Origin of the sequence: Candidatus Aquiluna sp. IMCC13023 (assembly GCF_000257665.1) — a bacterium.
Taxonomy (GTDB): Bacteria; Actinomycetota; Actinomycetes; order Actinomycetales; family Microbacteriaceae; genus Aquiluna.
Map to the genome: position 1 here is coordinate 510,971 of NZ_AJKR01000002.1, position 50,903 is coordinate 561,873.

The following is a 50,903-nucleotide window of genomic DNA, read 5'->3' on the forward strand; positions in this document are numbered from 1 at the left end:
TTCAGGACTTCGCAGACAAGATTGGCACTAACTCCGCTCAGTTGATCACCATTTTGTTCCACTTGGGACAGATGGCGACTGCGACAGCGTCCCTGGACGAAGACACCTTCCAGATTCTTGGTGAAGAGCTTGGCTACAAGGTCGAGGTTGTTTCGCCTGAAGATGAAGAGCGAGAGCTATTCGAGGGCTTCGGTCTGGATATTTCGACTGGCATCGAAGAAGAAGAAGATGAAGCGCTTTCCCCAAGACCTCCAGTCGTGACAGTCATGGGACACGTTGACCACGGAAAAACCAGGCTGCTTGACTCTATTCGTAATGCGAATGTTGTCGACGGTGAGGCTGGTGGAATTACCCAGCACATAGGTGCCTACCAGGTTCACACAACTCACGAAGGTAAAGATCGAGCGATCACGTTTATTGATACGCCGGGTCACGAGGCTTTCACTGCCATGCGAGTCAGAGGTACCGAAGTCACAGACATTGCCATTTTGGTTATTGCTGCGGACGACGGCGTCATGCCTCAGACCATCGAGGCTTTGAACCATGCCCAAGCTGCAAGAGTTCCAATTGTGGTTGCCGTCAACAAGGTTGATAAAGAGGGTGCAAACCCTGCGAAGATTCGCCAGCAGCTAACCGAATTCGGCCTAGTTGCCGAGGAATTCGGAGGAGACGTTATGTTCGTAGACGTTTCTGCGCTGAAGGGTGACGGTATCGACAGGCTTCTTGACGCAGTGCTTTTGACTGCAGATGCAGCTCTAGATCTTCGAGCCAACCCCGACAGGGCAGCTCGTGGAGTTGCCATTGAGGCAAACCTAGACAAGGGCCGCGGTTCCGTTGCGACGGTTTTGATTCAGTCAGGAACCCTAGAGATTGGTAACGCAATTGTTGCCGGTGCAGCCTACGGCCGAGTCCGAGCGATGTTTGATGAGAACGGAGATCCGGTTAAGTTTGCGACTCCATCAAGACCGGTTCAGGTTCTCGGTCTTCAGTCAGTCCCGCGCGCCGGAGATACTTTCGTGGTTGCCGAGGACGAGCGCCAGGCAAGGCAGATCGCAGAAAAGCGTGAAGCTGCCGACAGAAACGCCATGCTGGCAAGGACCAGAAAGAAGCTTTCACTAGAAGACTTCACTCAGGCTCTCGAGGATGGCAAGGTCGAATCATTGAACTTGATCATCAAGGGTGACGTTTCAGGTGCCGTTGAGGCTCTGGAGGACAGCTTGCTCAAGATTGACGTTGGCGACTCAGTGCAGCTGCGAATCATCCACCGCGGTGTTGGAGCAATCACTGAATCTGACGTAAACCTAGCAACTGTCGACTCGGCGGTAATTATCGGATTCAACGTTCGCCCAGATAACAAGGCGAGGGAACGAGCAGACCGTGAAGGTGTCGACATTCGTCATTACACCGTCATCTACAACGTCCTTGAGGACATTGAGAACTCGCTCAAGGGAATGCTCAAGCCTGAATACGAGGAGGCTCAGCTGGGAACAGCCGAAGTTCGAGAAGTATTCAAGTCCTCCAAGTTCGGCCTCATCGCTGGTTCATATGTTCGAAGCGGCCTAATGCGTCGAAACGCTATGGCAAGAGTCTTGAGAAACGGCGAAGTAATCGGCGAGAACCTCAAGGTCGAGTCACTGAAGCGATTCAAGGACGATGCCACTGAGGTAAAGACTGATTTCGAGTGTGGAATCGGACTGGGTAGCTTTAACGATGTGCAGATCGATGACGTCATCGAAACTTACGAGATGGTTGAGAAGCCGAGGGGCTAATGGCAGATCACGCTAGAGCACTGCGTCTTGCAGAGCGGATTAAAGTATTGGCGGCCTCTGCGCTAGCGAAGGTTGTCAAGGACCCTGATTTGGGTTTCGTTACTTTCACTGACGCTCGAGTTACCCCCGATCTAATGCAGGCCCGACTTTTCTACACTGTTTTTGGTTCCGATGCCGACAAGGCTTCCACGGTAGCTATTCTGCAGAAAAACACCGGTCGACTCAGGGGAGAGATCGGGAAACAGCTGGGCATAAGAATGACCCCAACCCTGGAACTTGTTCTCGACGATGTCCCAGAAAATGCTGGTGACTTGAACGAACTTTTGGCTGAGGCCAAAAGACGAGACGGGGAACTAGGGAAACTTGCCAAGGGTGCCAAGCACGCGGGCGATGCCGACCCTTACATCCAAAAGCCGCAGGAAGACTAATGCAGCATGGCCTAGTTCTGATTGACAAGCCCCAGGACTGGACTTCTTTTGACGTTGTCGCAAAAATGCGGGGCATTCTCGGCACCAAAAAAGTCGGGCATGGCGGAACCTTGGACCCCTTAGCCACCGGTCTCCTGGTGCTTGGAGCAAACCAAGGCACCAAATTACTCCAGTTTCTGCTTGGTCAAGACAAGGCCTATACCGCTACCGTGCGGCTGGGGCAATCAACCCTCAGCGATGATTCTCAGTCGGAAGCCCTTGAGACTAAAGATGCTTCAGGCGTCACTGCCGACCAAATCGATAAGGTCATTTCGTCTTTGACCGGACCGCTTGATCAAATACCGTCGAGTGTTAGCGCCAAAAAGATTGATGGCGTGAGGGCTTACGACTTGGTCCGACAGGGTAAAGAGGTTGACCTAAAGCCCAAGTCAATAGCTATTCGTGAATTTACTCGCACCAGCCAGCCAAGACACCATGATGGTTTGGTTGATTTTGACATCAGCGTTAAGTGCAGTTCCGGGACCTACATCCGTGCACTAGCAAGGGACATGGGCCAAGCACTCGAAGTCGGCGGTCACTTGATTGAGCTTCGTCGAACTGAAGTAGCCTCCTTTTTGATTGGTGATGCGACGGCAATCACCGAGGAGCCTCGTTGGGTCAGCTTGGCTGATGCTGCATCGAAGTTGTTCCCGAGCTTCGAGATTTCCGGCGACCAGGAACGCGACCTTAGACACGGCAAGAAAATCGAATTGGAATCAGCTGAGCCTGAAATCGCACTTATTCGCGAGCAGCAACTGATTGCTCTTGCCACAAAAACCGGTTCTCAATACAAGTCGATAGCAGTGTTCCAGGAGGAGCAGTGATAGACGCCTTTTTCTTGATTCTGGCCTGGTATTCAGTCGCTGCCGGGTTGATTCTGATTTTTTTGGGGCTAATCGGCAAAGCACCGAGTGGATTTTCCCTTGGGCTAGCGATCGGAGTTGAGGCGGGTCTTCTAGTCCAGTTGATTCTCTCGATTGTTTTGGTTTCTCTTGGTCAGTTCGCCGTAATCGACACTTGGGAGTTTTTTGGTTACCTAATAGTCGCCCTGATGGTCCCGATTGCCGGAGCGGTTTGGGCTTTGGTTGAAAGAAATCGCTGGTCAACCGTGGTCTTGGGCGCAGCAGTTCTTACGATCGCCGTGATGTTGGTCAGAATGCAGCAAATCTGGACCGGGGTCAACCCTTTCTCAATCTAAGATTGGTCTTGGAGAATTAATGACAAAATCAATGGGTGTTGGCAGGGTTTTAGTCGCCGTCTATGGAGTCTTTGCACTTTCAGCGTCGGCCAGAGCCGGTTATCAGCTAATTCGAGAATTTGATCAGGCTCCGGTTGCTTATTTATTATCAGCTGTTGCCGCAGTGGTTTACATAGTCGCGACCTTTTCACTCGCTCAGCCTGCAAAGTATCGCGCGCTGGCGTTGTTGGCAGTTCGGTTTGAACTGGCAGGGGTAATAATCGTTGGCTTGCTCTCGATTTTGTTGCCAGAACTGTTCGGTCATCCATCGGTTTGGTCGGGCTTTGGCGTCGGTTATGGTTTTATCCCACTCGTGTTGCCAGTGCTGGGCCTGATTTGGCTGAGGAGGCAAAATGCTGAAGCTAAGTAACTCCAGCTTGCCGGATGAATTCGCCGACACAGCAGTTGCAATAGGTAAATTCGACGGCATTCATTTGGGGCATCAGCAGTTGTTCCGTGAACTCGTGAATTTTTCTGAAGAGGCCGGTCTGGCAGCAGCGGTTCTAACTTTCGATCGCCACCCCGATGCTTTCTTGAAGCCGGGAACCGAGCCGGCGGCAATTATTGGACCAATTCAAAAATCGAGAATTTTAGAGTTGCTTGGGGCCGACGCCCTCATAACTTTGCGTTTTGACCAGCAGCTGGCAAACCTGTCCCCAGAGCAGTTTGTGGTGAGTCACTTGATGCCGATCAGGGCCAAGCTGGTTCTGGTTGGGCAAGGGTTTCGTTTTGGACACAAGGGATCCGGAAGCATTATTGAGCTTCGGCAACTTGGTGAGCGCTTTGGCTTTGAGGCTAAAGAGGTTCCCACGGTGGTCTTTGGCGACCTTCCGGTTTCTAGCACCGAGATAAGAAAAGCGATTGCTTCTGGAAATATCAAGGCTGCAAACGCCATGCTTGGACGAAATCATCAAACCGAGGGCATGGTTGAACATGGCCGTAAGATCGGCCGAAAAATAGGCTTTCCAACCGCAAACCTTGCTCGAGACAGCGAGGGGCTGTTGCCGATTGACGGTGTTTACGCCGGCTGGCTATACGCGGATGGTGTTCGCTATCCGGCGGCTCATTCGGTGGGGACTAACGACTCCATAGAGGCCGTTCCAAGGCTTCTGGAATCCCACGTTATCGGCCGTGATGATCTTGACCTTTATGACAAGATCGTGACTTGTGAGTATGTCGAGCAAGTCAGACCCTGGGCCAAATATGAGTCCATGGAAAAACTAATCGAGCAGATCGGCTCCGACGTTGAAGCCTGCAGGCGAGTGCTAGGGGAGTAGGGTCTAGCTATGAGTTTTGTAGGAGCGATTTCAAGCGGGTTCAAGAACTACGTGAATTTCAAGGGCAAGGCCAGCCGGGCTCAGTACTGGTATTGGGTGCTATTCACTCTGCTGCTGGCGCTAGTGCTTGGGACAATTGAAGGCGTGATTTGGCCAACGGCTGCGACCACAGGCGACCCGGTGACCGATATACAATCGCTGAGCACTGACTTCACTCCGCTTACTACTATTTCTTCGCTCGTTCTTTTTTTGCCGAACCTCTCGATTCTGGCAAGACGTCTCCATGATGCCGGCTTCAGCGCAAAGTGGCTGTTCCTAATCATTGTTCCGGCGGCTTACTCCATTTTTGCGACCATCGGTGCAATCGTTTTGATTAATGATTACCCTTCTGGGCAAGAGTTCTCTCCTGAGCTCTTGATATCATTGGTATTCCTGATTGTTCCGATCCTCGCGCTGGCTGCCATTGTCTTCATTATTTTCTTGGTTTTGGTTCTAAAGACCTCAAAGAGTTTTTATGACGGGAACAAATATGTTGAACCAGAGCCGCTTGATTCACTCGATGAGGGCACTACCGCCTAGCCAAAAACAGTTTTTATGCCTAGACTTCTGAGGTTGCCGTGTAACGGCCGCGGATTAAGAGAGCGACAGACAACCTGTTTGACGCGCCGCGCAGCGGATCGGAAGGATCAGCAATGGCTCTAGACCCACAGGTAAAGACTCAAATCATCGAAGAGTATGCAACTAAGCCAGGCGATACCGGTTCGCCTGAAGTTCAGGTTGCAGTTATGACCTCTCGAATCATTGGCCTTACCGAGCACCTAAAAGACCACAAGCATGACCACCACTCACGTCGTGGTTTGCTGCTAATCGTTGGACAGCGCCGCCGCCTTCTTGGTTACTTGCAGCGCGTTGACATTAACCGTTATCGCAAGCTAATCGAGAGACTAGGACTTCGTCGCTAGTTCCGTAAAATTTGAGATTTGACTAACCCCGGCCGAAATGCCGGGGTTTTTCATTACTAGGCTTTTTACTCTTTGGTTGTTAGGCTTGTAACAACGAGGATTAGAAGGCGGGTCTTCGGTGGAAGTTTCTGGGTTCAGACCCAGAGTTTTTTACTGACGATCAGCACTTCATCGGGCAAGGTCCGACCTCTAGCGCGCACGAAACTTCACTGAAAGTGGATCGGGCTTTGCGCTGCGCAGATAAATAAGGAGGGGCCATGGAAGGCCCAGAGATTAAATTCGCAGAAGCCGTTATTGATAACGGAAAGTACGGAAAGCGCGTTGTGCGCTTTGAAACCGGACGCCTAGCCCAGCAAGCAGCTGGTGCAGCAGTTGTCTACATTGATGACGAGACCATGTTGTTCTCGGCCACCACAGCCTCAAAGGCACCGAAGGATCACTTCGATTTCTTCCCACTCACAATTGATGTTGAAGAGCGCATGTATGCCGCGGGTAAAATTCCGGGCTCATTCTTCCGTCGTGAGGGTCGCCCATCCACCGCCGCAATCTTGGCATGTCGTTTGATCGATAGGCCGCTTAGGCCTTCGTTTGTTGACGGCTTGCGCAACGAAATTCAGGTTGTTGTAACTGTTATGTCGATTGAGCCGGATGAGCTTTACGACGTAGTTGCTATCAACGCAGCGTCAATGTCCACTCAGCTAGCTGGCTTGCCATTCTCTGGCCCAGTAGCCGGTGTTCGCGTGGCACTGATCGATGGCCAGTGGGTTGCTTTCCCTAAGCATTCACAGCTTGCAAACGCCGTGTTCAACATGGTTGTTGCCGGTCGAGTTATAGACGGCGACGATGTTGCAATCATGATGGTGGAAGCAGAAGCTACTGAAAACAGCTGGGACCTAATTGCCGGTGGTGCTGTAGCGCCGAGCGAAGAAATCGTGTCTCAGGGACTTGAGGCTGCAAAGCCATTTATCAAGGAACTAGTTAGAGCACAGAACGATGTTGCCAAGCAGGCTGCAAAGCCAACAGCTGACTACCCAGTGTTCTTGCCATATACCGACGAGGTACTAGCAGCTGTTGAAAAAGCTGCCGGAGCCGAGGTCGCCAAGGTTTACCAGATTGCCGATAAGCAAGAGCGTCAGGATGCTGACGATGCACTTAAGGCGAGCGTCAAGGAAGCACTAGCTGCGAAGCTAAGTGAAGAAGACATGGCTCAGTTCTCAGCCGCATACAAGGCAGTTGCCAAGAAGGCAATGCGCACTAGGGTTCTAAAAGAGGGAATCCGAATTGACGGTCGTGGACTAAGTGACATCCGTCTAATCGACTCCGAAGTTGGAGTGATACCAAGGACCCATGGTTCAGCAATATTCCAGCGCGGAGAGACCCAAATCTTGGGTGTCACAACGCTGAACATGCTGAAAATGGAACAGCAGCTTGATGCACTGACTCCAGAGAAGTCGAAGCGTTACATGCACCACTACAACTTCCCACCGTATTCAACTGGTGAGACCGGTCGCGTTGGTACCCCTAAGCGACGCGAAATTGGTCACGGTGCCCTGGCAGAGCGGGCTCTAATGCCAGTTCTACCAGCACGTGATGAGTTCCCGTATGCAATTCGTCAGGTTTCAGAAGCTCTTAGCTCGAACGGATCAACCTCAATGGGTTCCGTTTGTGCATCGACCCTTGCACTTCTAAACGCCGGTGTGCCATTGCGCGCTCCAGTTGCTGGAATCGCGATGGGTTTGATCACGGACACCGTTGACGGCAAGACCCAGTACGCGGCACTAACTGACATCCTCGGCGCTGAAGACGCATTGGGCGACATGGACTTCAAGGTCGCCGGTACTCGCAACTTCATCACCGCGATTCAGTTGGACACAAAGCTGGATGGAATTCCATCCGCAGAGCTAGCTAAGGCGCTTACGCAGGCCAAGGAAGCTCGCTTGTTCATCTTGGATGTCATGGCGGAAGCTATCGACGAGCCAGATGAGCTGTCCAAGTACTCACCTCGCGTTATCGCAGTCAAGATTCCAATTGACAAGATCGGTGAAGTTATCGGGCCAAAGGGCAAGATGATTAACCAGATTCAAGAAGACACTGGCGCTGACATCTCAATTGAAGACGACGGAACCGTTTACATCGGTGCAGTTGACGGACCAAGCGCTGATGCGGCCAAGGCTGCCATCAACGCGATTGCTAACCCTCACGTGCCAGAAATTGGCGAGCGTTTCCTAGGAACCGTCGTGAAGCTAGCAACATTCGGTGCATTTGTATCGCTGATGCCAGGCAGGGACGGGCTATTACACGTCTCCGAGCTCAAGAAGCTTTCGGCTGGCAAGCGCGTTGAAAATGTCGAGGACGTCCTGACCGTCGGTCAAAAAGTCTTGGTTGAAATCACCAAGGTTGATGACCGAGGCAAGTTGTCACTCGCACCTGTTGTTGAGGATGACGCAGCGAGCGAAGAGTAATAATTGAGGCTAGGTCTTTTAGACTCAAGCGATTTCACCGCTGAGGCATCACGGATTTGTAGGACCGTGCTGCCCAGCGGTGTTCGCATTTTAAGTGAGGAAATTCCAGGGGCACCGTCTGTCGCGATAGCGGCTTCAGTGGCTGTGGGCTCGAGAGATGAGCTACCCGGAACATTTGGCTCCACGCATTTTCTTGAGCACTTGCTGTTCAAGGGAACTGACCGAAGAAATGCTAAAGATGTATCTGTCGCATTCGATTCGGTTGGCGGATCCTCGAACGCTGCAACTGCCAAGGAATACACCAGCTACTACGCACGGGTCATGAACTCGGCTTTGCCGCTGGCGCTAGATGTAATTCTTGACATGTTCACTTCGGCGAAAATTGGTCAGCACGACTTTGATGTTGAGCGGACTGTAATCCTCGAGGAGCTCGCCATGGGTGAGGATGATCCCGAGGACTTGGCTCATGAGGCACTGGCAAGTGCCCTGTTGCCCGATCATGAACTTGGTAGGCCAATTGGTGGCACTAAGGAAACAATCCTTGCTGTGACCCGTGAGCAGGTTATGGAGCATTACCGCCAGCACTATATTCCGCAGAACCTTGTGGTAACAGCTGCCGGAGGAGTCTCACACGAAGCGCTCGTCGAGCTGGTTCAGCAAGAGCTTGCGAAAGTCGGATGGCTAGATGCCGAGGCAAATCCAAATGAGCGCCGTTCTCAAGTGGCTTTTGAGATGCCTAAAACTATTCCATTCACCAACTTGGATCATGATTTTTCGCAGGCGAATCTTCTTCTTGGGTACCAGAGCATCAAGGGCATGGACAAGGACAGGTATGCGCTTGGTTTGATGAGCAGCATCCTGGGTGGCGGAATGTCCTCAAGGCTTTATCAAGAAATCAGAGAAGAACGCGGTTTGGCATATTCGACCTACTCTTACCAGCAGGGCTATGCCGATGCCGGTTACTTTGGGCTCTACGCAGGAACCAGTCCTGAAAACGCCACTTTAGTGACTCAGCTAATGAAATCCGGGCTCGATTCAATCGCAGAGCACGGGGTTTCCCGCGAGGAATTTGATTTGGCTCTCGGTTCGCTTACCGGTGGATTAGCGCTTCGCTACGAAAGCTCGCTGGCAAGAATGAACCGGCTGTTGTCTGCCGAAATCGGCAGCGGAGAGTTTTTGTCTACCGAACAAATACTGCAGCGCTTCCAGGAGGTTGACATCTCGGAGATACAGACCGTCGCTGCTCGAATCGCTGCAAATAGTTCCGCTCTAGTTGCGGTTGGGCCTAACTTAGAAGCACTCAAACAATTAGCTGGATAGGTTTTCTAACATGATTCATGTTTCAGTACTCGGAGCCACAGGTCGCATGGGAGCTCTTGCCAAGCAAGTAATCGATGCAGACAGCAATCTGAAGCTGCATTCCGCACTGGATTCCTCGTCACCCAAGGAGCAGATGCTGGGTGCCGACGTTGTGCTTGATTTTACTAACCCGGCAGTCTCTGAATCACTGGTCCTGTTCGCGATTGAGAGCGGTCTAAGAACCGTTGTTGGAACATCTGGCTGGAGTCAGCAGAAGCTGGCAGTTTTAGAAAAAGCTTTGAAAGCAAACCCCAAGTCGGCCGTTGTAGTAGTGCCCAACTTTTCGGTTGGTTCGATGCTTGCTCAGCGCTTCGCTGCGATGTCGGCAAAGTACTTCGACTCGATTGAGATTATGGAGGCCCACCACGAGCAAAAAGTTGATTCTCCTTCCGGCACTGCAATCCGTACCGCCGAGTTGATTGCCGATGCTAGAAAAGACTTGCCACAGCATCTAATTCCCGGGGTTGGGCAGCCTGGCAGGGGAGTAGTTCACGCAGGAGTTGTTATTCACTCCCTGCGTCAGAAGGGCATTTCTGCAAAGCAGGACACTATTTTTGGTGCTGACGGGGAACAGCTAGTTATTTCACACGACGTTTCCTCTCCAAGGGCCTACTCTCTTGGGATCCTTCGATCAATTGAGTTCGCGCAAACCGCAACCGGCTTGACTGTTGGCCTGGAGAACGTCCTGGCAAAATGATCACCAAAATTTGGGTCGGCTTAATGCTGGCCCTGACTCTTTTCTATGTTTTCACCTTGCTCGGTAGGGGTATCATCTTGCTCCAAGAACCCAGCCTCATAGCTGTTGCGATGGGCTTAGCGATTCTTGTGTTGCCGCTAGTAGCGCTCTGGGCGCTATTTGCTGAGCTGCAATTTGGCCTAAAAGCCCAGAGGCTCTCACGGCGGCTAATTTCCCTAGATATCCCGGGGTTGGACCTTGAACTTCGGGCCAGCGGAAGAGCCACCAAAGATTCAGCTAATAAAGAGCTGGAGCGAATTCAAGATGCAGTTACTAAGGACCCGAAAAACTGGAGCCTTTGGTTCCAACTGGGTGAGGCTCATGATGCTGCCGGAGAGCGCAAGAATGCGCGTGCTGCCATCAGGAAAGCAATCCAGCTAGCGAATGATCCCGACTCTGCGGATCAGTAGATAGAGCTGGCACCCTAGGCACAGTCCAAAAAAAGCATTCAGAAAAGCCGCAATAAAAATAAAGGCTGCTGAAACAGTTATTAGCGGCGCGCTAAAGATGCCGCCAATAATTCCAAGAAGCGCAAACGCTAGTCCGACTTGCTGGGCAAATTTCAGTGGCCTTGGGTCCTCTAGTTCTTTGGGGGCAGCCAAGTTGGGCCGGATAAATTTGGCGAACGACCAGCCATATGGGTGGGTACTTGGGGAAACTAGCGACCAGGTGAAAAGCACCCCCAGCGCTACAACTATTCCGTAGGCAAGCGATTGGTTGGAAAGGCTTAGGTAAAAAGCTATTAGGGATAACACCGAGGTGATAGCGGCGCCAAATCTCGGTCCTCGTGGGTCTACGTGATTGTTAGTAGTCATTTCACTCCTAGTTTTTCTATTTCGGTTTCGATGGTCTTTGGTTTTGGTGTCCCGCCAATCCGGAAGCGAATCTCGCCAGCCGGATTCAAGATAAATACTGTTGGAGTCTGACTTATGTTGAAATGTGCAGCCAGGTTTATCCTGTGGGTGATGTCGACCTCAATAAATAAAAGCCCACCCTTTCGGTACTCGAGTTTTGTAAGCGATCTTCTAACCGCTGGGCATTGGCCACAGTATTCTGTGGAAAACAAAACGACCGTAGCTTCTTTACCGAACTCGGATATTTCTTCGCCGTCCTTGAGGATCTTAAGCTTTTGAAGCTTTATGCATTGTGCTCCTGAGACGCTGCGTCCACGACCTCGAAAAAATCGGTAGACAAGTCCAGCAATTGTTGCCAGAACGATTAGGGCGATTGAAAGGGCGATTGTTGAATCCACCTAACAAAGCGTAGGTGACACAAAGACGAAAATACGGAGTGTTGCGCTTTTTTACTTTTGGGCTGGCTTAGGGTTATCAGATGACCGAAATTCAATTCCGCAGCGATGTGACTGTTGAGCTTGTTAGATCAAGCGCTCAAGATGCCGACGTTCTTTTTGCTGCCCGGGTCTCGACTCAAGGGGAGCAGACTCTTGAGAGCGCTATGCAATCTGGCGCCGAGGTTGAAAAGCGCGATAAGGGACTGATCAACTACCTCATGCGAGATAGACACGGCTCTCCTTTTGAGCACAACTCAATGACTTTTTATGTTCAGGCTCCTATTTTCGTTTTCCGCGAGTTCATGAGGCACCGAATCGCCAGCTACAACGAGGAATCTGGTCGCTACCGCGAACTGCAGCCAGTTTTTTACGTTCCAGGTCCCGAGCGCAAACTGGTTCAGGTTGGAAAGCCCGGTGCCTATGATTTTGAGGACGGAACCATTGAGCAGACTGCTCTAGTAGTCCAGGAGACACAGGCAATTACACGCGCTGCCTACGAGTCCTATCAGCGCATGCTGGAGGCCGGAGTTGCTCGCGAGGTTGCGAGAATCGTGTTGCCGGTAAATATTTACTCCAGCATGTATGTGACGATGAACTCTCGCGCTCTAATGAATTTCCTGTCACTTCGCACCAAACGCGAAGGCACGCACTTCCCATCGTTTCCTCAGCGTGAAATAGAGATGTGCGCCGAGAAGATGGAAGATGCCTGGGCAAAGCTAATGCCACTGAGCTACGAGTCGTTCAATGAAAACGGTCGAGTCGCGCCTTAGGCGCCCTGTTCCTCGAACGGTAGGCTATCGGGATGGTTATAAAGGAACGCGACGTTTTCGGGCAAGTGCTGGTGGCACTCGTCACGCCAATGACTCACGATGGTGAAGTCGATTGGGATGCAACCGAAAAACACATGGACTACGTCATTTCAAACGGAGCCGACGGCATTGTCATCACCGGCACCACCGGAGAAACATCGACCCTCACTGATGCGGAGAAGATTCAGCTTGTGAAAGTTGGGAAGTCTGTAGCGGCTGGCCGGGCCAAGATTATCACCGGCGGAGGATCCAACGAGACCGCTCATGCGATTCAGCTTTATAAGGCCAGCGAGAAAGCCGGAGCTGATGGCGTGATGATCGTCACGCCCTATTACAACAAGCCGACTCAGGCTGGAATTCTCACCCACTTCAGGATGATTGCCGATGCAACTGATCTTCCGGTGATTCTCTATGACATTCCTGGTCGCACAGGGGTTGCAATTGGCTATGACACTTTTCATCGAGCAGCCAAGCACCCAAATATTGTTGCGGTCAAGGATGCCAAGGGCGACCTTGCACAGGTTTCAAGGCTGATGCTGGAAACAGGTTTGATGTATTTCTCAGGGGATGACTCATACGCGCTGCCTCATCTTTCAGTGGGTGCCACCGGCCTGATCGGAGTCACTGCAAACATTGCTCCGCATGCTTACCGGGAAATGATCGATGCCACCAATGCAAATGATTTCCACGCTGCCCTCAATGTGCATAACGCCCTTGAGCCGCTGCAGCGTGCAGTTATGAACCACGTTCCAGGTACAGTGGCCGCAAAGTACGTACTGCACGGCTTAGGGCTTATTGGTTCACCAAGAGTCAGATTGCCACTGGTGGGACCAGAGGACAGCGAGGCTGCTGCAATTGAATCCGGCATTGACCAGGTTGAAAGCGTACCTGGCTTGAGTTTTGACAACTTCCGTCCTGATAGAAATGCCGCCGCTGGCGGTGCGCTGCCCAAGGTAGCTGGGACAACCAGATAGTGGAGCTGCAGTCTCCACCGGCACTCAAGCCGGGCACTCTGAGAATCATCCCACTTGGTGGTTTAGGAGAGATCGGTCGAAACATGACCGTTTTCGAGCTCGATAAGCAAATCATGATCGTCGATTGCGGTGTGTTGTTTCCCGAGGAGACGCAGCCTGGAGTGGATGTAATCCTCCCTGACTTTAGTTACCTGGAAGACAAACTGGATCGCATCGTCGGGATGGTTCTTACGCACGGGCACGAAGACCACATAGGTGGAGTGCCGTATCTTCTCCGTCATAAAAAAGACATACCGATCTTGGGTTCCACTTTGACCCTGGCATTCCTTGAGGCGAAACTCAAAGAGCACCGTATTGCGCCGTTGACTCATACCGTTGCCGCCGGGCAAATAGAGCGCATGGGGCCTTTTGAACTTGAGTTTGTTGCAGTAAACCATTCAATCCCAGACTCCTTGGCCGTCATAATCCGGAGCGTCGCTGGCACAGTTCTTGCGACCGGAGATTTCAAGATGGATCAGCTGCCCTTGGATGGCAGGCTCACTGACCTTCGGGCGTTCGCGAAGATTGGCGAAGAGGGGCTAGATCTATTCATGGTGGACAGCACCAATGCCGATGTCCCGGGCTTCACGCCCCTTGAGCGCGACATTGGGCCAGTTATCGAGAACGTTATTGCTAAGACTCCGGGAAGAGTCGTGGTTGCCTCATTTAGCTCACACGTCCACAGAGTTCAGCAGGTTATCGATGCGGCGCTCGCAAATAATCGCAAGGTTGTTTTCGTAGGCCGCAGCATGGTAAGAAACATGACCATCGCTGCTGAGCTTGGGTTTTTGAAGGTGCCGGATGGGCAGATAGTAGATATTCGAAAAGCTGGAAACTATCCGGATAACAAGTTGGTCTTCATGTCCACCGGTAGCCAGGGAGAACCGATGGCGGTGCTTTCAAGAATGGCTAGACAGGACCACCAAATTCAAATCGGACCTGGCGATACGGTATTGCTTGCAAGTTCACTGATTCCAGGCAATGAAAACGCTGTCTACCGCGTCATCGACGGGCTCACCAAAATTGGTGCCAACGTTGTTCACAAGGGAAACGCAAAGGTTCATGTTTCTGGCCATGCGGCAGCTGGTGAGCTTCTTTATTGCTACAACATCTTGAAGCCGAAAAACGTGCTGCCGATTCACGGCGAGTTCCGTCATCTGCAAGCAAATGCTGACCTCGCTATTAAAACCGGAGTTCCTGTGGAGCGAACTTTATTGGCTGAAGATGGTGCCGTAATTGACATGGCTGACGGGATCTGCGAAATAGTCGGCCGAGTCGCCTGTGACATGCTTTACGTTGACGGTAAGACCGTTGGCAAGATTACCGAGGACGACCTCAAGGACCGCAGGATATTGGCCGAAGAGGGCTTTATTTCTATCTTTGTAGTTGTTGACAAGGCAAGCGGCCAGATTGTTGAAGGCCCGGAGATTAAGGCTCGGGCCTACGCCGAGGAGGATCACGTCTTTGACGACATCCTCCCGGAGGTTCGGACAGCCTTGATGCGTGCCGCAGCCGACGGCGTTAGAGACACCTATGGTTTTCAGCAGGTAATTCGGAAAACAGTTGGTTCCTGGGTTGCCAGAGCACACCGTCGCAAGCCAATGATTATCCCAATCGTTGTTTATTCTTCGCGCCCCGCCTAAGCCCAAATCACCAAATAGATTGCTAGTTTTTCCTCATGGCAGCAAAGACTCCACCACCCCGCAGACCGACTAGTAGCCGGTCTGCCAAAAAGCCTGCGACCTCAAGGTCGAGGGAGGCTGCCCGCAAACCCTCCGGCCCTTCGAATCAACGCTCAAATCTTGGCGCCACGCTAAGCGCCGGTTATCTTGGTGTCGCTCATTTTTTTGGTGGCATAATTCGGGCCTTCAGTACCGAAAAACTCTCGAACGAAGACCGTAGAGACGGCGCACCATTTTTTCTGCTGTTGCTCAGCATTTCTGGTGCCGCGAACGCCTGGTTCCTAATCGGAGAACCTTGGGCGCTAGCACTGCACAATTTCACTTTCGGGATGCTTTTCGGGTTAGTCGCTTACGCCTTGCCGGTTGTGTTTTTTGGTTACGCGCTTTATTTATTCAGGCACCCCGCCTCGGTCAGGGACAGTTCTAGATTCGCGCTGGGATTCTGGTTGCTTTTATCTGTTATCTCAGGGTTTTTCCACGTCTTTTCCAATATGCCTTCTCCACGGGATGGCGTCGATGCATTGGCAGAGGCAGGGGGTCTCTTTGGTTGGTTGGTTGGAGGCCCGCTTGCTGAGATTTTGAGTATTTACGTAGCTGTGCCCGCACTAGTTTTGTTGTCCGTAATTGCACTGCTAGTGATGACAGGAACCGCTCCCAATAAAATCATTGTCAACTTCAAGAGGCTCTACGGATTTTTGTTTGCTGAAAACAAAAACTCAGTTGAGACCGACGCATTCGATGCCAAGAAGTCAAGCTGGTGGAAGAAAGAGCGTGAGCTAGAGCCCGCTTTTGATTCCCCCCTCGTGTCGGACATCGATGAGTTTGTTGCAGCCGAAATAGATGCTCCGATTGAATCGGTAGATGTCGCGGTCAATGGCGATGACTCGAGTGATGAGCCAGAGTTTTTCTCACAACCAGAAGGGGTGACCGAGCCAATCGACATACCTTCCTCAGAAAGAGCAAAACGGCCCTATGTGCTACCGGCGCTTGGTCTGCTTTCGGCAGGTACACCCCACAAAGCGAAATCCGCGGTGAACGATCAGGTGGTTGCTTCCATCAACGAGGTTTTCAAAGAGTTCGATATTCAAGCCAGGGTGTCCGATTTCCAGCGTGGACCGACTGTGACTAGATACGAAGTTGAACTGGCACCGGGGGTGAAGGTCGAAGCTGTAACAAGGTTGGTCAATAACATCAGCTACGCGGTGGCTTCCAGTGAAGTTCGTATTTTGGCCCCAATTCCAGGTAAGAGCGCTATCGGCATTGAGATTCCTAACACCGATAGGGAGACTGTTTCTCTTGGAGACGTTCTGAGATCTAAGGCTGCAACCGGTGTTCAACACCCCTTGACAATCGGCGTTGGAAAAGATGTCGAGGGCGGTTACCTGGTAGCAAACCTTGCCAAAATGCCTCACTTATTGGTAGCCGGGGCTACTGGAGCAGGTAAGTCAAGCTTTATAAACTCTATGATTTGCTCCGTATTGATGCGGGCTACTCCTGCCGAAGTTCGAATGGTGCTGGTTGACCCTAAGCGAGTTGAGCTCTCGGTTTACCAAGGGGTTCCGCACCTGGTTACTCCAATCATCACAAATCCTAAAAAGGCTTCTGAGGCTTTGCAATGGGTCGTCAGAGAGATGGAGTCGCGTTACGACGATCTGGCGTCTTTTGGTTTCAAGCACATCGATGATTTCAATCGCGCTGTTATCAGCGGAGACGTAAAGGTTCCGGAGGGATCCAAGCGAGACCTGCAACCATATCCTTATCTCTTAGTGGTGGTGGACGAGCTTGCGGATTTGATGATTGTTGCGCCACGGGACGTTGAGGATTCTATTGTTCGGATTACTCAGTTGGCCAGAGCATCAGGCATCCACCTGGTGCTGGCAACCCAGCGACCTTCGGTCGACGTGGTGACCGGTCTAATAAAGGCAAACGTTCCTTCGAGGCTTGCTTTCTCGGTCTCTTCTTTGACTGACTCTCGGGTAATTCTTGATCAGCCGGGAGCTGAGAAGCTGGTGGGGCAAGGTGATGCGCTTTTCGCGCCAATGGGAACGAATAAGGCAGTTCGCGTTCAAGGAGCTTGGGTGTCTGAAGCCGAGCTTCAAAAAGTAGTTGACCATGTCAAGGCTCAGATGAACCCTGAGTACCGAAGTGATGTAATACAGCGGGTAACTTCTAAGGTCGTGGATAGCGACATCGGCGACGACATGGATATTCTCCTTGCGGCTTGTGACTTAATCGTCAATTCTCAATTTGGGTCAACCTCAATGCTTCAGCGGAAGCTGCGGATTGGCTTCGCGAAGGCGGGACGAATGATGGATCTTCTTGAATCCCGCGGGGTTGTCGGAGCTTCTGAAGGCTCGAAGGCCAGGGATGTTCTAGTTAAGGCAGAAGATCTGCCAGCTTTACTTAGCAAGATAAGCGGCCAAACCTCGGCTGTGGTCGAGGGCGATTCGCCGGGTTCCGATGACGAACCGGATGAAGACGCTTGGCAGCTAACCGGCAGGCGCGATGACTTCTAGAAGCTTTATTTACAGACAAACCCCCAACCTAATTACATTGACCAGGCTGGCAATGGTGCCAATTGTCCTTTGGCTAATCTTTGATTACTGGGATTTTTGGGGCCGGTTTGCCGCGCTGGTGCTGCTGGTGCTTGCGGCTTCGACCGATGGTATCGACGGTGCTATTGCTAGAAGGCGGAACCTGGTCAGTGATTTCGGCAAGCTACTTGACCCAATCGCAGATAAAGCCTTACTTACTGGAGCCCTTGTTGCGTTATCTGCTCAGGGCGCAGTTCCTTGGATAGCGACTTCGCTGATTCTTGGAAGAGAGTTGATTGTGACCGTTTACCGGTTGGTGGTTGCGAAGCGTCGAGTGATTGCAGCTACCGGGGGTGGAAAATTCAAAACAGTCATGCAAATCATCGCGGTTAGCCTGGCATTGGCGCCATTTGAAGTCTTGGGTGACTGGTACGTGCTCTTTACCCAGGCTGTTGTCTGGTTTACCGTTGTGTTGACGCTTTGGAGCGGAAAGCAGATTCTATGGCCGAGCAAGTTATAGCGCTGGCAAAAAAGGCCGGCCTCTCAATCGCTATTGCTGAATCGATTACTGGAGGCGCGTTAGCCTCCGCTCTAATAGGCGTCGATGGAGCCTCCGAGGTAGTGCTTGGAGGGATTGTTGCCTACCAGGACCGCATCAAGGAGCAACTCCTAGGGGTGTCACCGGCCCTGATAGCCAATCAGAGTGCGGTAGATGCCGAAGTTGCCGCACAGATGGCTGAAGGCGTCCGAGAAAGGTTCTCCAAGGCTGCCGGCAAAGACTTAGGTTCGGTCATCGGAATAGCAACTACGGGTGTTGCCGGACCAAGCAGCGTGTCGGGGAGAATGCCAGGAGAAGTTTTCATCGCAATCAGTTCCTCTCAAGGCGTGACCGTCTACAGCGAAAACTTTGAGGGTTCAAGGAATCAAATCAGAATGCTTTGCCTGGATCGCGCAATCGAGATCCTTAGGGAACATTTAGCCTGAGTAGTTGGTTATCAATCAGGAAACATTCAGTTACTTTGGGTATTTTTAGCAATAGAAGCCGATAGATTATCGGCCAGGAGGAAACTTTGGTTCTGCTTAGACAAGAAATCGGTGACGTACTTCGTAACCACCGCTTAGAACAGGGTCAGACACTTAGGCAAGTGGCTGCCAAGGCTTCTGTTGCCCTCGGCTATCTTTCCGAGGTCGAACGCGGTCAAAAAGAAGCCTCCTCTGAGATTCTTGCATCCGTAACCGAGGCACTTGACGTGCCATTAGCGCAGTTGCTGCGCGAGGTTTCTGACCGTCTTGCACTGGTCGAAGGCGTTTATGCCGAAAAGACTTACATCCCGGACACCGTCCCAGATGCTTTTGTAACCGAAGCAGAGCTTTACTCTCACTAGTGAAGCTGAGTCAGTTCCGGCAACTAGTCGACGAGGAGTTTGGACCTAGCTTCGCCGCCGTGATATTGGCGGACACCAGACTCACAGACAAATCAGATAAAACCCCGCTGGAGCTAATCAAGTCTGGCGATGATCCCAAGGAAGTATGGCTAGCGCTCTGCTCTCACCTTGGCGTTCCTAAGGAACGTTGGCACGGCAAACCTCGGACAAAGCAACACGCCGAAAACTAATCATTCGAAATTTTGTTCGAACGCCTATTGTTACTAACAGCTAAGAGTTTCTAAGACTTATCAAGAGGTTTCTTGCCAGGTCTGCAAAATGTCTTAGACGGAGCGTAGCTTCGTTGTAAACAAGGCGCCAGGCGTCGGAAAGAGGTTGTAATGCCAAGTGCATCAGATAGAGAAAAGGCCCTAGACACTGCTTTAGCGCAGATTGATCGCCAGTTCGGCAAGGGGTCAGTTATGCGATTGGGATCCGAAGAGCGCGCCCCAATAGCATCGATCTCAACCGGCTCAATCGCGTTGGACGTCGCATTGGGAATTGGTGGGCTTCCAAGAGGTCGAATCGTGGAGGTATACGGGCCAGAGGCCTCAGGTAAGACAACCATTGCTCTTCACGCTATCGCTAGCGCTCAGAAAGCCGGCGGTACAGCCGCATTTATTGATGCCGAGCACGCTCTAGACCCTATTTACGCCGCCAAGCTTGGTGTAGACATCGATGCACTTCTTGTTAGCCAGCCAGACACCGGAGAGCAGGCGCTCGAGATTACTGACATGTTGATCCGATCCGGATCAATCGATGTCATCGTGATTGACTCTGTCGCCGCGCTAGTGCCCCGTGCCGAGATCGAAGGCGAAATGGGAGACACTCACGTGGGTCTTCAGGCTCGTTTGATGTCTCAGGCTCTGCGTAAGCTAACCGGCGCAATCAGCAACACGGACACCACCGCAATCTTTATCAACCAGCTGCGTGAAAAAATCGGAGTCTTCTTCGGTTCACCAGAGACCACTTCGGGTGGAAAGGCTTTGAAGTTCTATGCGTCGGTCCGATTGGACATTCGTCGAATTGAGACCCTAAAGGACGGACAGAACAACGCCGTGGGTAACCGCTCAAGAGTTAAGGTCGTAAAGAATAAGCTTGCGTCACCATTCAAGCAGGCAGAGTTCGATATCATCTTCGGCGAGGGAATCTCCCGCGAGGGTAGCTTGATCGACTTTGGTGTCGAGCAGGACATTGTTAATAAGTCTGGAGCCTGGTACACCTTTGACGGCGAACAACTGGGTCAAGGAAAAGAAAATTCGCGCAAGTTCTTGAAGGAAAATCCGGAGATTGCAGCCACCATCGAACAGAAGATCAAGGCGAAGCTTGGCGTGGGAGTTCCACGACCTGTTGCTGACCTTCCGGTTGAGGAAATTGCAGATGCAGTAGAGGGCACTAAGCCGGTCGCTAAGGCCGCAAACGATGCCTGATATAAAGCCTCAAGAAGCACAGCCTCAAGAAACACGGTCTCAAGAGAAGCTGGAAAAGCGCGCACGTAACGTGCTGCTTTTCCAGCTTTCTCGAAGCATGAAGACTAAATGGCAGCTAGCCCAAATTCTTGAAAAACGAGAGATTCCTCCGGAGATAGCACAGCCTCTTCTGGATCGGTTCGAGGAAGTCCAGTTGATTGACGACTCAGTTTTTGCCGCTGCCTACGTTCGCTCCAGAGTCGAAAAAGGGAAATCTTCAAGAATTATCAGCAGAGAATTACAACAAAAGGGCGTGGATAGGTCTTTAGTTGAAGAGGCTGTTTCGGGTATAACTAGAGAAGATGAAGAGAAGCTGGTTCTGGAATTAGGTAGGGCTCGTTGGGACCGGCTGGCAAGTTTAGAACTCGATGCGAGATACAGAAGAGTCTCGGGATTCTTGATGAGGAGAGGCTTCAGCTCGTCAATGGTTTCTAGCGCACTTCGCGAAATTAGGTCTAACGACTAAAATCAAGCCTGTCATGTCTCTTACCTACGAAGTCCGCACCTTTGGGTGCCAAATGAACGTTCACGATTCTGAGCGTATCTCTGGACTGCTTGACTCAGCTGGCTATGAGGAAAGTAAGGGGAAAGACCCGGACATAGTTGTTTTTAATACTTGCGCCGTTCGTGAGAACGCGGACAACAAGCTTTATGGAACGCTCGGTATGTTGCTTCCCAAAAAAGAGGCTAATCCTAAGCTGCAGATTGCCGTTGGCGGCTGTTTGGCGCAGAAGGATCAGGACGTAATCTTGCAGCGGGCGCCTTGGGTGGACGTGGTGTTCGGAACCCACAACATGGGCTCCCTGCCGGTTCTGCTGGAGCGAGCAAGGCACAATGCTGAGGCTCAAATCGAAATCCTGGAATCCTTGGAGGTTTTCCCCTCTACTCTTCCAACCAAGCGTGAGAGCCCGTTTAGCGGCTGGGTGTCGATTTCGGTGGGTTGTAATAACACCTGCACCTTCTGCATAGTCCCAACGCTGAGGGGCAAGGAGAAGGACCGACGCCCCGGGGAGATTTTGGCCGAAGTCGAAGCACTCGTTGCTGATGGGGCAATCGAAGTTACCCTGTTGGGCCAAAACGTCAATGCATACGGAGTTGAGTTCGGTGATCGCGGTGCATTCGCCAAATTGTTGAGGGCGTGTGGTGAAATCAAGGGGCTTGAACGGCTCAGATTCACATCTCCTCACCCTGCGTCATTTACGGACGACGTGATTGCCGCGATGGCTGAAACCTCGAACGTTATGCCCCAACTACACATGCCAATGCAGTCTGGTTCGGACAAGGTTCTGAAGGACATGAAGCGCAGTTACCGAGCGTCAAAGTATCTGGGGATTCTCGATCGCGTTCGCGCGGTAATGCCGGAAGCTGCGATAACAACCGACATAATTGTGGGCTTTCCGGGCGAGACAGAACAGGATTTTCAGGACACCATAGACGTCGTTAGAAAATCGAGGTTTGCAGCCTGCTTCACCTATCAATACTCGAAGCGGCCGGGAACTCCAGCTGCCGAAATGCCCGATCAGCTTCCTAAGGAAGTAGTTCAAGAAAGATACGAACGCCTTCTAGCAGTCGTCAACGAAGTTGCTTGGGAGGAAAATAAGCTCCTGGTTGGGACAGAGGTTGAGGTGCTGGCTTCAGCCAATGAAGGTCGCAAGGACTCTCAGACCGATCGCCTAACTGGAAGAGCGAAAGATAACCGACTTGTCCACTTCGATGTTCCAGAGGGCCAGGAAGCTCCTCGTCCAGGTGACGCCGTGAGGCTCAGAATCACCAGAGCGGCTCCATATTTCCTTGTTGCCGACTACGCGCCTGGCGGGCTATACGAGGTCCGTAGAACTGCCGGTGGGGACGCCTATGACCGTCGTCAGCTCGAGAGCTGCGGTGTCCCGGGTCCCGGGGAGTCCAAAGTTTCACTTGGCTTACCGATCAGAGTGAAAAGTGGGGTTTAGCGCCCTAGCTATCGTTGGCCCTACTGCCTCGGGCAAGTCCGGGCTGGCCTTATCTTTAGTCGAAGCGCTGGAATCGTCTGGGCAGCCGGCCGAAATTATTAATGCGGATGCGATGCAGCTTTATCGGGGCATGGACATCGGAACAGCAAAATTGCCCAAAAATCAGCGTCGGGGTATTGAACATCACTTGATAGACGCGATTGAACCAAGCGCGGAAATGACAGCGGCCGAATATAGCAAGCTGGCAATAGACACTGCCAACGAGATAAGGGTTCGAGGGAAGTTGCCGGTGTTTGTGGGCGGGAGCATGTTCTACCTAGCGGCCGCTCTCGATTATTTTGATTTCGCTCCAACCGATAAGGAAATTCGAGACCAACTCGAGTCTCAGGCGGAGGTTGTTGGCAACCTTGAAATGCACAACCAGCTTGCGAGGCTAGATCCAGAGTCTGGAAAGAAAATCCACAGCAATAATGTTCGAAAGGTCATCAGAGCACTCGAGGTGATTCAGATAACAGGACTGCCATTTGTCTCTACGCTTCCGGACCCCGAGTACCTTGTCCCCACTCTCACCATTGGCATCGATGTTGACAGAGACGTTCTGAAGCCACGCATTGCAGACCGTGTGGCAGGAATGTGGTCGCAGGGCTTAATTGACGAGGCGGGGCGACTTCTAGAGGGCAAAACGCTGCTATCCAAAACCGCACGTGCTGCTATCGGCTATCAACAAGTCTTTCAACAAATCTCCGGAGAACTTGATGAAGCTTCGGCAATTCAAGACACGATTCGCCTAACTAACCGATATGCGAGAAGGCAAATGTCCTGGTTTAAGCGAGATCGTCGCACTCATTGGTTGCCGGACTCCCCGGAATTGCTCCAGTCCGCATTGGAGCGAATTAGGCTTGGGGTATGAAAATCGAATTCACAAAAGGGCACGGAACGGGTAACGACTTCATCCTCGTGCTTGATAAGGCCGGACAAGTCGATCTGAGTGCAGATCAGGTTGCCGCAATGTGTGACCGGCATTTTGGAATTGGTGCCGACGGCCTAATTATTGTGAAGCCCACCGCCAAGGATTCCGAGGTGGCGGAGCTGCTGGAGGACGAGCCGGAAGCTATTTGGTTCATGGACTACAGAAACTCTGACGGTTCTAGGGCAGAGATGTGCGGAAATGGCATTCGAGTTTTTGCCCGCTATTTGCTGGAAAATGGATTGGCGACGCTAACAGATGGCAGCACTTTGCCGGTCGCTACGAGGAACGGCATCAAGGATCTAACTGCAACGGTGAATGGGTTGGCGGTTGACTTGGGTCTATTTTCAATCGGGGACGACCAAACCCTTGTCAGCACTCAAGGGCTTCAAGTCTCCAGGCCTGGTCTTTCTGTGAATGTTGGCAACCCTCACGTTGTGGTTGCGCTTGCGGATCTCGAGGAGCTGCAGGGCTTAGAGCTTGTGAAAGCCCCAGTCCTAGAGCCCCTGCCGGAAGACGGCGCGAACGTTGAATATGTGGTCCTGGATGAGCCTCTTATCAATAAAGGTGTTGCAGGGCTAACCATGAGGGTCCACGAACGCGGCTCCGGGGAGACCATGAGTTGTGGTACCGGCATAGCGGCTGCAGCCCTTGCAATTCGACACTGGGCTGGGGGGACTCAAAACTTTTGGAAGGTGAAAGTTCCTGGGGGAGAGGTTGCTGTCAGGATGTTTCCAACCGAGGACGGCGAACACGTTTCAATCAGTGGCCCGGCAGTACTTACTTACTCTGGGACTTGGCAGGATTAACCACTTCGATAATTCTGTAGGTCTTTGCTGTCCCTAATCTGGAAACATCATGACTCGGGTATTCCTCTGCTAGCCAGCGCACCAGTGAATCGGCCCCCAAATTCTTCTGAACTACAAAAACAGCTTTTCCGCCGGCCTCGAGCCGAGGAATGTAGGTTCTTAATAATTCGTGCAGCGCAACTTTGCCAATTCGAATTGGTGGGTTTGACCAGATCGCGTCAAATTTCAAGTCCGAGGGTAGGTCGTCGGCAAGACAGATGCTGAGATTTGTAAGTCCAATTCGATCGGCGTTCGCTCGGGTCTGCTCGATGCTCCGCTGGTTGATATCTACCGCATGAACTTTTGCAGCTGGACATAGAGTTGCAATCACGATCCCTATCGGACCCCACCCGCAACCTAGATCGAGTACGTTTCCATCTTTTGGTAGTAGCGAAGTTTGGGAAAGAAGAACCTTGGTACCGGGGTCTAGTTGTGTGGAGCTAAAGGTTCCGCTTGCGGCAGCCATGTCAAATCTCACACCGTCAACTTCAAATGAAACCTCAGTTTCAATTTTCTTCGCTGTCGGCTCTGAGCTGAAATAGTGCTCCATCGCCATGCGCCAAATCTAATACAGGCTTAGTCTTAAACAACAATGGAACCAGAATCTACTATCGACCGAATTTTACGCCGCGGCTCCCTAGCGCCCGCGTCCGAGTATGACGGCGACCAGCTCGAGCTGGAAGAGCGGGCGTCGCTTAGACGAGTCCCCGGGCTTTCGACCGAACTAGAAGATATTTCAGAGGTCGAGTACAGACAGCTGCGCCTCGAAAAGGTGGTCCTAATTGGTGTTTGGGGGACTGGCACAGTGACCCGAGCCGAAAACTCGCTCCGTGAACTGGCTGCCCTTGCCGAGACTGCTGGAGCTGAAGTGCTGGACGGACTTCTGCAAAGACGCGCAAAGCCCGACCCCGCGAGTTACTTTGGAAAGGGAAAAGCAGAAGAGCTCAGGGAGTTAGTCAAGGAAGTTGGCGCCGACACCGTCATAGCTGATGCCGAGCTTGCCCCATCGCAGCGAAGAACCCTGGAAGACATAGTCAAGGTCAAGGTAGTGGACCGAACTGCGATCATTCTTGATATTTTTGCCCAGCACGCCAAGAGCAAAGAAGGAAAAGCCCAAGTCGAACTTGCGCAGCTTGAGTATCTACTCCCAAGATTGCGCGGTTGGGGCGAGTCGATGTCCAGGCAAGCCGGAGGCCAGGCTGCCGGTGGTGTTGGAATAGGGTCGCGTGGGCCCGGTGAGACCAAGATCGAACTTGATAGAAGACGAATCAACACCAAGATGGCCAAATTGCGTCGTGAAATTGCCTTGATGAAGAGCGCTCGAGATACCAAAAGACTCAAGCGGGAAAAAGCGAGAGTGCCTCAGGTGGCAATCGCCGGCTACACCAACGCAGGAAAATCCTCTCTGCTTAACAGGCTCACCAAGGCCGGTGTTTTGGTGGAGAACGCACTTTTTGCGACTCTTGACCCAACAATCAGGAGGCACGAGACACCGGACGGAAGAAGTTATACGCTTGCCGACACCGTTGGTTTTGTGCGCTCGTTACCTCACCAATTGGTCGAGGCATTTAGGTCTACCCTCGAAGAAATTGCGGGTGCAGATTTGATTGTTCATGTCGTGGACGCGACCGACCCCGACCCACTCGGACAGATCCAAACCGTCCGCCTAGTAGTCGCCGAGGTAGATGCTTCCGCAATCGAAGAGTTGATTGTTTTCAATAAAGCCGATTTAGTTTCCGAAGAGGAGCACATCAGGCTGCGAGGCCTTTGTCCCGGGGCATTTTTAGTGTCTTCGAGGACGGGCCTAGGTATCGCAGAACTTGAGGCCGCCATTGCGTCTTCATTGCCCCGACCAGAGGTCTTGTTTGACGGGCTGATTCCCTATGACCGCGGAGATTTAGTGTCAAGAATTCACGTGGCCGGAAAAGTGCAGTCCATTGAATACGTAGAGGGTGGTACCAAGGTCAAAGCGTTGGTGCGGGAAGACCTAGCTGCGGAATTGGCAAGCCTTACTAGACGGCCCTAAGGACAGCAACTACCTTGCCGAGAATTACGGCGTGCTCCCCAGGAATTGGCTCGAATGCCGAGTTTCTTGGAAGCAACCAGGTGTTTCCGTCGCGTTGTTTGAACATTTTGACTGTCGCCTCTTCTTCGAGCATTGCGGCTACTATGTCGCCGTTCTCAGCGGTCTGCTGCTGACGAACCACTACCCAGTCGCCGTCACAAATAGCGGCATCAATCATTGACTCTCCGACGACCTTTAGCAAAAACAAGTCGCCCTGCCCCACAAGCTGGCGGGGGAGAGCAAAGACATCTTCAACGTTTTGTTCTGCCGTTATCGGACCACCGGCTGCGATTCGACCTACAAGCGGAACCATCGCCGCGTCGGGGTTGATGATTTCTCCGGCTGGCTCTAGTCCTAGCAAGTCGATTGTTCGAGGGCGTCTTGGATCTCTACTAATAAATCCAAGAAGCTCGAGCTTGTTTAGTTGATGAGAGACGCTCGCCGTTGAGGATAGCCCGACGGCCTCACCAATCTCTCTCATTGAGGGCGCGTAATTGCGGCCAGCCATCGATTCGGCTATGACAGTGAGAATTCTCTGCTGAACATTAGTCAAGTTCGAGGTGTCCATGCGTGCCCCTTCTTCAAAATGTCTGAGGGTAGCTGTTTACTACCTGTATCGAAACTGTATTCGTATTTATAGCAAATACCAAACACATTTTCGATAAAGCCACAAATATTCATTCAGAAATGCTTGCTTTTTCGAAAAGGCTGCGTAAACTTAGAACAAGTGTTCGAAACAAGTATTCGGACTGAAGGGACACAACATGTTAGTTCTTGGAAACTATCGGCTTACAAATCCGAGGCGTTTGGTACGCGCAGTTGTAATTCTCGCTCTCAGTTTTGCAATCAGCATCTTAGGAATCACCGGCTCTTTTGCTGGAAGCGCCCCTGGGGGAACTCTTGAATTTGTCACGGTGCAGTCAGGTGACTCGCTTTGGGAGCTGGCGGACAAGTACGCTCCTTCTCAGGATCCCAGAGACTGGATTGCGCGGGTTGTTATGGTAAATGCTCTTGAAACTGTCGAATTGACTCCTGGTCAGCAAATAGCTCTTCCCTGAGTCGCTTGGGTTCCAACTCATTCGCTAATCTTGAGGGGTGACTAACCTCGATGATCTGCCCATACGACCAGACTTGGTCGGACAGCTGCCCTACGGCGCCCCTCAAGTCGATGTTCCAATCAGACTTAATGTAAATGAAAACACCTTTGGAATTCCCGAAGATGTCGCGCTGAGAATTGTCCAGCGAACTGCGGAAGCCGCTCTAACACTTAACAGGTATCCCGATCGTGAGTTCATGGAGCTTCGTAAAATGCTCGCTGAGTTCCTGGGTGGAAACTTGGCGGCAGAGCAAATTTGGGCTGCAAACGGCTCGAATGAAATTTTGCAGCAGTTTTTTCAAGTCTTTGGGGGTCCAGAGGCAAAGGCAATGAGCTTTGGTCCTACTTATTCGATGTACGCGAACATTGCAAGAACGACCCTAACCGAATACCAGTTGCTTCCCCGGCTCGATGGTTATTCTCTGACCAGTGAGTATGTGCGTGAGGAAATCCAAAGAGCGGAGCCTCAAGTAGTTATCCTTTGTTCGCCAAATAACCCAACTGGAACCGGTAGCTCGCTGGACGTAATTGAAGCGGCCTACGAGAGCTTCGAGGGAATGCTGCTTATTGATGAGGCCTATCAGGAGTTTTCTGACTCTCCAAGCGCTATATCGCTACTACCTGGACGACCACGTCTAGTAATAAGCCGCACCATGAGCAAGGCATTCGCCTTTGCCGGAGCGAGGGTTGGCTACATGGCTGCCGATGCTGCCGTGGTTGATGCCATGCGCATTGTTAGGCTGCCGTATCACTTGTCTGCACTGACTCAGGCGGCAGCCATGGCGGCGCTGGAGACAAGCGGTCAACTGCTGGCTAATATCGAGCAGATTAAAGTTCAGCGCGATCGAATTATGGTCGGCGTCTTAAAAATGGGCCTCAAGCCCTTGCCATCGGATGCGAACTTCGTCCTAATTCAAGGGTTCGAAGACACTCAAGTTATTTTTGAGAGCCTGCTGGCCAAGGGGATTATCGTGAGGGACATCGGAATTCCGGGCTGTCTGCGAGTCACAGCCGGAACCGAAGCCGAGACCACAAAATTACTTGGCGAGCTGGCATTGCTGCTTGACTAAACTAGAGGCACTAGAGCCAAAGGAACAGCTGTGAATCGGGAAGCAAAAATCAGTCGCAAGACAAGTGAATCGTCGGTTGAGTTATCAATCAATCTTGACGGCACCGGAAAGAGTGAAATCTCAACCGGTGTGCCCTTCTATGACCACATGCTGACTGCATTCTCTAAGCACTCTCTAATAGACCTAAATGTTGTTGCTAGCGGCGATGTTGAAATCGACGCACACCACACCGTTGAGGATGTTGCGATTGTTTTGGGTCAGGCGCTTGCTCAGGCACTCGGTGAGAAGCAGGGAATTAGTCGCTACGGAGACGCAACCGTTCCGTTGGACGAGGCATTAGCTCGAGCAGTCGTGGATGTTTCAGGCAGGCCTTTTTTGGTTCACTCAGGCGAGCCAGCTGGGTTTGAGTACCACTTGATTGGCGGGCACTTCACTGGGTCATTGGTACGGCACGTGTTTGAGGCAATTGCACACAATGCTGGCCTTACGGTCCACATAAATGTTTTGGCGGGTCGAGATGCCCACCACATAGCCGAGTCTCAGTTCAAGGCTTTTGCGCGAGCGCTAAGGCAGTCGGTAGCTCTGGATCCTCGCGTTGTAGGCGTGCCATCGACCAAGGGGAGCTTGTGACCAAATCGGTCACAGTTCTTGATTACGGCAGTGGCAACGTCCATTCCGTCTGCAAGGCGCTAACCGAAGCTGGCGCGGATGTAACTCTCACGGACAACGCCAATAACATCTATCAATCTGACGGCTTAGTAGTTCCCGGTGTTGGGGCCTTTGGTTCGGTTATGGAAAAGCTAACTGCGCATGGTGCCGATCGCCTCATTGATAAGAGGCTGACTGCTTCTAGACCGGTGCTTGGGATCTGCGTTGGCATGCAGGTGATGTTTGAAAACGGTTTGGAGCACGGCGTTGAAACTCAGGGCCTAGGGCAATGGCCCGGGACTGTAACTTTGCTCGATGCTCCAAGATTGCCCCACATGGGGTGGAGCACAGTCGAGGCACCCTCGGACTCGATTTTGTTTAGTGAAGTTGAAAAGGAGCGTTTTTACTTCGTTCACTCCTATGCTGCCGTGGCTTGGGAACTTGATATCCGACCTCCATTTATCCCGGCTCACTTGACCTGGTCTAACCACGGCGAACGATTTCTCGCGGCAGTTGAAAATGGTCCGCTGTCAACCACTCAGTTTCACCCCGAAAAATCTGGCCCAGCCGGTTTGAAGTTACTTTCAAATTGGATTGAATCTATCTAGGAGACACCTTGAAGCTTGAGCTACTACCCGCGGTCGACGTTGCATCCGGCAAGGCTGTGCGTCTTACTCAGGGTGAGGCAGGGACCGAAGAAGATTTTGGGCACCCTATTACGGCAGCGCAAGATTGGATTGCGGCCGGGGCAGAGTGGATTCACCTGGTTGATCTTGATGCCGCATTTGGTCGCGGGCACAATCGAGAGGTGATCGCTGACGTGGTAGCCCAAAGCGGTTCAGTAAAAATTGAACTTTCTGGAGGCATTCGCGACGATCACTCGCTTGAGGCAGCTCTGGAGCTTGGTGCTGCGCGAGTTAATCTCGGAACCGCCGCACTTGAGGATCCGGAGTGGACATCAAAAGTAATCGGCAAATACGGTGACCAGATTGCCGTTGGTTTAGATGTGCGGGGAAGCACGCTGGCTGCTCGAGGGTGGACCAAAGAGGGCGGAGACCTGCTTGAGGTTTTGGCGAGGCTGGAAGCGGATGGCTGCGCCAGATATGTCGTGACGGACGTTACCAAAGATGGAACCCTGAAAGGCCCGAACCTCGAGCTCTTGAAGTTAGTGATGAAGCACACCAAAAAGCCTGTCGTGGCTTCCGGGGGTATTTCTACTCTCCAGGACATTCAGGACCTAGTTGATTTGGTTCCGCTTGGCCTGGAGGGTGCGATTTTAGGCAAGTCGCTTTACGCAGGCCGCTTCACGCTGGAGCAAGCCTTGGCGATAGCGACCGGCCATTGACTGAAAGCCCGTTTGTCGATTCGGCTGGCGTCCCTTGGAAGGGACGCTCATTTGAGGAGAATCCTTGGGCAGAAGATGACGGTGAAACTCCAGAACTAATTGCGGCGGCTCTGTCAGCCACTCCGTTTGTCAAAATGAGTTTCATTGAGTCACTTCGTGGACAGCGTCTGCTGGTCCCGCTAATTGCTGAGATTGGACAGACCGGTATTGGCCCCCACGGTCAAACAGTTGATAAAAGTGCGGACTTGGCAATAGTCGCTGTGGCGACTCCGGATGACAGAACTGCAATCCCTGCCTTTACTTCGGTCGCAGATATGCTTTCTTGGAAGCCCGATGCGCGTCCCGTGCCGGTGTCGATAAATAAGCTTTGCGTCGCAGCAGTCGGTGAGGGTCACACGCGAGTAATTATTAATCCAGGAACTCATGCACGGGCCCTTCGCAGGACTGAACTCGCGGCTTTGGCTCAAGACCTGGAGATAATTGACGCGGTTTCTGGCCCCGAAGTGAAGCGTGTGATTGCCCATGCCGTCAAGGAGGTAGAAGACGTTGTTATGGCCGGAGTGTCGGCCGGCGACCCAGAGGCAAGGCTTGTAGCGGAGGAAATAGTAATTGAGGTCGGCATGAGGCCAGGCTTGACCGCCGAAGATCTAGAGAGTGCTCTGACCAGTTTTGTCGCGCACCTAAGGGCTGAGAGCCTTGATGACTTCGTCGATTCTTTTAAGCTGAAAATAATTTCCGTTATTTAGGTCAGGAAACTGGTCCCGTGTATTTCTCTCCGGGTCCTTGACCGGGGGCATCTTTTATAAACGAGGCTTCCCGGAAGGCAAGCTGCAAGGATCTAAGACCGTCTCTCAGGGGGCGAGCGTGGTGGTCGCCGATTTCTCCTGCAGCAGCGCTAACTAGACCTGCCAGCGCAGTGATCAGCTTTCGTGCCTCGGCTAGGTCACCTGGAGTGTCGTCGGACAGCCCGCACTGAACCGCAGCAGCACTCATTAGGTGCACCGCGGTTGTGTTAATAACCTCGACAGCTGGAACTTCAGCGATGTCACGAGCTAAATCTTCTTCCACTTTTCCTCTTCTCAATATTCAAATGCTCTGCTAGGCTACCTGAGGCTCCGAGCTATTGCTCGGTCAGAAGTGGATTACAATCCCACCTGTCAGCCGCCTTCTAAATAGGCTGCCGGGTAAGAGAGTTGATTTATTTCTGCACGCTTGCGTGGTCAAAACCAGTTATTAAGGAGAAATTATCAGCGATCCTCGCATTAATGAGCGTATTCGGGTGGCACAGGTTCGTCTTGTGGGACCAGCTGGAGAGCAAGTAGGCGTTGTTGATATTGATCAAGCACTCAAGTTGGCTAGAGAGGCCGACCTTGACCTAGTCGAGGTTTCGCCTGGCTCAAGCCCTCCTGTTTGCAAGATTATGGATTACGGCAAGTTCAAGTACGAAGCTGCCCAAAAGGTCCGTGAGGCTCGCAAGAACCAGGTCAACACAGTTTTGAAGACTGTTCGATTTGGTTTGAAGATTGATAGCCATGACTATGAGACAAAGGCGGGACAGGTTCGAAAGTTCCTCAAGGCCGGCGACAAAGTCAAGGTAATGGTTGTATTTCGCGGTAGAGAGCAGTCTCGACCCGAAATGGGTGTCAAGTTACTCAGGAATTTAGCTGACCAAGTTACCGAATTTGGAACAGTTGAGTCGAATCCATCAATCGATGGCCGAAGCATGGTCATGGTTATAGGTCCGCTCAAGAACAAGGCCGAAGCTCGAGCAGAGGCTAAAAAGGCACAGCAGAAGCCTGCTGTGGAGCAAGAGAACTAAAAGGAGAGCTCATGCCGAAGATGAAGACCCATTCGGGCGCCAAAAAGCGTTTCCGCTTTACTGGCAGCGGCAAGCTGATGAAGCAGCAGATCAACATGCGACACAACCAGGAGCACATGTCCTCCAGGCGCAAGCGTCGCCTGAATGCAGACCAGGTCGTTTCCCCAGCAGATTTCAAGAAGCTTAAAAGGCAGCTCGGCCGCTAGGGCTGACTAAGAAGGAGTAAGAACATGGCAAGAGTAAAAAATGCTGTCAACTCGCACAAAAAGCGCAGAGTCGCTCTAGAGCGCGCCAAGGGTTACCGCGGACAACGCTCGAGACTGTATCGTCAGGCAAAGCAGCAGTTGCTGCACTCGCTTGTCTACGCGTACAACGATCGTCGTAAGCGCAAGGGTGATTTCCGCAGACTATGGATTCAGCGAATCAACGCTGCGGCTCGTCTAAACGGTATGACTTATAACCGCTTCATCCAGGGGCTCAACCTCGCTGGTATTGAGGTAGACCGCAGAATTTTGTCCGACATGGCAATTCATGACCCTAAGTCTTTCGCAACCTTGGTTGCCTCGGCGAAGGCAGCATTGCCAAAGGACGTGAACGCTCCAAAGGCTAGCTAATGTTGGATGATCCCAGATCCAACAGGGTCAAGGGGATTGTTCGACTGAACCAAAAAGACGCCCGGTATGAAACCGGGCTCTTTTTGCTTGAAGGGCCACAGGGCCTAAAAGAGCTAGAGAAATCTCCCCGTCTAGTTGAAGAGGTCTTCGTGACCTCCTCGGCTTGGGAGCGGTATCGTGAAATCTTGGCTGGACTATCCGATTTGGGTGTCGCCATCGAAGAAGTCACCGACGAAGTTATGAGCAAAATTTCCGACACCAGAACCCCGCAAGGGGTGGTGGCAGTCGTTCATCACTTGGACATCAAGCTCGACAAGCTTCTTTCAACAGAGCCGGTTTTGTTGGCACTTATCGATCAAGGTCGGGATCCCGGTAATCTCGGCTCGATAATAAGGGCCGCTGATGCGGCCGGTGCGGACGCGGTTATTCTGAGCCCTGACTCGGTGGATGTTTATAACCCGAAGGTAGTCAGGTCAACCGCAGGAAGCATCCTGAATGTGCCTATCGTCGTAGATCAGGACCTAGTTGAGGCGATCAGCAAGATAAAGGCGTCCGGCATTCAAGTGTTTTCTTCTAGCTCTTCAGGTCAAGATGTCACTGAAGTTTCTGTGGCGGAAATGGCAAAGCCAACCGCTTGGGTTTTTGGTAATGAGGCTCATGGTGTTACCGATGAGGTTGCTAAAAAAGCGGATAAGACCATGTCTTTGCCTATTTATGGTGCCGCCGAATCATTGAACCTAGGTATAGCGGCTTCAATTTGCCTGTATCTCACTGCGGTCGCTCAGCACACTAATCGCTAAACTTGTCCCGATGTCAGAGAAATTAACTCCCGAAGTAGTAGCCCAGGCGCTGCAAGAGTCCCTAAGCGCTTTGGCGGCTGTTGAAGATGCGGCGACCCTAAGAAGCCAGAAGGCCCAGATTGTTGGAGAGAACTCCCCAATTAGCAGGCTAAATGCTTTGATCAAGGCAGTCCCGAATGAGCAAAAAGCCGAGGCTGGCAAGTTAGTTGGAGGGGCAAGGGCACAGCTAAATCAAGCGTTTGAGGAAAAAGAAGTCAAACTCGAGTCGCTAGCGGCCAACGAGGCTCTTGCGAACGAAAAAGTTGACATGACTGCTGCACCGAAGTTTTTAAGGCTCGGCGCAAGGCACCCGTTATCTCTTTTGATGGATCAGGTCAGCGATGTGTTCGTTGGCATGGGCTGGGAGATAGCCGATGGCCCTGAGCTTGAAAACGAATGGTTTAATTTCGACGCCTTGAATTTTCACCCGGACCACCCAGCCAGGGCAATGCAGGACACTTTCTTTGTGAAGCCAGTTGAGAATCACCTACTGTTGCGGACTCACACTTCTCCTGTTCAGGTTAGATCCTTGCTCGAGCGTGAACTACCGGTTTATGTGCTGTGCCCGGGCAGGGTCTTTAGAACCGATGAGTTAGATGCAACCCACACACCGGTTTTCCATCAGGTGGAGGGTTTGGCGATCGATAAGGGTCTGACCATGGCCGACCTTCGGGGAACTTTGGAGCACTTTGCAAGAGTGATGTTTGGCGATGAGGCCAAAATCAGATTGCGGCCGAGTTTTTTCCCTTTCACTGAGCCCTCTGCAGAACTGGATGTTTGGCATCCGGACGCCAAAGGCGGACCGCGGTGGGTCGAGTGGGGTGGCTGCGGCATGGTCAATCCAAACGTGTTGCTCGCCGCAGGAATTGATCCCGAGGTCTATTCCGGATTCGCATTCGGGATGGGTATTGAGAGAACTTTGATGTTTAGAAACGGCGTGAAAGACATGCACGACATGGTCGAAGCCGATGTTCGTTTTAGCGCTCAGTTTGGATCGGTGATCTAGATGAGAATTCCACTTGGATGGCTCGGCGAAATGGTTGAGCTTGGCTCTAAAGCCACCCCGAATGACGTGATGGCTGAACTCGTGAAAGTTGGCCTCGAAGAAGAAGGCTCCCACGGTGGGGACATTTCCGGACCGGTGGTCGTCGGGGAAGTGGTGTCCTTCGAGGTCGAAGAGCAGAAAAATGGGAAAACTATTCGTTGGTGCCAAGTCCGAGTTGCAACCAGCGGCGACGAAGAGATCAGGGGCATCGTCTGTGGTGCAGCTAATTTCGTGGCAGGAGACAAGGTTGTAGTAAGCCTGCCAGGTGCGGTTTTGCCCGGAGGGTTCGAGATTGCGGCCAGAAAAACCTACGGACACGTGTCTGATGGAATGATCGCGTCGGCTAAAGAACTAGGGCTGGGAGATGAGCACGAAGGAATTCTTGTCCTCAGCTCTATAGGTCTTGACCCTGAGATTGGCCTGGATGCAATAGCACTGCTGGGTTTGGACGAGTCTGCCGCAGAGGTCAACGTGACTCCGGACCGCGGCTACTGCCTGTCAATTAGAGGCATAGCAAGAGAGTATTCGCATGCAACCGGAGTGAAGTTCCAAGACCCGGTTCTTGCCATTGAGCCGGTAATGGGTTCCGGCTTTACGCTCGAAGTGAAGGACAGTGCCCCCATCCACGGCAAGGCTGGCTGCAGTCAGTTTGTCCTGGTTGGAGTTGCTGGCCTGGACGCTGAGGCGAAGGTTCCGGATTGGATGGTAAGCCGTCTCAAGCTGGCCGGTATGCGCTCGATCTCAATAGCAGTGGACATCACTAACTATGTGATGCTCGAGCTCGGTCAGCCACTGCACGCTTACGATCTTGACAAGCTAGTTGGCGGCATCAGTGTTCGCCGGGCAAAGGCCGGCGAAGAGCTCGTAACCCTAGATCAAAAAACCAGAAAGCTTCACGAAGAAGACTTACTAATCTGTGATGAGCAGGGTCCGATAGGAATCGCCGGCGTGATGGGTGGCGCCCGGACCGAGGTTAGTTCGACCACTAAGTCGGTTCTTATAGAGGCGGCGATTTTCGATCCGATCTCGATTGCAAGAAGTGCGAGACGCCATAAGCTCCCGTCCGAAGCATCAAAGCGGTTTGAGCGTGGAGTAGATAGTTCGATCTCCAGGGCTTCGGCCTCAAGGGCAGCTGGGTTGTTGACTGAGCTTGCCTCTGGGAGTTTTAGCGGCGTCGGGGCCGAATACGCAAGCGTGTTTGAACCCGCAGCTATAGAGATGAAACTTGATTATCCTGGCCAATTGGTGGGTGTCGAGTACTCGGCGGACCAAGTGATTGCAAGCCTCGAGGAAATCGGATGCACGGTTACCAAAATTGACGATCTCGTTCAGGTCATTGTGCCTAGCTGGCGTCCTGACATTACTCATAAGACGGACTTGGTTGAAGAGGTCGCAAGGCTTATCGGATACGACAAAATTCCAGCCAGGCTGCCGGTTGCGCCTCCGGGGCGTGGCCTTACATCAAGGCAGAAACTTCGACGCCGGGTGCTATCAGGACTCACCGGTGCTGGATTCATCGAGGTTCTGAACTACCCGTTTGTATCTGCTGAGCAAAACGGCTGGATGGGCTCAGTTGTTGGTGTGGAGCTTGAAAACCCAATGCAGTCTGAGGCGCGTTTCTTAAGAACGTCATTGGTTCCAGGATTGATTTCCGCTGCCGCCAGAAACATTTCTCGCGGATCCACCGACATAGCTTTACTAGAAGAGGGTTCGGTATTTCTGCCAAATGGCGGCAGTGCCGTGACCGCTTTGCCCGCGGGTAATGAGCGACCCTCGGAAACAACTCTGGCCGCGCTAAAGGCGGCAATACCAATGCAGCCGAGGTTGGTTTCTGGTCTACTTGCGGGCGACTGGTTACCTCAAAGCCCAGGGCAGCACTCGATACCGGCAGGCTACCCACAGGCCTTGGGCGCAGTAGAGATAGTTATGCAGCAGGCTGCGGTTTCTTTTGAGCTAAAGCAACTTGAGATTGCTGGCCTTCACCCGGGACGAGCCGCGAACGTGTTGGTGGCTGGAAAAGTGGTGGGATTTGTCGGCGAAGTTCACCCGGAGCTAGCTTCACAAAACCACCTACCCAGATCCGTTGGAGTGTTTGAGTTGAATCTGGATGAAATTTTTGCTTTGGCTCCGGACTTGGTTCAGGCCCAGGAGCTTGGCGTTATGACTTTCTTGACGCAGGACATTTCTCTTGTGGTTGATGTCCAGGTCAGTGCCGCCGATTTGACCAAGAGCATCGTGACCGGTGCCGGAGATCTACTAGAAGAAATCCGCTTGGTTGATGACTACCGGGGTAAAGGTTTAGACGCTGGCCAAAAATCCCTGACTTTCGCGCTTCTATATCGAGCTCATGATCGCACTCTTACCCAGGCGGAGGCTACTGCAGCCAGGGATCAGGCCGTCGAGCTTGCAAACCAACAATTCGGCGCAACACTAAGGGGCTAAATGACTATTCAGGTGGCGGTTGCTGGAGCAAGCGGGTACGTTGGCGGCGAGCTTTTGCGCCTAATAGCAGCGCATCCGATGCTCGACCTAGGAGCCGTCACTGGACACAGCAATGTGGGTCAAAGTCTTGGCCAGCTCCAGCCTCATATCCCGGAATTTGCCGATCGAGTCTTAGTAGAAACTTCGGTTGAGAGTCTGGCGGGACACGAAGTTGTATTTCTTGCCTTGCCGCACACCAAAAGTGCGGAACTGGCGGCGCAGCTTCCTACCCACGTCATGGTGATTGACTGCGGAGCTGATTTTAGATTGCAAGACGCAGCCGCTTGGGAAACTTATTACCAAACTACTCACGCCGGCTCATGGCCCTACGGCCTCCCAGAGCTAATGCTTGCAACCGGAGGTAAACTCAGGACTGAACTTCGTGAAGTTAGGCGCTTAGCAATACCGGGCTGCAACGTGACCGCGGTTTCTCTTGCATTGGCACCGGCGCTGGCAGCGGGGCTTATCGAACCCGATGACATCGTTTCAGTGTTATCGGTTGGAACCTCTGGAGCTGGAAAAGCAAGCAGCATCGATCTGTTGGCAGCCGAGGTTCTTGGATCTGCGAGAGCTTACGGGGTTGGTGGAACTCATCGACACACGCCGGAGATTGAGCAGAACCTGTCCTTGGCAGCGGGCAAACCGGTGACAGTTTCTATGACCCCGGTTCTGGTCCCGATGTCCAGAGGAATTTTGGCAGTTAATACTGCAAAGCCTTCGAGTCGTTTTTCGCTTGAGTATCTCCGAGATGTTTATCAGAGCGCCTACGGGGAAGAAAGTTTTGTCCAGCTGCTTCCGGAGGGTCAGCTTCCAAGAACCGCTAGCGTATTGGGCACGAATAACGCCCAGATATCTCTCGCCTTTGATGAGCACGCTCAGAAAGTTGTTGTGGTGAGCGCGATCGATAATTTGGTCAAAGGAACCGCTGGCGCCGCCATTCAGTGCATGAACATTGCTCTTGGTTTGACGGAGCAGGTTGGCTTGAGCTCGATTGGGGTCGCCCCATGAGCGTTGTAGGCCCCAAGGGATTTGTAGCCTCCGGAGTCGCCGCTGGCCTGAAAGCCAGTGGCGGTCTTGATGTTTCCCTTGTAGTAAACCAAGGACCTAATAATGCCGTGGCCGCGGTGTTCACGACAAATCGCTGTCTTGCGAATCCAATCCTGTGGTCTAAGCAGGTTATTGCTGGTGGCCAGGCAAGGGCCATCGTTTTGAACTCCGGCGGAGCCAACTGCTACACCGGCGTGCAGGGTTTTCAAACGACGCATGCGACCGCAGAAAAACTTGCGGAACTTAGCGGATTCCCCGCAGCTGAAATTGTTGTTTGCTCGACCGGCTTAATAGGCGAGCAGCTGGACAGGCCTAAATTATTGAGCGGGGTAACCTCGGCATTTGATGCGCTTTCGGAAACAGGTGGACAAGACGCAGCTCACGCAATTATGACCACTGACACCGTGGCAAAGCTTGGATCGAGATCAAGCGCTGACGGTTGGGCTTTGGGCGGGATGGCAAAGGGAGCTGGCATGCTGGCCCCGGGCCTTGCAACAATGCTTGTGGTTATCACCACCGATGCCGTTTTGAATAGTGAACAGCTGGACGCTGCCCTAAGGGCTGCCACCCGAGTGAGTTTCGATCGACTTGATTCGGATGGCTGCATGTCGACCAACGACCAAGTGACTTTGATGTCCTCTGGAGCAAGCCAGAAAACCCCGGACTTAGCAGAGTTCACAGCATTGCTAACTGAGCTTTGCAAGGAGTTGGCGCTGAAGTTATTAGATGACGCCGAGGGGTCGAGTCATAACATTCACATCACCACTCAAGGCGCCAAGACTGAGGATGACGCCCTTGAGGTTTCTAGGGCAGTAGCTCGCAACAACCTGTTCAAGGCTGCAATATTTGGCAAAGACCCGAACTGGGGCAGAATCTTGGCCGCGGTTGGAACAACTTCAGCGGAATTTGATCCCTACGGAATAGACGTGTCTATCAACTCCATATTGATTTCTTCCAAGGGGGAGCCGGCCGAAGATCGGTCAAAGGTTGACTTGAGCGGTAAAGAGGTTCAGGTGGTTATAGACCTTCATGCCGGCAGCCTCAGCGCTACGGTTGTTACCAATGACCTAACCCACAGCTACGTCGAAGAGAACAGCGCATACTCAAGCTAATGATTCCAGCGAATACAGACCAAGCACTTGCAAGGCTCAAGGCCGAAACTCTGATCGAGTCGCTGGATTGGCTTAGAGAGTTCCACGGGCGAATAGTTGTGGTGAAGTTCGGCGGGAATGCGATGGTTGACGAGCAGCTGCAACTGGCATTTGCTCAGGACATGGCATATCTTCGGTTCGTGGGCATTAAGCCGGTCGTGGTGCACGGCGGAGGGCCACAAATAACTGCCAGGCTCGCTGAAATTGGAATTGAAAGCGAGTTCAGGGCCGGAATGCGCTATACCGACGAAAAGACCATGTCGGTTGTCAGAGACGTGCTTAGAAATCAGATCTCTAAAAACTTAGCGGATCTAATTGAGGAATCGGGAGCACAGACCGTCGTGCTTTCTGGTGAAGACGACTCCCTGTTTAGGGCCGTGAAGGTAAAGGGTCACACTTCGGAGGGTGAAGTCGATTTGGGCCTTGTCGGTGAAGTGAAGACTGTCAATCCAAGGGCGGTGCTTCAAGCACTTGACCAGGGCAAGGTGCCCGTTATTTCTTCAGTTGCGCCGTCTAACTCAGGGCAACTGTTAAATGTCAATGCTGACCTAGCTGCATCGGCGCTCGCGATAGCGCTCGGTGCTGACAAGTTGATGGTGCTAACTGATGTCCCAGGTCTCTACGCGAACTGGCCGGAAATAGACTCGCTTTTGTCTGAGATAAGTGTCGAGGAGCTAACCGAACTAATGCCTAAGCTTGAATCCGGGATGATTCCAAAAATGGAGGCTTGTTTGCGGGCGGTTCAAGGTGGAGTTCCAAAGGCCCACATCATTGACGGCAGACAACCGCACAGCATCCTGCTGGAAATCTTCACAAAAGCCGGTGTCGGAACCCAGGTAACGAGTTAGGGACAGATTGACCAAGCACTTTTTGAAAGACGATGACATCACTCCGTCCCAGCAGGCCCAGATTATTGATAGCGCCATCAAGCTAAAGGCGGACCGATTTAGCCAGAGGCCGTTTGCTGGACCTCAAACCGTGGCGGTTATCTTTGACAAGACTTCTACAAGGACAAGAGTTTCTTTCGCCGTCGGTATTGCAGAACTAGGGGGAGTTCCTTTAATCATTGATAGCGGTGTCTCGCAGTTGGGCAAGAAGGAATCGGTGGCTGACACGGCCAGGGTGCTAGAGCGCCAAGTAGCTCAGATCATCTGGCGGACATATGCGCAGGCCGGGCTGGATGAAATGGCGGCCAATTCATCGGTTCCAGTTATAAACGCACTGAGCGACAGTTGGCACCCATGTCAGTTGCTGGCAGATCTGATGACAATAAAAGAATGTTTCGGGAAAACCGAGGGCCTAAAGCTTGCCTACGTGGGCGATGCCAATAACAACATGGCAAATAGTTACCTTGTTGCCTGCGCCATGGCGGGTATGGATGTTTCGATCGCCGCTCCAGAAGGCTATGGGCCAGACTCGGCTGTGCTGGATCGAGCCCGAGAAATTGCGGGTAATCAAGGAGGCAAGATTTCCTCGTCTAATGATCCTGTCGAAGCTGTATCCGGTGCTCACGTTGTCGTTACTGACACCTGGGTATCAATGGGCATGGAGGATCAAGCTCGAGAGCGTGCCCTGGTGTTCCAAGCCTTCACGGTGGACTCGGCTTTGATGTCTGGGGCGGAAAAAGACGCAATATTTCTTCATTGCCTCCCTGCTTACCGAGGCTTTGAAGTCAGCGCGGATGTTATTGATGGCAGCCAGTCAAGAGTTTGGCAGGAAGCCGAAAACAGGCTTCATGCGCAGAAGGCCTTGATGGTCTGGCTTGCCGAACAAAACTAAACTTTAGAGAAATAGGAAATTGGGTAGAAATGGCGCAAAGTAAAGACTCACTATGGGGAGGCCGGTTTGCTGGCGGCCCGAGCGAGGCGCTCGAGGCTCTTTCCAAGTCGACTCATTTTGACTGGCGACTTGCGACCTATGACCTAAAGGGCACTTCCGCCCACCTGGTGGCTCTTCATGCCGGAGGCTATCTCACTAAAGATGAGCTTGCGGTGCTGAACAAAGCAGTTGCTGAGCTAACCAAGCGAGTTGAAGACGGTTCCTTCGTGCCAAAGGCAACCGAAGAGGATGTCCACGCTGCTCTTGAACGCGGGCTTATTCAAATAGCCGGGGCTCAGCTTGCCGGAAAGATTAGGGCCGGTCGCTCACGCAATGACCAGATTGCCACCCTGATCAGAATTTTTATGTTGGACGCAGCCGACGCAATTGAGGCACAGGTCCTTGATTACCTGGACGCTCTTTGCAGCCAGGCTGAGAATCACATTGGTGTTGCAATGCCCGGTAGAACACATTTCCAGCTCGCGCAGCCGGTTTTGCTCTCGCACCACTTGCTGGCGCATGCTTGGCCACAGGTTCGAAACCTGCAGCGCCTAGAGGATTGGCGGAAAAGAGCGAATCGTTCGGCCTACGGTGCCGGCGCTTTGGCCGGAAGCACGTTGGGTCTTGATCCAAAGCTTGTTGCCGAAGAGCTTGGGCTCAAGGGCGTTAGCGAGAACAGCATGGATTCCACCAGCAGTCGCGACTTAGTTGCGGAGTTCGTGTTCATCTTGAGTTTGATCGGGATCGACCTTTCAAGAATTAGCGAAGAGGTGATTGCCTGGGTTTCTTATGAGTTCGGGTACGCGACTCTTGCAGACGAGTTTTCAACTGGATCCTCGATAATGCCTCAGAAAAAAAACCCAGACATCGCCGAATTGACCAGAGGCAAATCCGGAAGGCTCATTGGAAACTTAACTGGACTTCTAGCGACTTTCAAGGGCTTGCCGCTTAGTTACAACCGAGACCTGCAGGAGGACAAGGAGCCAATGTTCGACTCCTTTGACTCTCTCATGCTTATTTTCCCGGCCTTTATCGGAATGATCTCTACTCTGACCTTTGATAAGGAACGATTGGAATTCCTGGCGCCCAAGGGCTTCTCGCTTGCGACTGACGTTGCGGAGTGGCTCGTCAAGCAGGGCGTTGTTTTCAGGGATGCCCACGAAATTACCGGTCAGTTGGTCCAGTTCTGCGAGGCGAATGAGCTTGAGCTTGATCAGGTCAGCGATGAGCAACTAGCAAATGTTTCTAAGCACCTAAAGCCTGAAGTTAGAAAAGTTCTGAAGGTTTCCGGTTCGATTGAGGCAAGAAATGGTGCGGGAGGAACTTCTTCCTCCCAGGTAATCGATCAGCTAGTTGCTCTTCGCAAGCTTGCGCCGCATCGGAGGAGCTAATGGCCGACTCATCAACACTTTCAGCTCAAAGGAACGACTCTGCATTCACTCACGTGTTAGATGAGCTCAATTGGCGAGGTCTGGTGGCCCTGTCGACTGATGCTGCCGCGCTCAAGGAAGCCTTGAATGAACCGATTACTTTTTATTGCGGCTTTGACCCAACTGCACCGAGTCTTCACCTGGGAAACTTGGTCCAGTTACTCACCATGCGCCGATTGCAATTAGCCGGGCATCACCCGCTCGCGTTGGTCGGGGGAGCAACTGGGTTGATCGGCGACCCAAAGCCGACTGCGGAGCGAACGCTGAACGATCGAGAGACCGTTGCTAGTTGGGTTATCAAGCTAAGCGATCAGAATCGAAAGTTTTTATCATTCGAGGGTGAAAACAAGGCGGAAATGGTGAATAACCTTGATTGGACCAGCCAATACAGTGCGATTGACTTCCTGAGAGATATCGGGAAGCACTACCGGGTCGGCAAGATGCTTGCAAAAGATGCTGTGAGCGCGCGGCTGAACTCGGACAGCGGTATCAGCTACACCGAGTTCAGTTACCAAATTCTTCAGGGGTTAGATTTCTTGGAGCTTTATAGGCGTTTCGATTGTGTTCTTGAAACCGGCGGCAGCGATCAATGGGGAAACCTTACCTCTGGGGCAGATCTGGTTCATCGGGTTGAGGGCAAGAGCGTTCACTTGATCGCGACACCATTGATTACAAACGCAGATGGTAAAAAGTTCGGTAAGTCCGAGGGCAACGCAGTTTGGCTCGATAAGGACCTCACTAGCGCCTACGCGATGTATCAGTTCTGGCTAAATACCGATGACGCTGATGTTGTGGACCGCCTAAAGGTATTTACTTTCCTAACTCGCAAAGAGGTTGAGGATTACGAGCAACAAGTCTTAGCCGAACCGCATAAGCGAGCAGCCCAGCGCAGGCTGGCACTCGAGGTTACCGAGCTAGTGCACTCTGAAAAAGAGGCCATGGCCGCGGAGAAGGCCTCTCAGGCGCTATTTGGGCAAGGTGAGCTGGCCGAGCTTGAGCCGGAAACATTGCGAGCTGCCCTAAAAGAACTGCCAAATATCAGTTGCGAAATTGGCATTACGGTCGTGACCGCCTTGGTGGAGTCGGGTCTAGTGGAATCTAATGGCCAAGCTCGCCGTGCAATCGCCCAAGGTTCGGTTGCCGTCAACAAAAACAAGGTTACCGACGAGCTTGCCCTGATAGACCAGTATTTACCCGGAAAAGTAGCTGTTTTGTCGCGCGGAAAAAAGTCTCTGGCGGGCTTGTTTTTCAACTAAAACACGCCGGTTGATCTTGGATTTGACAAGGTTATAAAAACGTGACTAAGCTTTCCCGAGTTAGCCAAAGTTAGGCAAGATCCGATTGAGATCGCCGGCTCAAGTACAACACTTCCAAGTACTAAATATTGGCCCTTGTGGCTTGGTGTTTTAGTGTCTAGGATTTAGGTCTCCCAACTAGGGAAATCGCAAAAAATTACTGGGTAACCAGGAGTTGACAGCGGCCCCAAAATCGGTAGACTTGAAAAGTTGCTCTGCGTAGGACCCGGAAGGGAAATCACAGAAGCATCCGATCTTTGAGAACTCAACAGCGTGCACTATGTAATGCCAAAAACCTTGGTAGGAACTTGTTCCTGCCAAGATCCTTTTTGGATAAAGATATGAAACAGAATTGTCAGTAGACAGTTCGAAAGCCAAATCAAATTGATCGCCTCATTTCCGAGGCGTTCGTAAAAGCTTTGCCGATTTATCGGCAGAATTGATTTTTACGGAGAGTTTGATCCTGGCTCAGGACGAACGCTGGCGGCGTGCTTAACACATGCAAGTCGAACGATGAAGCTGGAGCTTGCTCCGGCGGATTAGTGGCGAACGGGTGAGTAACACGTGAGCAATCTGCCCTTGACTCTGGGATAACTGCGGGAAACTGTAGCTAATACCGGATACTTTCCTCGGTGGGCATCCACTGAGGAAGAAAGAATTTCGGTCAAGGATGAGCTCGCGACCTATCAGCTAGTTGGTGAGGTAAAGGCTCACCAAGGCGACGACGGGTAGCCGGCCTGAGAGGGTGACCGGCCACACTGGGACTGAGACACGGCCCAGACTCCTACGGGAGGCAGCAGTGGGGAATATTGCACAATGGACGAAAGTCTGATGCAGCAACGCCGCGTGAGGGACGAAGGCCTTCGGGTTGTAAACCTCTTTTAGCAGGGAAGAAGCGAAAGTGACGGTACCTGCAGAAAAAGCACCGGCTAACTACGTGCCAGCAGCCGCGGTAATACGTAGGGTGCAAGCGTTGTCCGGAATTATTGGGCGTAAAGAGCTCGTAGGCGGTTTGTCGCGTCTGCTGTGAAATTTCGAGGCTCAACCTCGAACTTGCAGTGGGTACGGGCAGGCTAGAGTGCAGTAGGGGAGATGGGAATTCCTGGTGTAGCGGTGGAATGCGCAGATATCAGGAGGAACACCAATGGCGAAGGCACATCTCTGGGCTGTAACTGACGCTGAGGAGCGAAAGCGTGGGGAGCGAACAGGATTAGATACCCTGGTAGTCCACGCCGTAAACGGTGGGTGCTAGCTGTGGGCCACATTCCACGTGGTCCGTGACGAAGTTAACACATTAAGCACCCCGCCTGGGGAGTACGGCCGCAAGGCTAAAACTCAAAGGAATTGACGGGGGCCCGCACAAGCGGCGGAGCATGCGGATTAATTCGACGCAACGCGAAGAACCTTACCAAGGCTTGACATATACAGGAAAAGCGTAGAAATACGCTCCCCGCAAGGTCTGTATACAGGTGGTGCATGGTTGTCGTCAGCTCGTGTCGTGAGATGTTGGGTTAAGTCCCGCAACGAGCGCAACCCTCGTCCTATGTTGCCAGCACGTAATGGTGGGAACTCATGGGATACTGCCGGGGTCAACTCGGAGGAAGGTGGGGATGACGTCAAATCATCATGCCCCTTATGTCTTGGGCTTCACGCATGCTACAATGGCCGGTACAGAGGGCTGCAATACCGTAAGGTGGAGCGAATCCCAAAAAGCCGGTCTCAGTTCGGATTGAGGTCTGCAACTCGACCTCATGAAGTCGGAGTCGCTAGTAATCGTAGATCAGCAACGCTACGGTGAATACGTTCCCGGGCCTTGTACACACCGCCCGTCAAGTCACGAAAGTCGATAACACCCGAAGCCGGTGGCCTAACCGCAAGGAGGGAGCCGTCGAAGGTGGGATTGGTAATTGGGACTAAGTCGTAACAAGGTAGCCGTACCGGAAGGTGCGGCTGGATCACCTCCTTTCTAAGGAGCATCTCGGAGAACTTCGGTTCTCCAAAAGAGAGCCACTTGCAGGCATATGTCCTGCAGCTGGTCAGCTCAGGGTGGAACATTACATGGAATTTTTGAACAAATCCAACAAGCAGTACGCCCTTACGGGTCGGAAACTTGCTGGAGGAGTTCGTGATTAGCACGCTGTTGGGTCCTTGGGGATCGGAAACGATAACCCAGGGGCCATTTCGAGTTTCGACTCATCATGGTCAGGTTCGTATTGAGTAAGGAAACTTACGAATGCGGAACCGCCCGTACTTTGAGAACTACATAGTGGACGCGAGCATCTTTAGACTTGGATTTATTCCAGGTCTACGATTTATTGCGAATTTATTCGTGATAGATCATCTTTGTGTGTCAAGTTTCAAAGAGCACACGGTGGATGCCTTGGCAATAGGAGCCGATGAAGGACGTAGCAATCTGCGATAAGCCTCGGGGAGTTGATAAGCAAACTTTGATCCGAGGATTTCCGAATGGGGAAACCCAGCTGGACTAGATCCAGTTACTCCTGTCTGAATGTATAGGACAGGTAGAGGGAACGTGGGGAAGTGAAACATCTCAGTACCCACAGGAAGAGAAAACAACAGTGATTCCGTTAGTAGTGGCGAGCGAACGCGGAAGAGGCCAAACCAGACATGTGTGATAGCCAGCAGGCGTTGCATGTTTGGGGTTGCGGGACTTCTCTGCAGATCTGCTGATCTGCACGAGTAGGTAAATGATGTAGACGAATGGTCTTGAACGGCCAGTCATAGAGGGTGCGAACCCCGTAGTCGAAACGTTATTTCCGCTCGAGAAGTATCCCAAGTAGCACGGAACCCGTGAAATTCTGTGTGAATCTGCGAGGACCACCTCGTAAGCCTAAATACTACCTATTGACCGATAGCGGACAAGTACCGTGAGGGAAAGGTGAAAAGTACCCCGGGAGGGGAGTGAAATAGTACCTGAAACCGTGTGCTTACAATCCGTCGGAGCCAGCATGTTCTGGTGACGGCGTGCCTTTTGAAGAATGATCCTGAGAGTTAGTGATCTGTGGCGAGCTTAACCCGAGAGGGGGAGGCGTAGCGAAAGCGAGTCTGAATAGGGCGCTTTAGTCGCAGGTTCTAGACCCGAAGCGAGGTGATCTATCCATGGCCAGGTTGAAGCGACGGTAAGACGTCGTGGAGGACCGAACCCACTTCAGTTGAAAATGGAGGGGATGAGCTGTGGATAGGGGTGAAAGGCCAATCAAACCTCGTGATAGCTGGTTCTCTCCGAAATGCATTTAGGTGCAGCGTCTTGTGTTTCTCTCTGGAGGTAGAGCTACTGGATAGCCGATGGGCCCTAAAAGGTTACTGACGTTAGCCAAACTCCGAATGCCAGAGAGTTAGAACAAGGCAGTGAGACTGCGGGGGATAAGCTTCGTAGTCGAAAGGGAAACAGCCCAGACCACCAACTAAGGTCCCTAAGCGCTTGCTAAGTGGGAAAGGATGTGGAGTCGCATAGACAACCAGGATGTTGGCTTAGAAGCAGCCACCATTAAAAGAGTGCGTAATAGCTCACTGGTCAAGTGATTCCGCGCCGACAATATAACGGGGCTCAAGCAAGTCACCGAAGTTGTGGCATTTGTACATTGCTAGGTCGTAAGATCCAGGCGTACAGATGGGTAGGAGAGCGTCGTGTGGCGAGCGAAGCGGCGGGGTGACCCAGCCGTGGACGCCACACGAGTGAGAATTCAGGAATGAGTAGCGAAATGCGGGTGAGAAACCCGCACCCCGAATGACTAAGGGTTCCAGGGCCAGGCTAATCCGCCCTGGGTAAGTCGGGACCTAAGGCGAGGCCGACAGGCGTAGTCGATGGACAACGGGTTGATATTCCCGTACCGGCGAAGAACCGACCAAACTAATCCAGTAATGCTAAGTAGCTGAAGCTGCTTACTGATGCCTTCGGGCAGAGGTGGGCAGTCGAGCCTACGACCCTATGCTGGTGCGGTTAACGTATTAACAGGTGTGACGCAGGAAGGTAGCCTCCGCGGGGCGATGGTTGTCCCCGTTTAAGGATGTAGGGCGAGAGATAGGCAAATCCGTCTCTCACATAGCCTGAGATCTGATGATGAGTCCTTATGGACGAAGTGGGTGATCCTATGCTGCCAAGAAAAGCATCGACGTGAGGTTCAAGCTGCCCGTACCCCAAACCGACTCAGGTAGTCAAGTAGAGAATACTAAGGGGATCGAGAGAATCGTGGTTAAGGAACTCGGCAAAATGCCCCCGTAACTTCGGGAGAAGGGGGGCCTGAGGCGTGAAGACATTTACTGTTGGAGCGCTGTATGGCCGCAGAGACCAGTGGGGAGCGACTGTTTATCAAAAACACAGGTCCGTGCGAAGTCGCAAGACGATGTATACGGACTGACGCCTGCCCGGTGCTGGAAGGTTAAGAGGATGGGTTAGCTTCGGCAAAGCTCAGAATTTAAGCCCCAGTAAACGGCGGTGGTAACTATAACCATCCTAAGGTAGCGAAATTCCTTGTCGGGTAAGTTCCGACCTGCACGAATGGCGTAACGACTCCCCAACTGTCTCAACCGCGAACTCGGCGAAATTGCACTATGAGTGAAGATGCTCATTACGCGCAGAAGGACGAAAAGACCCCGTGACCTTTACTATAGCTTGGTATTGGTGTTCGGTGCTGCATGTGTAGGATAGGTGGGAGACTATGAAGCTTGGACGCTAGTTCAGGTGGAGTCATTGTTGAAATACCACTCTTGTAGCCCTGGATATCTAACCGCGAACCGTGATCCGGTTCCGGGACAGTGCCTGGTGGGTAGTTTAACTGGGGCGGTTGCCTCCTAAAAAGTAACGGAGGCGCCCAAAGGTTCCCTCAGCCTGGTTGGTAATCAGGTGTCGAGTGTAAGTGCACAAGGGAGCTTGACTGTGAGACTGACAAGTCGAGCAGGGACGAAAGTCGGGACTAGTGATCCGGCAGTGGCTTGTGGAAGCGCTGTCGCTCAACGGATAAAAGGTACCTCGGGGATAACAGGCTGATCTTGCCCAAGAGTCCATATCGACGGCATGGTTTGGCACCTCGATGTCGGCTCGTCGCATCCTGGGGCTGTAGTTGGTCCCAAGGGTTGGGCTGTTCGCCCATTAAAGCGGCACGCGAGCTGGGTTCAGAACGTCGTGAGACAGTTCGGTCTCTATCCTCTGCGCGCGCAGGAAATTTGAGAAGACCTGACCCTAGTACGAGAGGACCGGGTTGGACAAACCTCTGGTGTGTCAGTTGTACTGCCAAGTGCACCGCTGATTAGCTACGTTTGGGAGGGATAACCGCTGAAAGCATCTAAGCGGGAAGCCTGCTTCAAGATGAGATTTCCATGACTTTATTGTCGAGAGGGCCGCAGCTAGACTACTGCGTTGATAGGCGGGATGTGGAAGTGCTGAAAGGCATGGAGCTGACCCGTACTAATAGCCCGATAACTTGATACAAATTCAAATTTGTGCTTGCGTCCACTGTGTGGTTCTCGAGGTATGGTCGAGAACCGAATATAAGCTTATGCTTAATCGATTCACATAACTCAATAGTGTTTCGGCGGCCATAGCGAGAGGGAAACGCCCGGTTACATTCCGAACCCGGAAGCTAAGACTCTCAGCGCCGATGGTACTGCAGGGGAGACCCTGTGGGAGAGTAGGACACCGCCGGACTTACTTTAGAAATGGCCACTCCTTATGGGGTGGCCTTTTCTATTTAAGCGATTTGCTTTAGGAGCGATCTTGGAACAACGAGGAAAAAGACCTAGGCCCAACGAAGAGGGGCCAAGTGGTCGTGGAGAGCGCACCGATAAGGAGCGCCCGGAATGGCAAACTCGTGTTCATCGAGTCAAAACTGTCGAGAAATCGCCCTTAATTCCCTCCCAGGTAACACCAGACGACATCGATATTTCGGTGCGCGTTCAGCTAAAAACACTCACTGCCGAAAACGCAGAGATGGTGGCCAGGCATCTGGCCATGGTTTCGTTGCTGATTGATGACGATCCCAAGCTCGCTCATAAACACGCCCTTGCCGCCTCAAGAAGAGCCGGCAGACTAGCTGTCGTCCACGAAACACTAGGCCTTACGGCCTACGCAAGCGGTGAATTCGCGCTTGCCATCCGAGAATTACTTACACATCGAAGACTTTCTGGATCCAACGACCAACTTCCTTTGATCGTAGATTCAGAGCGAGGGCTTGGGAGGCCCGAGCGCGCTCTTGAGGCCGTAGTTGGCGTTGATCGTTCCAAATTAGATACCGGCGTTCGCATTAATCTTGCGATCGTCCTGTCGGGGGCAAGGCTTGATCTTGGTCAGGCCAAGCTAGCCGTTCAGGAACTAGAGATCCCTGAGCTTAATCCTAAGCGCATCTTTGAACAGTCACCTTTGTTATTCAGGAGTTACGCCGAGTCTCTGCGGGAAGCTGGCAGCGATGGGGACAAGTGGGACGACCTAGCCATTAGGGCCGAGAGGGCAATAGCGGGTCAGGGCGAGGAGCTATTTCAGGTTTTTGAGGAAATAAGCATTCCCACTAGCGAGGACTTCGAAAGGTCAGCGAAGCCTGCTGGCTCGTTCAATAAGAGCGATCGTAAATTCACTCCGGGTGAGCGTAAATTCACACCGAGAGAGGGAGGCGTAGCTAGGTCTGATCGAGCTGACAGGACAGATCGCCCAAGCCGTCCGGATTCCGCTCGTCCAAGTCGCCCTTCCTCAGATCGCTCAAGTCGTCCAGATTCTGGTCGTCCAAGTCGCCCTTCCTCAGATCGTTCCGAGAGGACTGATCGTCCAAGCCGACTAGACCGTTCTGATCGACCTGACAGGACAGATCGCTCAAGTCGTCCAGATTCTGGTCGTCCGAGTCGTTCTTCCTCAGATAGACCGGAGAGGACAGATCG

General features: G+C 52.3%; 49 protein-coding genes, 3 rRNA genes and 1 pseudogene (1 of these 53 cut by a window edge). 48 read left to right on the forward strand and 5 right to left on the reverse strand.

Annotation, left to right across the window (positions count from 1 at the left end):
• The 12 genes from infB to IMCC13023_RS03540 all read left to right on the forward strand — a co-directional run.
• A protein-coding gene (infB, locus tag IMCC13023_RS03485; protein WP_040324886.1) for a translation initiation factor IF-2 crosses the window boundary here: on the forward strand, positions 1-1,769 show its 3' portion. It extends 847 nt beyond the left edge of the window; 1,769 of the gene's 2,616 nt are visible here — the last part of the coding sequence; the start codon falls outside the window, past its left edge; the stop codon is at positions 1,767-1,769.
• The gene (rbfA, locus tag IMCC13023_RS03490) at positions 1,769-2,197 is read left to right on the forward strand and encodes a 30S ribosome-binding factor RbfA (RefSeq protein WP_007541314.1); all 429 of its coding nucleotides are present in this window, start codon (positions 1,769-1,771) and stop codon (positions 2,195-2,197) included. The genes infB and rbfA overlap by 1 nt, the downstream gene beginning before the upstream one ends.
• A complete protein-coding gene (gene truB, locus IMCC13023_RS03495) occupies positions 2,197-3,060 on the forward strand; it encodes a tRNA pseudouridine(55) synthase TruB (RefSeq protein ID WP_007541316.1) in 864 nt (287 codons plus the stop codon). Before rbfA ends, truB begins: the two co-directional genes overlap by 1 nt.
• Entirely contained in the window at positions 3,057-3,434 is a 378-nt protein-coding gene (locus IMCC13023_RS03500; RefSeq protein WP_007541319.1) for a hypothetical protein, read from the forward strand. Before truB ends, IMCC13023_RS03500 begins: the two co-directional genes overlap by 4 nt.
• 19 nt (positions 3,435-3,453) lie before the next feature.
• Entirely contained in the window at positions 3,454-3,843 is a 390-nt protein-coding gene (locus IMCC13023_RS03505) for a hypothetical protein (RefSeq protein ID WP_007541321.1), read from the forward strand.
• On the forward strand, positions 3,827-4,750 hold the full coding sequence (gene ribF / locus IMCC13023_RS03510; protein WP_007541323.1) for a riboflavin biosynthesis protein RibF: 924 nt from the start codon (positions 3,827-3,829) through the stop codon (positions 4,748-4,750). The genes IMCC13023_RS03505 and ribF overlap by 17 nt, the downstream gene beginning before the upstream one ends.
• A gap of 9 nt (positions 4,751-4,759) precedes the next feature.
• Complete coding sequence (locus tag IMCC13023_RS07005) at positions 4,760-5,329, forward strand: DUF805 domain-containing protein (RefSeq protein WP_007541325.1); 570 nt, start codon at positions 4,760-4,762, stop codon at positions 5,327-5,329.
• A gap of 113 nt (positions 5,330-5,442) precedes the next feature.
• Positions 5,443-5,712, forward strand: coding sequence for a 30S ribosomal protein S15 (rpsO, locus tag IMCC13023_RS03520; RefSeq protein ID WP_007541326.1), 270 nt, complete (start codon positions 5,443-5,445; stop codon positions 5,710-5,712).
• 257 nt (positions 5,713-5,969) lie between these two features.
• A complete protein-coding gene (locus IMCC13023_RS03525) occupies positions 5,970-8,174 on the forward strand; it encodes a polyribonucleotide nucleotidyltransferase (protein WP_007541328.1) in 2,205 nt (734 codons plus the stop codon).
• A gap of 66 nt (positions 8,175-8,240) precedes the next feature.
• Positions 8,241-9,494: a M16 family metallopeptidase gene (locus tag IMCC13023_RS03530; RefSeq protein ID WP_502685261.1), complete on the forward strand. Its 1,254-nt coding sequence runs from the start codon at positions 8,241-8,243 to the stop codon at positions 9,492-9,494.
• A 10-nt stretch (positions 9,495-9,504) separates the two neighbouring features.
• Complete coding sequence (gene dapB, locus IMCC13023_RS03535; protein ID WP_040324889.1) at positions 9,505-10,230, forward strand: 4-hydroxy-tetrahydrodipicolinate reductase; 726 nt, start codon at positions 9,505-9,507, stop codon at positions 10,228-10,230.
• Positions 10,227-10,679 carry a tetratricopeptide repeat protein gene (locus IMCC13023_RS03540; protein WP_007541335.1) on the forward strand — a complete coding sequence of 151 codons (453 nt, stop codon included), beginning with the start codon at positions 10,227-10,229 and terminating at the stop codon, positions 10,677-10,679. Before dapB ends, IMCC13023_RS03540 begins: the two co-directional genes overlap by 4 nt.
• Here the strand turns inward: IMCC13023_RS03540 and IMCC13023_RS03545 are convergent.
• The gene (locus tag IMCC13023_RS03545; protein ID WP_007541337.1) at positions 10,647-11,084 is read right to left on the reverse strand and encodes a DUF4395 domain-containing protein; all 438 of its coding nucleotides are present in this window, start codon (positions 11,082-11,084) and stop codon (positions 10,647-10,649) included. The two genes, IMCC13023_RS03540 and IMCC13023_RS03545, sit on opposite strands and share 33 nt — an antisense overlap.
• Positions 11,081-11,521, reverse strand: a complete 441-nt coding sequence (locus tag IMCC13023_RS07010) for a TlpA family protein disulfide reductase (protein WP_007541339.1) — start codon at positions 11,519-11,521, stop codon at positions 11,081-11,083. The genes IMCC13023_RS03545 and IMCC13023_RS07010 overlap by 4 nt, the downstream gene beginning before the upstream one ends.
• 80 nt (positions 11,522-11,601) lie before the next feature.
• On the opposite strand from IMCC13023_RS07010, the gene thyX reads away from it, so the two are divergent.
• The 13 genes from thyX (at position 11,602) to dapF (ending at position 24,216) form a co-directional block, all read left to right on the forward strand.
• Entirely contained in the window at positions 11,602-12,330 is a 729-nt protein-coding gene (gene thyX, locus IMCC13023_RS03555; RefSeq protein WP_007541341.1) for an FAD-dependent thymidylate synthase, read from the forward strand.
• A 32-nt stretch (positions 12,331-12,362) separates the two neighbouring features.
• Entirely contained in the window at positions 12,363-13,343 is a 981-nt protein-coding gene (gene dapA / locus IMCC13023_RS03560) for a 4-hydroxy-tetrahydrodipicolinate synthase (protein ID WP_007541344.1), read from the forward strand.
• Positions 13,343-15,025: a ribonuclease J gene (locus tag IMCC13023_RS03565; RefSeq protein WP_007541346.1), complete on the forward strand. Its 1,683-nt coding sequence runs from the start codon at positions 13,343-13,345 to the stop codon at positions 15,023-15,025. Before dapA ends, IMCC13023_RS03565 begins: the two co-directional genes overlap by 1 nt.
• Before the next feature lie 35 nt (positions 15,026-15,060).
• A complete protein-coding gene (locus IMCC13023_RS03570) occupies positions 15,061-17,580 on the forward strand; it encodes an FtsK/SpoIIIE family DNA translocase (RefSeq protein ID WP_040324893.1) in 2,520 nt (839 codons plus the stop codon).
• Complete coding sequence (gene pgsA, locus IMCC13023_RS03575; protein WP_007541349.1) at positions 17,570-18,118, forward strand: CDP-diacylglycerol--glycerol-3-phosphate 3-phosphatidyltransferase; 549 nt, start codon at positions 17,570-17,572, stop codon at positions 18,116-18,118. Before IMCC13023_RS03570 ends, pgsA begins: the two co-directional genes overlap by 11 nt.
• Complete coding sequence (locus tag IMCC13023_RS03580) at positions 18,100-18,582, forward strand: CinA family protein (RefSeq protein WP_007541351.1); 483 nt, start codon at positions 18,100-18,102, stop codon at positions 18,580-18,582. Before pgsA ends, IMCC13023_RS03580 begins: the two co-directional genes overlap by 19 nt.
• Before the next feature lie 86 nt (positions 18,583-18,668).
• On the forward strand, positions 18,669-18,983 hold the full coding sequence (locus tag IMCC13023_RS03585; RefSeq protein ID WP_040324895.1) for a helix-turn-helix domain-containing protein: 315 nt from the start codon (positions 18,669-18,671) through the stop codon (positions 18,981-18,983).
• The gene (locus IMCC13023_RS03590; protein WP_007541354.1) at positions 18,983-19,213 is read left to right on the forward strand and encodes a DUF3046 domain-containing protein; all 231 of its coding nucleotides are present in this window, start codon (positions 18,983-18,985) and stop codon (positions 19,211-19,213) included. Before IMCC13023_RS03585 ends, IMCC13023_RS03590 begins: the two co-directional genes overlap by 1 nt.
• 150 nt (positions 19,214-19,363) lie before the next feature.
• On the forward strand, positions 19,364-20,452 hold the full coding sequence (gene recA / locus IMCC13023_RS03595) for a recombinase RecA (RefSeq protein WP_007541357.1): 1,089 nt from the start codon (positions 19,364-19,366) through the stop codon (positions 20,450-20,452).
• The gene (locus tag IMCC13023_RS03600; RefSeq protein WP_007541358.1) at positions 20,445-20,957 is read left to right on the forward strand and encodes a regulatory protein RecX; all 513 of its coding nucleotides are present in this window, start codon (positions 20,445-20,447) and stop codon (positions 20,955-20,957) included. Before recA ends, IMCC13023_RS03600 begins: the two co-directional genes overlap by 8 nt.
• A 13-nt stretch (positions 20,958-20,970) precedes the next feature.
• On the forward strand, positions 20,971-22,440 hold the full coding sequence (gene miaB / locus IMCC13023_RS03605; RefSeq protein ID WP_007541360.1) for a tRNA (N6-isopentenyl adenosine(37)-C2)-methylthiotransferase MiaB: 1,470 nt from the start codon (positions 20,971-20,973) through the stop codon (positions 22,438-22,440).
• Positions 22,430-23,350: a tRNA (adenosine(37)-N6)-dimethylallyltransferase MiaA gene (gene miaA, locus IMCC13023_RS03610; RefSeq protein WP_007541362.1), complete on the forward strand. Its 921-nt coding sequence runs from the start codon at positions 22,430-22,432 to the stop codon at positions 23,348-23,350. The genes miaB and miaA overlap by 11 nt, the downstream gene beginning before the upstream one ends.
• A complete protein-coding gene (dapF, locus tag IMCC13023_RS03615; RefSeq protein ID WP_007541364.1) occupies positions 23,347-24,216 on the forward strand; it encodes a diaminopimelate epimerase in 870 nt (289 codons plus the stop codon). The genes miaA and dapF overlap by 4 nt, the downstream gene beginning before the upstream one ends.
• On the opposite strand, the gene IMCC13023_RS03620 is transcribed toward dapF, so the two are convergent.
• The gene (locus IMCC13023_RS03620; protein ID WP_040324898.1) at positions 24,188-24,811 is read right to left on the reverse strand and encodes a class I SAM-dependent methyltransferase; all 624 of its coding nucleotides are present in this window, start codon (positions 24,809-24,811) and stop codon (positions 24,188-24,190) included. The two genes, dapF and IMCC13023_RS03620, sit on opposite strands and share 29 nt — an antisense overlap.
• A 36-nt stretch (positions 24,812-24,847) precedes the next feature.
• Here IMCC13023_RS03620 and hflX point away from each other — a divergent pair, with 36 nt between their 5' ends.
• Positions 24,848-26,281 (forward strand): GTPase HflX, encoded by a 1,434-nt coding sequence (gene hflX / locus IMCC13023_RS03625; RefSeq protein WP_007541366.1) that lies wholly within the window; start codon positions 24,848-24,850, stop codon positions 26,279-26,281.
• Here hflX and lexA read toward each other — a convergent pair.
• Complete coding sequence (lexA, locus tag IMCC13023_RS03630) at positions 26,268-26,888, reverse strand: transcriptional repressor LexA (protein WP_007541367.1); 621 nt, start codon at positions 26,886-26,888, stop codon at positions 26,268-26,270. The genes hflX and lexA overlap by 14 nt on opposite strands.
• Before the next feature lie 196 nt (positions 26,889-27,084).
• On the opposite strand from lexA, the gene IMCC13023_RS03635 reads away from it, so the two are divergent.
• The 6 genes from IMCC13023_RS03635 to IMCC13023_RS03660 are packed head-to-tail and all read left to right on the forward strand — an operon-like array spanning position 27,085 to position 31,225.
• Positions 27,085-27,378 (forward strand): LysM peptidoglycan-binding domain-containing protein, encoded by a 294-nt coding sequence (locus IMCC13023_RS03635; RefSeq protein ID WP_007541368.1) that lies wholly within the window; start codon positions 27,085-27,087, stop codon positions 27,376-27,378.
• Positions 27,379-27,415: 37 nt separating this feature from the next.
• Positions 27,416-28,486: a histidinol-phosphate transaminase gene (locus IMCC13023_RS03640; protein WP_040324900.1), complete on the forward strand. Its 1,071-nt coding sequence runs from the start codon at positions 27,416-27,418 to the stop codon at positions 28,484-28,486.
• Between the two features lie 30 nt (positions 28,487-28,516).
• Positions 28,517-29,116 (forward strand): imidazoleglycerol-phosphate dehydratase HisB, encoded by a 600-nt coding sequence (gene hisB / locus IMCC13023_RS03645; RefSeq protein WP_007541370.1) that lies wholly within the window; start codon positions 28,517-28,519, stop codon positions 29,114-29,116.
• Positions 29,113-29,742 (forward strand): imidazole glycerol phosphate synthase subunit HisH, encoded by a 630-nt coding sequence (gene hisH / locus IMCC13023_RS03650; RefSeq protein ID WP_007541371.1) that lies wholly within the window; start codon positions 29,113-29,115, stop codon positions 29,740-29,742. The genes hisB and hisH overlap by 4 nt, the downstream gene beginning before the upstream one ends.
• 8 nt (positions 29,743-29,750) lie before the next feature.
• Positions 29,751-30,479: a bifunctional 1-(5-phosphoribosyl)-5-((5-phosphoribosylamino)methylideneamino)imidazole-4-carboxamide isomerase/phosphoribosylanthranilate isomerase PriA gene (gene priA / locus IMCC13023_RS03655; protein ID WP_007541372.1), complete on the forward strand. Its 729-nt coding sequence runs from the start codon at positions 29,751-29,753 to the stop codon at positions 30,477-30,479.
• Positions 30,476-31,225: an SseB family protein gene (locus IMCC13023_RS03660; protein WP_007541373.1), complete on the forward strand. Its 750-nt coding sequence runs from the start codon at positions 30,476-30,478 to the stop codon at positions 31,223-31,225. Before priA ends, IMCC13023_RS03660 begins: the two co-directional genes overlap by 4 nt.
• Position 31,226: 1 nt before the next feature.
• On the opposite strand, the gene IMCC13023_RS03665 is transcribed toward IMCC13023_RS03660, so the two are convergent.
• Complete coding sequence (locus tag IMCC13023_RS03665) at positions 31,227-31,547, reverse strand: DUF1844 domain-containing protein (RefSeq protein WP_007541374.1); 321 nt, start codon at positions 31,545-31,547, stop codon at positions 31,227-31,229.
• A gap of 193 nt (positions 31,548-31,740) precedes the next feature.
• Here IMCC13023_RS03665 and infC point away from each other — a divergent pair, with 193 nt between their 5' ends.
• The 16 genes and pseudogenes from infC to IMCC13023_RS07015 all read left to right on the forward strand — a co-directional run.
• Positions 31,741-32,298 (forward strand): translation initiation factor IF-3, encoded by a 558-nt coding sequence (gene infC / locus IMCC13023_RS03670; protein ID WP_445790000.1) that lies wholly within the window; start codon positions 31,741-31,743, stop codon positions 32,296-32,298.
• 11 nt (positions 32,299-32,309) lie between these two features.
• Positions 32,310-32,504, forward strand: a complete 195-nt coding sequence (gene rpmI / locus IMCC13023_RS03675; protein ID WP_040324904.1) for a 50S ribosomal protein L35 — start codon at positions 32,310-32,312, stop codon at positions 32,502-32,504.
• Positions 32,505-32,528: 24 nt separating this feature from the next.
• The gene (rplT, locus tag IMCC13023_RS03680) at positions 32,529-32,912 is read left to right on the forward strand and encodes a 50S ribosomal protein L20 (RefSeq protein ID WP_007541377.1); all 384 of its coding nucleotides are present in this window, start codon (positions 32,529-32,531) and stop codon (positions 32,910-32,912) included.
• The gene (locus IMCC13023_RS03685; RefSeq protein ID WP_007541378.1) at positions 32,912-33,712 is read left to right on the forward strand and encodes a TrmH family RNA methyltransferase; all 801 of its coding nucleotides are present in this window, start codon (positions 32,912-32,914) and stop codon (positions 33,710-33,712) included. Before rplT ends, IMCC13023_RS03685 begins: the two co-directional genes overlap by 1 nt.
• A gap of 10 nt (positions 33,713-33,722) precedes the next feature.
• Positions 33,723-34,757 (forward strand): phenylalanine--tRNA ligase subunit alpha, encoded by a 1,035-nt coding sequence (gene pheS / locus IMCC13023_RS03690; RefSeq protein WP_007541379.1) that lies wholly within the window; start codon positions 33,723-33,725, stop codon positions 34,755-34,757.
• Positions 34,758-37,238 carry a phenylalanine--tRNA ligase subunit beta gene (gene pheT / locus IMCC13023_RS03695; RefSeq protein WP_007541380.1) on the forward strand — a complete coding sequence of 827 codons (2,481 nt, stop codon included), beginning with the start codon at positions 34,758-34,760 and terminating at the stop codon, positions 37,236-37,238. It abuts the gene before it with no gap.
• A complete protein-coding gene (gene argC, locus IMCC13023_RS03700; RefSeq protein ID WP_007541381.1) occupies positions 37,239-38,285 on the forward strand; it encodes an N-acetyl-gamma-glutamyl-phosphate reductase in 1,047 nt (348 codons plus the stop codon). It begins immediately after the preceding gene.
• On the forward strand, positions 38,282-39,436 hold the full coding sequence (gene argJ, locus IMCC13023_RS03705; protein ID WP_007541382.1) for a bifunctional glutamate N-acetyltransferase/amino-acid acetyltransferase ArgJ: 1,155 nt from the start codon (positions 38,282-38,284) through the stop codon (positions 39,434-39,436). Before argC ends, argJ begins: the two co-directional genes overlap by 4 nt.
• Positions 39,436-40,323, forward strand: coding sequence for an acetylglutamate kinase (gene argB, locus IMCC13023_RS03710; protein WP_007541384.1), 888 nt, complete (start codon positions 39,436-39,438; stop codon positions 40,321-40,323). Before argJ ends, argB begins: the two co-directional genes overlap by 1 nt.
• A 7-nt stretch (positions 40,324-40,330) precedes the next feature.
• Positions 40,331-41,254, forward strand: coding sequence for an ornithine carbamoyltransferase (gene argF / locus IMCC13023_RS03715; RefSeq protein WP_007541386.1), 924 nt, complete (start codon positions 40,331-40,333; stop codon positions 41,252-41,254).
• Positions 41,255-41,283: 29 nt separating this feature from the next.
• Positions 41,284-42,684 (forward strand): argininosuccinate lyase, encoded by a 1,401-nt coding sequence (argH, locus tag IMCC13023_RS03720; protein WP_007541389.1) that lies wholly within the window; start codon positions 41,284-41,286, stop codon positions 42,682-42,684.
• Positions 42,684-43,979, forward strand: a complete 1,296-nt coding sequence (gene tyrS / locus IMCC13023_RS03725; RefSeq protein WP_007541390.1) for a tyrosine--tRNA ligase — start codon at positions 42,684-42,686, stop codon at positions 43,977-43,979. The genes argH and tyrS overlap by 1 nt, the downstream gene beginning before the upstream one ends.
• 484 nt (positions 43,980-44,463) lie before the next feature.
• Positions 44,464-45,984: ribosomal RNA gene (locus IMCC13023_RS03730) — 16S ribosomal RNA — on the forward strand.
• A gap of 382 nt (positions 45,985-46,366) precedes the next feature.
• A 23S ribosomal RNA gene (locus tag IMCC13023_RS03735) occupies positions 46,367-49,467 on the forward strand.
• 99 nt (positions 49,468-49,566) lie between these two features.
• Positions 49,567-49,683 (forward strand): 5S ribosomal RNA (gene rrf / locus IMCC13023_RS03740).
• Together the 16S, 23S and 5S rRNA genes form the textbook arrangement of a ribosomal RNA operon.
• Before the next feature lie 69 nt (positions 49,684-49,752).
• A pseudogene (locus IMCC13023_RS07015) lies at positions 49,753-50,903 on the forward strand (hypothetical protein); the annotation flags it as partial.

Coding starts and splice junctions, on each gene's coding strand:
- truB (WP_007541316.1), top strand. CDS start 2,197: ATGCAGCATGGCCTAGTTCTGATTGACAAGCCCCAGGACTGGACTTCT.
- IMCC13023_RS03600 (WP_007541358.1), top strand. CDS start 20,445: ATGCCTGATATAAAGCCTCAAGAAGCACAGCCTCAAGAAACACGGTCT.
- IMCC13023_RS03685 (WP_007541378.1), top strand. CDS start 32,912: ATGTTGGATGATCCCAGATCCAACAGGGTCAAGGGGATTGTTCGACTG.
- pheS (WP_007541379.1), top strand. CDS start 33,723: ATGTCAGAGAAATTAACTCCCGAAGTAGTAGCCCAGGCGCTGCAAGAG.
- IMCC13023_RS03570 (WP_040324893.1), top strand. CDS start 15,061: ATGGCAGCAAAGACTCCACCACCCCGCAGACCGACTAGTAGCCGGTCT.
- IMCC13023_RS03635 (WP_007541368.1), top strand. CDS start 27,085: ATGTTAGTTCTTGGAAACTATCGGCTTACAAATCCGAGGCGTTTGGTA.
- IMCC13023_RS03620 (WP_040324898.1), bottom strand. CDS start 24,811: ATGGCGATGGAGCACTATTTCAGCTCAGAGCCGACAGCGAAGAAAATT.
- rplT (WP_007541377.1), top strand. CDS start 32,529: ATGGCAAGAGTAAAAAATGCTGTCAACTCGCACAAAAAGCGCAGAGTC.
- argH (WP_007541389.1), top strand. CDS start 41,284: ATGGCGCAAAGTAAAGACTCACTATGGGGAGGCCGGTTTGCTGGCGGC.
- rbfA (WP_007541314.1), top strand. CDS start 1,769: ATGGCAGATCACGCTAGAGCACTGCGTCTTGCAGAGCGGATTAAAGTA.
- tyrS (WP_007541390.1), top strand. CDS start 42,684: ATGGCCGACTCATCAACACTTTCAGCTCAAAGGAACGACTCTGCATTC.
- IMCC13023_RS03545 (WP_007541337.1), bottom strand. CDS start 11,084: ATGACTACTAACAATCACGTAGACCCACGAGGACCGAGATTTGGCGCC.
- miaB (WP_007541360.1), top strand. CDS start 20,971: ATGTCTCTTACCTACGAAGTCCGCACCTTTGGGTGCCAAATGAACGTT.
- hflX (WP_007541366.1), top strand. CDS start 24,848: ATGGAACCAGAATCTACTATCGACCGAATTTTACGCCGCGGCTCCCTA.
- IMCC13023_RS03580 (WP_007541351.1), top strand. CDS start 18,100: ATGGCCGAGCAAGTTATAGCGCTGGCAAAAAAGGCCGGCCTCTCAATC.
- IMCC13023_RS03540 (WP_007541335.1), top strand. CDS start 10,227: ATGATCACCAAAATTTGGGTCGGCTTAATGCTGGCCCTGACTCTTTTC.
- dapB (WP_040324889.1), top strand. CDS start 9,505: ATGATTCATGTTTCAGTACTCGGAGCCACAGGTCGCATGGGAGCTCTT.
- thyX (WP_007541341.1), top strand. CDS start 11,602: ATGACCGAAATTCAATTCCGCAGCGATGTGACTGTTGAGCTTGTTAGA.
- IMCC13023_RS07005 (WP_007541325.1), top strand. CDS start 4,760: ATGAGTTTTGTAGGAGCGATTTCAAGCGGGTTCAAGAACTACGTGAAT.
- dapA (WP_007541344.1), top strand. CDS start 12,363: ATGGTTATAAAGGAACGCGACGTTTTCGGGCAAGTGCTGGTGGCACTC.
- pgsA (WP_007541349.1), top strand. CDS start 17,570: ATGACTTCTAGAAGCTTTATTTACAGACAAACCCCCAACCTAATTACA.
- argB (WP_007541384.1), top strand. CDS start 39,436: ATGATTCCAGCGAATACAGACCAAGCACTTGCAAGGCTCAAGGCCGAA.
- ribF (WP_007541323.1), top strand. CDS start 3,827: ATGCTGAAGCTAAGTAACTCCAGCTTGCCGGATGAATTCGCCGACACA.
- IMCC13023_RS03505 (WP_007541321.1), top strand. CDS start 3,454: ATGACAAAATCAATGGGTGTTGGCAGGGTTTTAGTCGCCGTCTATGGA.
- IMCC13023_RS03525 (WP_007541328.1), top strand. CDS start 5,970: ATGGAAGGCCCAGAGATTAAATTCGCAGAAGCCGTTATTGATAACGGA.
- pheT (WP_007541380.1), top strand. CDS start 34,758: ATGAGAATTCCACTTGGATGGCTCGGCGAAATGGTTGAGCTTGGCTCT.
- lexA (WP_007541367.1), bottom strand. CDS start 26,888: ATGGACACCTCGAACTTGACTAATGTTCAGCAGAGAATTCTCACTGTC.
- argC (WP_007541381.1), top strand. CDS start 37,239: ATGACTATTCAGGTGGCGGTTGCTGGAGCAAGCGGGTACGTTGGCGGC.
- argJ (WP_007541382.1), top strand. CDS start 38,282: ATGAGCGTTGTAGGCCCCAAGGGATTTGTAGCCTCCGGAGTCGCCGCT.
- recA (WP_007541357.1), top strand. CDS start 19,364: ATGCCAAGTGCATCAGATAGAGAAAAGGCCCTAGACACTGCTTTAGCG.
- rpmI (WP_040324904.1), top strand. CDS start 32,310: ATGCCGAAGATGAAGACCCATTCGGGCGCCAAAAAGCGTTTCCGCTTT.
- rpsO (WP_007541326.1), top strand. CDS start 5,443: ATGGCTCTAGACCCACAGGTAAAGACTCAAATCATCGAAGAGTATGCA.
- dapF (WP_007541364.1), top strand. CDS start 23,347: ATGAAAATCGAATTCACAAAAGGGCACGGAACGGGTAACGACTTCATC.